Here is a 57,671-nt window from a genome sequence, read left to right as displayed (position 1 = left end):
TTTACCCCAAATAAGGTAACTGGCACTGGGGTCTATATTGATGCTGGCACCGATACCTCTATTGACGGTATTACCTCTAACTATGCCACCATTGGGGTATTGCAGGTAGTGCCTCTGACTAAAAATCTCAGATTATATGCTGGCCTAACCTATGGGGAATCATGGGAAGCCAATGATAAATTTGAAGAAACAAAAATTGTTATTGCCCAAAGCTATTTTAAATATGACATCAATGAGCAATTTTATTTGATGTTAAACCCACAATATACCTATGGTTTTAATGGTGAAGAAACCCGCCAATTTTATATGGAGTTTGATTTTGGTTATCACCTCGATGAAACTAAATTGGTTTACCTACAGACATCAACGGAAAATACTATTATTTTAAATTTTAAATTCAAAATATAAAATAATAGAGGGGTAAATAGTTATATGAATCGCCTTGGTATCCTTGTACCAGCACACTTGAAGTGAAACGGGTATAAATGTTATGTTTGTGATTCTTATGGTGACTTTACCGCCCTTAAGCTTTAATAACAATGGATTAAGATATGAAAAGTTTTTTGACTAAATTTTGGCTAAGCATACTTTTGCTTGGCGCAATTGTTGGTAATGCCAATGCCAATGCCAGTTCTTGGCCACAAGAGTTAACGGGTGATAAAGCCACCATAATTATTTATCAGCCGCAACCGGAAAAACTTGTTGGTAATATTCTAACCGGTCGAGCAGCGATGCAATTGGAGCTGAAGAATAAAAAAGAGCCTGTTTTTGGGGTGTTTTGGTTTTCATCCACTATAGAAACCGACCGTGATACCAACTCCGTTATAATTAGTAACATTGAAGTGATTAAGGTCGGTTGGCCTGATTCAAAAGACTCTGACGAAGCTGAATTTACTGAGTTTGTCGAACAAGAGTTACAAAATTCGAGTTTTACCGGCTCTTTATCTAAGCTTACTGCCACTCTTGCTAGTTCAAAGGAAGTGCAAAAGAGTTTAGATAATATTAAAAATGATCCGCCGGTAATTATCTTTAAAGATCAATTAGCAGTATTGCTCAGTTATGACGGTAAACCCATTTTTAAAGATATTGAGAATAGTCCCTATCAACGCGCCTTAAATACTCAGTTTGCCGTTATTAAAGTGAACAATAAATCTCAATACTATTTAACCAGTGGCAGTATTTGGTATCAAGCTAGTAATGAACTGGGTCCTTGGCAGGTCACTAATAATCCGCCCGCGGATTTAGTGAAAATGATCGCGAAAGATGCCCCCGATGCTCATAAACAAAAACCGAAGAAAATACCGCAAGTAGTGACTGCCACTAAAGCGACCGAATTGGTGGTCTCTGATGGTTCAGCCGCATGGACCAGCTTAACCGGCGGTAAATTACTTTATGTGAAAAATACCGAAACACCTTGGCTTAGAGAAATAGCCAGTGGCGAGATGTACTTATTGCTGTCGGGACGTTGGTTTAAAAGTAAAAATGAACAAGGCCCTTGGGTTTTTGTCCGCGGGGATAAATTACCGAAGAGTTTTAAAGATATTCCGCCAGATTCTGCTATCGGTGGTTTACGAGTCTCTGTTGCCGGTACCGATGAAGCTAATCAAGCGGTATTAAATGCCCAAATACCACAAACTGCCGCCATTAAGCGTAGTGAAGCCAAATTGACGGTACAATATGATGGTGAGCCTAAATTTGTTCATATCAAAGATACTAAAGTAGATTATGCGGTTAATACTAGCGCACAAGTATTAAAAGTTGCGGGTAAATTCTTTGCGGTAGATAATGGTGTTTGGTTTGTTGCCAATAACGCCAAAGGCCCTTGGTTAGTGGCGGATACTATTCCAGCAGCCGCCATTGCTCAAATTCCGCCGAGCTCACCAGTCTATAATACCACTTACGTTAAAATATATGACTCAACCCCAGAAGTGGTTTATGTCGGTTATACCCCAGGTTATATGTGGTCATATCCTTATTATGGCGTGCCTATTTATGGTACTGGTTGGTACTACCCACCTTATTATGGTCGCTGGTATTACCCGCGTCCGCCAACCTGGGGGTTACATGTTGGTTATAACCCTTGGACTGGCTGGAATGTTGGCGTAAGTTGGGGTGGGCCTTTCTTTAGTGTCGGCATTGTTTGGGGTGGTGGTTATCATAATCATTATCGTGGTGGTTGTTGTTACGGCGGCGGTTATCATGGCGGTTATCGCGGTGGTCACAATACCATTAACATCAACGGTGACATCAATATAGGTAACTCAACCAGTATTGGTAATCGACATACCGTGAATAACAATATTGGCAATCGCTCTGGTGGTAATAAGCTTGGTAATAATAATTCGCATCGTAATAATTTATACAATAATACGAGCAATAAACATCGTAATGCAAAAAAAGCACTGTCTAGTAGCTCGCGATCGAATAAAACTATCCAAAAAGCCCGTAGTTCGTCAAAGAGAGCCAATAATGTTTTTGCCGATAGCAAAGGTAGCGTGGTGCGCCATGAAAATGGCCAGTGGCAAAAGCGCAGTAATAAAAATTGGCAGACGATTCCTAAACAAGGCACGTTTAATTCATCTACTCGCCCTATTCAGCAGCTAAACAGGCAAGGAGTTAATAAAGGCTCATTTGATCACCAAAGAATGAACCGTGAATTACATGGCAGACAAATGGGTAATATGTCACGAGGCGGACACCAGCCGCGGGCTAATGTTCACAGAGGTAGATAGTATGCTTTATTGAGGGCGCTAAAGTGCCCTCAAAACGAGTAATTAATTTTAACTTAGCCATGATAATCAAAAGGAATGAATATGAAAAAACAACAGGGTCTTAAACTAAGTATTATCGCTTTAGCGACATCACTGGTTATGGCTTGTACTACAACTAATCTAGCCAATGCACCACAGTTATCACCAGAGGGCATGGAGTTAAAAAAATCGACTCGTTCAACGATTGCTTATAAAAAAGCAGGCGTAGATTTCTCAGAGTACGACAAAGTACAAATATTGCCTAGTGTCGTTGCTTTTAAGAAAAATTGGCAGCGTGATTTTAACCGATCAAGTAGTTCATTATCGACGCGGGTACGTGATAAAGATGTCATGCGTATTAAAGCCGATGTCGCTAAATTGTTTGATGAAGTCTTTAAAGAAGAGTTTAGTAAAGATGCTAAGTTTCCAATTGTTGATAAAGTAAGCTCAAATACCTTAGTTATTAGACCCGCCATTGTTAATTTAGATGTTGCTGCGCCGGATCTTAGCTCATCGGCCAATGTTAAATCTTATGCCAGTGAGGCAGGGCAAGCTACCTTGTTTTTAGAGCTGTATGATGGTGTAAGCGGTGAGATACTAGCGCGTATCGTTAATGTTTCTGTTGCGGGCGATAACGGTTATTATCAATGGGCTACTCGCGTATCTAACCGTGCCGACGCCAAGCGTATGATCAGAAAATGGGCTAAAGCATTACGCACTAAGTATGATGAAGCTCATCTGCCAAAAAATAACTAGGTTAATTGGATAGCCATATTTTATGAGTTTCAAAGTTCCTCGATATTTTGCCAATATCGCTACAGTATCGTTAGTTAGTGCATTGCAGATTACGGCTATCGCTAATGTGCAAGCTAAGCCGCCCAGTCAGGTCAAGTATTCGGTAGCAAGGCAAGAAAACACTAAACCACGGGAAAGTTTAGTGCTGCCCTATGCTTTTAGTACCGATGATTTGGGCACAGTTATCGGTGTTGGCGCAATGGCAACCGGCTTGTATCAAAAACAAATGACGATAGGAGGCACAGTTTATGGTGGCGGGGATACTAAAGGTTTTGGATTAAGCTTGTGGAACTATCGTATTTTAGATAGTGAGCGCTTTTTTTTTAGTGCGATTGCTATGATGGGCGAGTTTCCATTATTACGTGCCTATTCCCCCTTGCCGGGAGACGTTAGCGCAACGCCTCGAGCAGGGTCTAATGATTCAAGCTTTGATGATTTTATCCAAGCAAGCGGTTCGAGTAATTGGTGGGAGGTGAAATTAGAGTATGTTTTGCCCTGGGGCAGTGCACAAAAGCAAAGTATGGCCAGCTACCAGCTACAGGGCGGGTTATTAATTGATGATGTGCAACAAGCTGACTGGAACCCGTTTAAGACAGGTACCAGTATTTTAATTGCTCGGCAGTTCAATCGTTACCAGCAATATAGAAGTGAAGAAGGTGAACTTGCTGGTGCTGTTCATGGGCTCGAGTTAGGCCTGCTTTATGATAATACCGACTTTCCGGTTAACCCAAGCCAAGGTAGTTCACAATATATCGCCTTTAGTTATAACCCTCAGTGGTTAGAGTCGAAAGAGCGGTGGAGCTTTATTGAAATAGAAGCCAGTAAGTATTTTTCTTTAGGGGCTACTTCATTTGCGAAACAAAATATTATTGCTGTTAATGCTTGGCTTGGTTACTCGCCAAGCTGGCAAGATACCCTAGATGATGCAGGAAATAGCCTAGTCAGCAATAATGCACCTTTTCTTGAAGGGGCAACATTAGGTGGCATGTATCGGCTACGCGGTTATAGGCAAAATCGCTTTCATGATAAAGCGGTTATTTATGCAACGGCGGAATACAGAATGACCTTAGATTATAACCCTATTGCCGATGTCCGCTGGTTAAAGTTTCTAAACCTTGATTGGTTGCAAGCCGTATTATATGTCGAAGGGGGCAGGGTATCACCAACCTTTCATCGCGATACTTTATTTTCTGATTGGAAAGCTGATGTCGGTGTTTCATTGCGGGCGCTTACCGCTGGTATTGTCGTGCGACTAGACTTTACCCGTTCAAATGAAGGCACAAGTACTTGGCTGATGGTCGGTCAGCCATTTTAGACTTTCAAATTAAAGCGACTAAAATTAATGTTTTATGCATACTAAAGCAGCGTTATGGCTGAAAAAAAATCAAAACTATGATTTTTTGAAATAAATCAATAAATTTACCGCTTTTGTGTTGACAGCTTTTTCTATCTCCCTATAATACGCCCACTGAAACGCAGACGGTCTAACCTAAAACGTTGCAGTGTTAAAAGTAAAATGGACGATTAGCTCAGTTGGGAGAGCACCGCCCTTACAAGGCGGGGGTCACTGGTTCAAGCCCAGTATCGTCCACCATTTTATTTTTAAGTATACTTTTATTCTTTCCATTAAAGAATTAAAACTCAAAATGGACGATTAGCTCAGTTGGGAGAGCACCGCCCTTACAAGGCGGGGGTCACTGGTTCAAGCCCAGTATCGTCCACCAATTTTCTTGCTAAGAAAATTACCATAGAAAAAGATATACATTCTTTTCCATAAAGAATTAAAACTCAAAATGGACGATTAGCTCAGTTGGGAGAGCACCGCCCTTACAAGGCGGGGGTCACTGGTTCAAGCCCAGTATCGTCCACCAATTTTCTTACTAAGAAAATTACCATAGTAAAGATACATTCTTTTTCCATAAAGAATTAAAACTCAAAATGGACGATTAGCTCAGTTGGGAGAGCACCGCCCTTACAAGGCGGGGGTCACTGGTTCAAGCCCAGTATCGTCCACCAATTTTCTTGCCAAGAAAATTACCCTAGTAAAGATAGACATTCTTTTTCCATAAAGAATTAAAACTCAAAATGGACGATTAGCTCAGTTGGGAGAGCACCGCCCTTACAAGGCGGGGGTCACTGGTTCAAGCCCAGTATCGTCCACCACTTTATTGTTATTTAATTATGAAAGTAAATAACAATAGCAATGTTTATGATTCGAAAAGCTTCAAGCCTGCTCTTATCAAGAAACATCCAGCACTCTTAATACCTTTCTTTATATTATCTATTTTTACAAGCTGTGCAGATTCACTGCTTCAAGTCCACTATTTTATTAAATACTCTCTATCTGCTAATTTTTATCAGCCGCAGATATCGGCTAATAAATAGAAATTTACCAGTGTATTTTAAGTACTGTCATTGTTTTCAAAGATAAGCTATTTAATTACATCAAAGTGATGAATTAACTTACCCTCAGTGGTAAAATGCCGTCAATTTTTTAGACTTACTTTACTGATGCCGTGTTCTTTCGACAATCAAAGTACGGCTTTAGTTACTTTATATTGAGACTTTTATGACTTTAACAACACGTTTTGCCCCAAGCCCAACAGGTTATTTACATGTTGGTGGTGCTCGTACTGCCTTATATAGCTGGTTATATGCCAAAAAAAATGGTGGTGATTTTATACTTCGTATCGAAGATACCGATTTAGAGCGTTCAAGCCAAGCTTCTGTTGATGCCATTATGGATGGTATGAACTGGTTAAATCTTAAGTGGACTCATGGTCCCTATTTTCAAACAGAACGTTTTGATCGTTATAAAGAAGTCATCGAACAACTACTTGCCTCGGGTAATGCGTATCGCTGTTACAGCACAGCGGAAGAAGTTGATGTGATGCGTGAGGAAGCTAAAGCGAAAGGCGGTATTGAAAAATATAATGGCTTATGGCGTGACCGTACTGACCACCCAACAGATAAACCTTTTGTTATTCGTTTTAAAAATCCGCTTGAAGGCGTCGTGGTAATTAAAGACATAGTTAAGGGTGACATTACCATTAGTAATGAGCAGTTAGATGATTTAATCATTGCGCGCTCTGATGGTACACCAACATACAACTTAACTGTGGTTGTTGATGACTGGGATATGAAGGTTTCTCATGTTGTCCGTGGTGATGATCATATTAGTAATACCCCGAGACAAATTAATATTTTTCGTGCTTTAGGTGCCACTGTACCTGAATATGCCCACCTGCCAATGATTTTAGGTGAAGATGGTAAGCGCTTATCTAAACGCCATGGCGCTGTTAGTGTGATGCAATATCGCGATGATGGTTACTTACCTGAAGCGCTGCTAAACTATTTAGTGCGTTTAGGTTGGTCACACGGCGATAAAGAAATATTCTCTCGTGAAGAGATGATTGAGTTATTTGATTTAAAAGATTGTAATCGTGCACCGTCTGGTTTTAATACCGATAAACTTATCTGGGTAAACCAGCACTACATGAAAACCTTAGACCCTGCTTATGTTGCTGAGCACTTAGCGTGGCACATGAAAGAGCAAGGCATTGACACCACTAAGGGGCCAGCTTTAGCTGATATTGTTAAAATTCAAGCAGACAGAGTGAAAACTCTGAAAGAAATGGCTGAAATTTCACGTTATTTCTATGAAGACTTTACCGAGCTTGATGCAAAAGCGGTTAAAAAACATTTACGTCCAGTAGTTAAAGAGCCAATGTTATTAGTAAAAGAAAAACTAGCGGCATTAACTGATTGGTCACCAGAGCCTATTCACGCCGCAATTAACGATACTGCGGTTGAATTAGAACTTGGTATGGGTAAAGTCGGTATGCCACTTCGTGTTGCGGCCACAGGCGGCGGTAACTCACCATCACTTGATATTACTTTAGCCTTGTTAGAGCAAAGTAAAGTGTTAGAAAGAATTGACCAAGCCTTAGTGTTAGTTGAAGCAAGAATTGCTGCGAGTTAATGACAATTTTAATCACGTTAAATAAACGTAGGAGAGTGCCTAGTGCAATTTAGTGATTTTGGTTTAGACAGATGTTTGATAGATACCGTTAATCATCTTGGTTTTAGCGAGCCAACACAAATTCAGCAACAGGCTATTCCTGCGGCGATGGCGGGGCATGATTTAATTGCTTCATCGAAAACCGGCTCGGGTAAAACCTTAGCTTTTATCCTGCCAGCGATACAAAGGTTAACTAAAAACCGTGCTTTATCTAAGCGTGATCCACGGGTAGTTATTTTAACGCCAACACGTGAATTAGCTAAGCAGGTCTTTAGTCAATTACGTTTGTTTACTGCCAATACCCAATTTAAGGCAGTGCTGATTTTAGGCGGTGAAAACTTTAACGACCAAGTGAAAGTGTTAGAGAAAGACCCGCATTTTATTGTCGCAACACCGGGTCGTTTAGCGGATCATTTAAAGCAAGGTCATTTCTATTTAAATGGCTTAGAGCTGCTTATTTTAGATGAAGCCGATCGCATGTTGGATTTAGGTTTTAGTAAACAGCTCACGCAAATAAATAATGCTGCCGATCACCGTAAACGCCAAACCTTATTGTTTTCAGCAACTTTAGACCATGCGCAAGTGAATGACTTTGCCAAAGAGTTATTAAAAAAACCGAAACGTATTGCCATAGCATCAGCTCATACCGAACATGAAGATATTACCAAACGTTTCTTTTTAGCAGATAATCTCAGTCAAAAAGAAGTACTTTTGCAGCATTTCTTAACGACAGAAATTTCGCAGCAAATCATTATCTTCACGGCAACACGAAGTGATACTGAACGTTTAGCTACCATGTTAACCAAGCAAGATCTTAATGCGGTCGCATTAAGTGGTGACTTAAACCAAGGCCAACGTAATCAAATTATGGACAGTTTTGCTAAAGGTAAACACAAGATATTGGTTACCACAGATTTAGCTTCACGTGGCCTTGATTTAATCAATGTTTCGCATGTGATTAACTTTGATATGCCAAAACATGCGGAGGAATTTGTCCATCGTATTGGTCGGACGGGTCGTGCCGGAAGCAAAGGGGATGCGATTTCATTAGTCGGGCCAAATGATTGGTTAAGCTTTAAAAACGTTGAAGCTTTCTTGCAGAAAAAAATAAGCTTTACTAAAGTTGCTGGTATTAAAGTCAAATTTAAAGGCTTAAAACCGAGAAAAGAAAAAGTGGTTAAAGCTAAAGTGACTAGCACGATAGAGCAAAAACCGCTTGCTAAGAAACCGAGAAAAGTCATTAAGAAAACTTTCCTTGATATAGAAGATGCCGGCGCCATGAAAATTATTAAGCGTAAGAAGGCGTTAACACCTGAGCAAATTGAAAATTCGTCCAAAAAAGAACAGGATTAGCATTTTTCGCTAATAAAGAGCTAAAAGGCAACTTCGGTTGCCTTTTTTATGCCAAAAGTAACTGTATAATGTGATACCAATCAGACTTTACCATCAAAGCTATGTTTAATGCCAACCACTAAGCAAACCAGTTTAACAGAGCTCGCTGAGCCAAGCCACGATCAGCAGCACCAGCACCAGCACTTCAAAATATTTAAGCCATATGGTTTTTTAAGTCAGTTTTTACCCGAATCACGAAAGAAGAAACATCTCCTCGGTGAGCTATTTAACTTTCCCGAGAAAACGATGGCGATTGGCCGATTAGATCACGACTCCGAAGGTTTATTGTTACTGACAACTGACGGTATGATGAGCTACAAAGTCAGAGACAAAGCTATAGAAAAAGAGTACTACGTGCAAGTTGATGGCGTGATCACGGTAGCCGTAATATCACAGCTGCAAAAGGGTGTTGATATTGCTATCAATGGCACTAAATATCTAACCTTACCTTGTAAAGCGTTCAAATTAGACGGTGAGCCTCAACTGCCCAGTCGTGGTCGTAAAATTCGCGATTCGCGACATGGCCCTACTAGCTGGATCTCTATCACTCTTTGTGAAGGGAAAAATCGCCAGATAAGAAAAATGACGGCGGCTGTGGGCTTTGCCACATTAAGACTGGTAAGAGTCCGAATTGGCGACATCCATATAGATAGCTTGATTGCCGGTGACGTTGTTACGCTAGCTAATTTTGACGCCGCACTTAATCGCTAATGCCAAGCACAGCGGCAGACATAAGGCTGACTGAGGTGTCTTGTTAACTGTATCTCTCTAATCGTTTTGAGGCTTTTTGTGCTATTTCGAAACTTGATCCTATTTTTCTGTATAATTCATTAGGGTGGAAGCCTTGAGGATATTCTTCTCCATTACTGTGATGATAGCTCTCAGCCATCTTGTGATGATCAGGACAGAGAGAAATACCATTTTCCTTAATATAGCCACCAAATGGCATTAGATTTCTTTCCGTAATGTGATGGACGATTAAATTGTCAGTCTGTCCACAGAACACGCATTTATTTCTATCCCGCTTAAAGACAGAGTCTCTGAAGTTTTGACGTACCAGTTTTTTGTTGCCACTCATAGAACCTCCCCAATTTGTAACCTTCAATATTCAGTTAACGCCCAAATAACGGGCTAAGTAATGCTTGCTAAAATATTATGCTGCTGAGCGTTTTGCACACTTTTACGCTCAGCAGTGTAAGCCCACCAAGGCTTTGGCTCGTCACCATTGATAAAGCATGTAACTGAAATAAACACATCAATGACACAGGGGTCGTGCCTGTTGCCAGTTATAATGCAGAGTCTCTCATACATTTCATACGGATTCTGCCCCATGAGATCGTCAGGTTTCTCTATACCAAGTAACTCAAGGTCAGCGGCACCTGCCTTACCTATATTTGGAAGATCTGTAAGTTTCCTAATTTTGTCACGGAAAACTTTACTTGGATTCATGATTCGCCTAACACCCTAATAATGACTTTAAGAAAAGTAACTAGTTTATTTTTAGCACATGTATAGCGTTTTGATTTGAAGATTTATTGTTTAAGAATAACACCAAAATGTTTATTAATAGCACTTAGAAGACATTAGGGGTTAGGTGGTGAAGCTAATTTGGATTGGTTTTTCTATCGATAACAATTAAGTAAGTGAGTGCGTGTAACGCATCCGCTTACTTAATTGTTCTGTGCTACGGTTTAAACAGCAACAACTTTATTTGCACATGGACCTTTCTGTCCTTGACCTACTTCGTACTCAACGGCTTGACCATCAGCCAATGTTGCATATTCACCGCCTGATTGAATTTCTGAATGATGAACAAACAAATCTTTACTTCCGTCTTCTGGAGTAATGAAGCCGAAACCTTTATCTGAATTAAACCACTTAACTATACCTTTACTCATAACGTTCTCTTTATTTTTGGTGAAAAATATAATTCTGATTTGCTATCACCATTACAAAATCAGATTTTGAATTTAATTAAGTCACCTTAAGCTGCAAATTGTATTGCTGATTAACGATGCTTACCTTTTTTATTTTCATACTAGCCACATTTCGCGCAATAACAAGTCACTCAGGTGAAATATCATCGGCTCCATCTTTTATTCATTTACTCACCTCAGCCGATGAAAATAGTGAACCTCGCTCAGGTTTTATGCCTAACGATGGAATAAAATTTTTGTTTTACCCGTACTACCACTATCAATATAGTTAAAAAAAATTTCTTCATTAAAGCTCTGAAGCACTTTTTTGAAGATAATAACTTGTTCGGTAATTGATTTTATTTGAGACTATAACGTTTCAACTAATTCCGGCAATATTTGAAGATGGTTTAATTACGTAATTTAGCTCTTATAGGCTTATCGTGACAATGTCGAAAGGCACTCACTTTACCGTAGCAGCAAATCAGTATTAACCATCAGGTTAAACATCATTGTACAGTGAAAAGAAGCGAGTAAATAGCTTTAGGCTTCCGATACTTTGTTAAATATTCAATATGTAAGGAAGGGGAGCTTGAATCTCGGCATTAGTTAGGATCTGAACTGAGATGAATCAACAATTTCATGCACACTGCCTGACGAGGTAAGTGATTCGTCCAGTGCTCGCCTCTGCGGTAAATGAATATTAAATTTATCTCTCAATATATTGATAACCTGTTATGCAGCATTAGGCTCTATTTCTTTCCCTGAAAATACATATCCGTTGAAGAATAAAATCTTTATTCATAAGCCATTATTTTTAGATGATTTTTATTGATTAATATCCCTTAGATAGAACAGTGTTACTTTGAGTGATATTAATCAAATAAATCTTAACGTCCGTGGTGCGTACCTTTCTGACCTTATTTGGTGGATGACGACACAGGCAATGGAATTGACTTTACCAATCCAGCAAGGAGCCGTTTATTAATGCGCTAAGTGTTCGAGTAAATCAGTAAGTGGCGAATACCATTTATAAGGGATAAGTTCTTCGTGCGAGGCAACATCAGAAGGCTCCAAGTTTTCAAGCTTTACATGGCCATTGCTGATTTTCGGTGCTGAAATACTTGTATCGTCACAGATAACAATGGATTGATTTTTTTCACTTCCTTGAATTAACATAATTAGTCCTTATTTTGATTACGTCATCTAAAGATAGTACAAAAAACTTTATAGGGGTAATTACTCAAGGTGTTGTGTCCAACTATCTTGAAAAACACCGTAATATTGACCACAGTTTTGTATTTTTTAATTGATAATGTCTTTAGCTAAAAGGTCCAATTAACCAAGCCACTACATTGGACCTTAATATTTTTGATAATCTAAAGGATAAACAGTATTAAGATTTAAGTGATTTGGGGATCGGGCAATGTCAGCTATTAAATCAACTACGGATGTTTGACTCTAATTTTACCATTTAGCATAGCGCACCAAGTTGCCATAAAACCTATGGCGCTTTGTACCCAAAAGCGTGATAGACCAAAGAGATGCTTTAATGACTTTGTTAGCTTCCCAGCTGTCTTTTGCATGACCGCACTAGTTTAATAGATATAAAAGTAGTGATGTTTAGCTTACTTATTTACCCTAAAACTCACCTTTTAGTCCGCTGCCCTTTCTTTATCAAACCAATAGTAACAAGAGATTTTTTAAGTATATATCCATGTATTCGATAGCTTGCAATAGCGCTAAGTTATTAATGATATATGGCGTATTTTAAATACCAACACAGATGTTAAATAAGGACGTTTTATGACCATAATGCAAAAAACTCTCTGGTTAATTGCCAGCCTAGGTAACTTTTCCGCCGGGTACTGCTTTATGCACAGCCAAAGTGTTTGTAGTATTGTTTGTTAGTGTCAACATTACTCTATAGCATTATTGGCATATACGATGTTTTTTATAGTCGCCATAGTTTGAATCGTATTTACCCGGTAGTGGCATATTTACGCTATTTTCTTGAATCTTACCGTGTAGAAATACAGCAATACTTTATTGCTAATGACACGGAATAGCGGCCTTTTAACCGAGAGCAACGTGCCTTGGTCTATCAACGCGCTAAAAATATCCGTGATACCATTGCCTTTGGTACCCAGCGTGATCTGGTCGAAGATAATTACTTAAGTTTATGGCATTCATTATCACCTGCTCATATAAAAGAGAGTGCTAAACGTATACTCATAGGTGGTGATAGTTGCAAGCAACCTTATTCGGCATCTTATTTGAATATTTCAGCTATGAGCTTTGGCTCGTTAAGTGCCAATGCTATTGAAGCACTTAATTTAGGCGCAAAAAAAGCCGGTTGTTACCATAATACCGGAGAGGCGCCGCGAGTCCTTATCACTTAAAACATGGCGGTGATATTGTTTGGCAGCTGGGCACTGGGCTGTTTGGTTGCCGTGATGAGCAGGGGCGCTTTAATCCTGCTAGCTTTGAGAAAACGGCTAAACTACCGCAAGTTAAAATGATCGAAATAAAGTTAAGCCAGGGGGCAAAACCTGGTCATGGTGGTGTGCTGCCTAAAGCCAAAATAACCGATGAAATAGCACGTATTAGACATATTTCAAAAGATCATGATTGTGTCTCGCCAGCAGTAAACCCCGAATGTACCTCGCCAAAAGACCTGTTAGCTTTCATAGAAAGATTACGCAGCTTAAGTGGTGGTAAGCCTGTTGGTTTTAAATTATGTATGGGTAATCCGGCCGAGTTTTTAAGTATTTGTAAGGCTAATTAAAAATAAAATAACCAATAAATAACTAAGACGCCCACTCTAAAAACATTATTAGTACTTAATTCTACTCTTCGCTACCACGGCACATTTTAATTTACCGTAAGTATCAATATTCAATATAAATAATACTGCTTTTATATTTATTATCAATAAGTTAGTGCTATGTTATTTTTCTATCACGAAGAAAAAAGAATTGCAAAGTTCCCGTGTAATAGGATGTAATATTATTTTAAATAACTATTTGATATATTCAGTTTGCAAGGAGCCTACGATCACCCAAAGGACGGGAACAGCCTTTTAAGTGATTTACCTCTCTTGCGAATTGTTACACCCTCCGAGTAGTCGCGCTCGTTGGTGAGTGCGTAGAGGCATTATTATTGATGATGAGGATTTATTTTTCTGTCGCGAAGCAACCTCGTCAACAAGCGCAGTTAAAGTCATTAATTAGGTTAAATCTAAAAATAAATCAAGTAGCAAAAAAACAATATGAATGGAGCACAATATGTCTAATAATCAAAGTAGAGCTGATTTTTTTAAGAAGAATCCATCAGCTAAAGCATGGTCAGAACTGAATTACGCCGTTAACCAGCAGAAAAAAGTGACACCTGGGACTCTTAAGCTTCAGAAAGATTGTTTCAAAAATAAAACCGCCATTATTATCGGTTCGGGTGTGGGTGGACTCACGACGGCCTACGAGTTACTTGCCAACGAAACTGGCATGGAAGTGACGATACTCGAAGCACAAAATCGAACAGGCGGTCGCTGTTTGACATTGCGTACGGGAGATACTCTAGTTCAGGATAAAGATCGTGAACTAATTAATTCCACACCGGGTAGTACCCAAGTTGTACGTTTTGAACGCCCACTTGGCGATAACGAACCTTATCTCAATGCTGGCCCAGGCCGCATTCCCTCCAGCCATAAAAGGCTATTACAATACTTGAAAACGTTTGGTGTAGACGTAGAAGTCTATGTGATGGATAGTGGATCAAATTTAATTCAAACAAGTCAGGGATTTAGTGGGCAAGCTGTTGTTGGTCGCCGACTCGATCATAATACCCGCGGTCATATTGCAGAAATGGTGTATAAAAATGCAAATGATTTAATTAGTGGCCTAAATCCAGGATCTACGGCAGATGACATTTCTTCACTTGCGGATAAGTTAAAAGATCTTATGGTCAGTTTTGGTGATCTTAGTCCATACGGTAACTATAATGTGGGGGTATCTCCTGTCGGCAGCGATTCGAATCCTTTTACATCTGATCGAGCGGGTTTTTCAGTACTACCAGGGGTGGCTAGTGGCATTACCGCAGAGCAACTAGATCTTAATAGCTTGTTAGATTCGGAATTTTGGAAAACGAACTTTTATCAATCTCAAGATTTCTTATGGCAGCCAACATTGTTTCAGCCCGTCGGTGGAATGGACCAAGTTCAGCATGCTTTTGCGCAACAAGTTGCCGCACTCGGTGGGACTGTGCATTTAAATAGTCCGGTACAGAAAATTGACTGGAATGAACAGGATCAACAATTTGAAATTCATGTTTCAATACTGGGCACGGACAAATGTAAAGTGTATAAGGCTGATTATTGTTTTAGTAATGTCGCTATGCCCTTTTTGGAAAATATATTGTCTGATCGGCTGCAAGATACAGATAGTGAAAAAGGTTTTAGTAAAAGCTTTAAAGAAGGTTTAGCCGCCGTATACCATGCTCAAAACAACCCTAATGACGAAGACGGTTTTCCCAATCGTTTTTTATCGTGCACAACCAAAGTAGGTTGGCAGGCCGAGCGATCGTTATGGCAAGGTAGTGCAATAACGCCTTCTCGTGATGAAAATTCGGGTGAAGAGTGTAATGATGTCAAAAGCTCTGAAATAGGTGTTGTCCCAATTTTTGGCGGCATTTCGAGAACTGACAATCAGATTGTTCAAATATGGTATCCCTCGAACGATTATCATGATCAAAAGGGAATTTTGACCGGCTGTTATAACTATTCCAAAAATGCTTATAATATGGGTGAATTACCTATCGATGAGCGTCTTGTTACCGCCCGTGATGGGGCGAAATTATTTAACAATGAATTTGGTCAAGGGCTGGAAAACGGTGTTGCGATCGCTTGGCAGCATATGCCCTATATTAAAGGCGGCTGGGCACAATGGCATCTAGTGGGTGATGGTGTCAAAGATAATGTTAAACACTTTAACCAGTTGATGCAGGGTACAGGAATTGACGGTAGTGAGCCAAACTTTTTTGTTGTAGGTGACCAGCTGTCATCCTTAACTGGGTGGCAGGAAGGTGCTATTGCCGCTGCATTAAATGCATTGTCGCGAGCCGCTTATCCTGATTTAGAAATACCTCATCTTGCAAGCTTACCTGATACACGTATTATGGTTGAAGGCGTTTAATTAACCATTTTATGATTGGGGTGCTAGCACTTTTACCCTTGTTAGCACCTCAATTATTTAGCTTAATTGTATTTGATTTTTATTTCGATTCTTCGTTTTTGCTTAAGCGTTTTTAAATGGCGAAATATAACGATTATTGTTGATATTTTATAGGACGACTCATTATGATAAGAAAAATATTCTTGATACCCGTGTTGGCTATGTTTTTGTTTGGCTGTGAAACGCTGCATGTTTCCGACCGAACTTTGCCACCTGATGGGCTACTTGTTGCTACCTATTTTACCGCTACTGAGATTGATGAATTTATAGAGGCTTTACCACAGGATACTGTTTCGGATAGAAAAATCCGTGTGGTAGAAGTCGTCGACGAGAATGGCGTAGGTCTTTATGGGGTTTACCGTCCTAAAGACGTACTAGGTAAAGCTAATTTACATCATATTTCCACCACCGAAACTTATTATATATTAAAGGGACATGGCACCTTGGTAACGGGTGGTACTATACCTGATGGCGTACTTGCCTCGCCAAACTATATAACGATTAAGGGAACATATATAGAGGGAGGAGTAAGTCGTAAGATTGGACCGGGTGATGTTATTATTATTCCAGGTTACACAGCTCATTGGTGGAGCGAAGTGGACGAAAACCTGTCCTACATTAGTTTTCGAACAGGTCCTTATAACGAGATAGAGATCCATTAAATGGGCAGGCCTCCCATTTATCTAAGGTGCCCACCTTGTCAATAATACACCCTCAGCCGCGGCCAGAACTATGATGATGGCCATTGGCTGTATTCAATCAAGGCATTGCAATACCAACCTCTAACGACTGGGTGGCAACTCAAGACCCTGCTCGCGCAAAAGCCGTTGATGTTGAGTCGAAAAGTGAGCGAGTGAAAAAATTTCACTGCAATACCTTGGCAAGTATTTATGAATTAGTCGGTAGTATGGGGCTTGATGATCCTGCCAAATTAGTGCCGAAAATGGTCAAAAGGCGCTCGCCTTATGGAGCACAAATGTCGATAATTTTTTTATACTGAAAGCACCTGAGTTTCATCAGACCAAAACTCATCAAGTAAACGCTCAGCGAGCTTAATGATAGTCTTTGATTTTTAAAGGTATTATTAGATTTGTTAATGAAGGCATTTTGCAAGGTTACACTTAATTTCCGGTTTGAATTCAGGCATTTTTAAAGCTGAACTCAAACCGAGTAAACACTCGTGCTGGCAGTATGGTTTACGGATGTAGCACCTATTCAGATATTAACTGACTGAGGGTATAGCTAGTCTCTTTACTACCTAATTTAGTTTTCATATAGGGTAATATTTCTTCAAGTTGGGTCGTTAATTGCCATGGTGGGTTAACAATAAACAAACCAGTGCCGGTCATGCCATATTCGTCAGTATCCGCTGTCATGCAAAATTCAACTTGCAGCACATTGTTAACCGCACTTGCTGTGAATGCTTGCTGCATTTCTTCAACTAGCTCACGCTTAACCACCGGATACCAAAGAATGTAAGTACCGGTTGAAAACTTAGCATAGGCTTTGATGATGGTCTTGACCGCTTTTTGATAATCTTCTTTAAGCTCATAAGGCGGATCAATTAACACTACACCACGGCGACTAGGTGGTGGTAATAAGCCGAGTACACCTTTATAACCATCAGACTGCTTAACAAATACTTTACGCCAGCGCTGACAAAAATCTTCTAAGTGTTTAATATCCGTTGGGTGTAATTCAAATAAATGACTGCTGTCTTGGCGACGAACAAAGGCTTTAGCTATGCCAGGAGAGCCAGGATAAACCTTAAGTTCACTACTTGGTTCACTACCTGCATCAGGGCTGAGGTTAAGGCTGTTGATTAGCGATAAATAAGGTGCAAGTGCTTCAGGTGCATGGTCATCGTTAATTATCTTGGCAATACCGTCTTTATACTCCCCCGTTTTTTGCGCATACTCTTCGGCCAATTGATACATGCCCGCGCCAGAGTGACTATCTATATAACAAAAGCCTTTTTCTTTACGAGTCATGTACTCAAGTACCAGCGATAAAACACTGTGTTTGAGTACATCGGCAAAATTGCCAGCATGAAAAGCGTGACGATAACTAAGCATAAAAAATATCTTCTTCGGTAGGCGCGGTTTTAACCGCGCAAATAAGGGGGTAGCAATATTTAGCGCGACTGCAGTCACGCCTACGTTATGCTTGGCTAGCTAAGTACTCATCATAAGTACCGGCAAAGTCGATATAACCGTCTTTGGTTAATTCAATAATACGAGTGGCGATAGTTGAAACAAACTCTCGGTCATGGCTAACGAATAAAAGCGTACCCTCATATTGCTCTAACGCCATATTTAATGATTCTATGGATTCCATGTCCATGTGGTTGGTTGGTTCATCAAGCAGTAAAATATTAGGCTGTTGCATCATTAACTTACCAAATAACATCCGACCTTTTTCACCACCGGATAACACTTTAATTGATTTTTTAATATCATCAGCAGAGAACAGTAAACGCCCTAAATAACCACGAATCGCTTGCTCGTCATCGGTCGGTTGGCGCCACTGGCTCATCCAGTCAAATAAGGTCATGTCATTTTCAAACTCAAATTCATGATCTTGCGCGTAATAACCAATATTGACATTTTCAGACCAAGTAAACTCACCTGAATCTTGCTCATAAGCGACTTCGTTCATTAAGGTGCGTAAAAAGGTAGTTTTACCAATACCATTTTCACCAATAATGGCGATGCGTTCACCTACTTCAATTAATACTGAAAGATCTTTAAGGATATGATTACCATCAAAGCTCTTATTTAGTTTCTCAACCACTAGCGCATTGCGGAATAATTTCTTTTCTTGCTCAAAGCGAATAAACGGATTGCTTCGACTTGATGCTTTTACTTCTTCTAACTGAATTTTATCAATGCGCTTAGCACGAGACGTGGCTTGTTTCGCTTTTGAAGCGTTAGCAGAAAAACGCGCCACGAAGGCTTGCAGCTCACCAATTTGTGCTTTTTTCTTAGCGTTATCTGATAATAAACGTGCTCTTGCTTGTGTTGCTGCCAACATGTATTCGTCATAGTTACCCGGGAAAACACGTAGCTCACCGTAATCTAAATCGGCCATATGGGTACAAACACTGTTCAAAAAATGTCTATCATGAGAAATGATGATCATGGTTGAATTACGTTCATTTAACGTTTCTTCTAACCATTGGATAGTGTGAATATCCAAGTTGTTGGTTGGCTCATCTAATAATAAAATATCAGGATCTGAAAACAGTGCTTGCGCTAGTAATATACGTAACTTAAAACCAGGCGCTATTTCACTCATTAAACCGTAATGTTGCTCTACTGGGATACCCACACCAATTAACAACTCACCAGCACGAGCTTCTGCGCTGTAACCATCCATTTCGGCATATTCAGACTCTAAATCGCCAACTTTCATACCATCTGCTTCGCTCATTTCAGGTAAAGCATAGATGCGGTCACGTTCTTCTTTAACGGCCCAAAGTTCGGTATGACCCATAATAACAGTGTCAATCACGCTGTAGTTTTCAAAGGCGAATTGGTCTTGACGTAATTTACCTAAGCGCTCACCCGTATCAAGGGTAACATTGCCACCGGTTTGCTCTAAATCACCCCCTAAAATTTTCATAAAGGTAGATTTACCACAACCATTGGCGCCAATTAAGCCGTAACGATTACCGTCACCAAATTTTTGTGAGATATTTTCAAATAATGGCTTAGCGCCAAATTGTTGGGTAATGTTATTTGCTGATAGCATATGTGTTCCGTCGAATGTTGAGGTTTACTGAATCAAATATGTCAGTAAATTTACCGATAGTTACCTAAAATAGGTAGTTAGCGGACAAGTTATGCGCGCGATTATACACTAGTGTTGAAAAGTCGCATACGATAATTTATAGATTAGCTATGTTCAAATAAACCAGTTTAGGGAATATGCAACCCTTAGAGCTATCTCAGCAAAGCTAAAATATTGACATATACTAAAGAGGTAGATAAAAATACTTTCAGGGAAGATGTTTGCTATTTGCTATTATATAAGAGGTAGTATTATGAAAATACTGATAAAGTTTCTATATTTAAGCATCTTTGTGTTTTTTGCTATTAGCTCAAAGCCGTTCAGGCTAGCTGGAATATATGGTCAAGTACGTTTTATCAAGGTAGCTAAAGAGGTCGGGCGAAAGTTATCTTCAGATAAAGCTACATGGCTAACCGCTAAAATAGCCCTCAAAATAAACGCGTTAAAAACCTGTATTAAAACCTGTATTAAAACCTGTATTAAAAGCCAAGACAAGGCTGATCCTAGCGACGAAAAAGCGTTGTCATTAACGGATGAAGTTAATGAGCTTGTTGATGCTTTAGTTGCAGAAAACACCAAGAGTTATCTCTGTCGGTTTTTTGTCTGGTTTACCTAGTAGCAAGCAGTATAAGAAAGTGCTCACTTCTTTATGCGCCATGACGATTATCAATCGACGCAAACATTCGCTCTGACGATACCTATCAGCATGTTAATCAGGTGAGTATCTGAGCGGCGATCAGAAAAAATCATGACGCATTTTTCGCTTAGAGGTATATCGGTTAAACATGGAGTCCCTATTATCGGAGGTGACACCAAAAAATAAATTAGGCTTGCCTAGTCCCATAAAGGCATCTTTTGAATGCCAGTCCGGCTGGGCAATTAGATCAACTCTAAAACCTTGCGCTTCAAGCATACGACCGATAATAGCCATACCAAAACTTGGGTGATCAACATAAGCGTCACCGGTGACGATAATAATATCGCAGCTATCCCAGCCGAGTATGTCCATTTCTTGTCGAGACATAGGTAAAAAAGGCGCTGTGCCGTAGCACTCAGCCTAGTATTTTGGATAATCAAGTAAGGTTGCTTTTTATACAAAATTAAAAATAAACTCGGGAAAAATAAAGATTGTATAATGTTTACAATCTTAGGCACATTTGCTCTAATCTGAGTTACTCATATTCAGTCAAAATGATTACAACCAAGTAATTAGAATAAAAACAACAAAAATGAGAAAAATAATAAATGGTATTAATTATCCTTAGAGGAAGCTATGAATAAGAACCTAAAAAACAGCTTATTAGCAAGCGCTATTATAGCCACACTTGGCTTGAGTGGCTGTGATAAACCAAGCGATACTGTAGCAGTAAATCAATCAACGCCAGCGACAACTCCGGCAGAAAAAAGCACCCTTAATAGCGCAGAACAAACCTTAACGGCGCTTTATCAGCAAGCTAAACAAAGCCTTTTTAAACAGCGTGCTTTATCAGCGACCATGTATGGTTTGTCTGCACAGGATGTTGGTCAAGCTATTAGTGATAAGATGGAGCTTTATGGTGTTGAAAATGAAGCTAAACTGCGAGCTGAGTTATTATCGATATCGAATAAAATTGCCAGCGTTAAGCTTGATGGGGCTGATATCACGGCGAAAAATAATCAACAAGTGATGGCGGGGCTAACGCGATACTTTGCCGGGGAGCCAAACTTTAGCGTTGGCTTTATTGACACTTGGATGGGGCTTTCACCCTTTATTGTCAATCAAATTAATGGCCCTTTGATTGATATCCCACGAATTATGCAAAACGATCAGCCCATTACCACAGAGCAAGAAGCATTAGACTACATCACGCGTTTAGGGGCATTTGACCGTCTTGCCAGTAGCATTATTGAAAAACAAGCCTTTGATGCTGCACAGAACTGGTTACCGCCGAAAGTCACTTTACAAGGTGCAATTAAGTACCTTAAAGGCTTTACCCGTGTTGCCGCCGAACAGCATACTTTTGTTAGTGTCTTTACCGATAAAATTGAAAAAATTGATGCCCTTACCGACGAGCAAAAGCAAGGGTTAATAAAGCAAGTTATTGTGCAAGTTAGCCAGGTGGTTTATCCCGCCTACCAATCGGTAGCAAAAGCCAGCGAAAAATTATTAGCTAAATCTCGTGATGAGTCGGGTATATGGGCACAGCCTAAAGGCAGTGAGTATTACCAAGATGCGATAAAACAATTAGGTGATAGTGAATTAACGCCAAGTGAAATACATCAAGTTGGCCTAGATGAAGTCGCTCGTATTAGTGTTGCTATGGATAAAATATTACAAGAGCAAGGTTATAAACAAGGCTCTGTTGGCGAGCGCATGGTAGCGTTAAATGAAGAGCCACGCTTTTTATATGAAGATTCAAAAGCAGGACGTGAAGAGCTATTAAGTGATATTAATGGTTATATCACTGAAATGACCGAAAAAATGGCCCCGGTATTTAAAACCACCCCTAGTTACCAAGTAGAAGTCAAAGCCTTTCCTGTTGAGGTACAAGATGGTGCGCCAGGTGGTCAATATACTTCACCTGCTGTTGATGGTAGTAAACCAGGTATTTATTGGATTAATTTGCGTGATATGAAAGCGAATCCTAAATTTGGTTTGAAAACCTTAACTTATCATGAAGCAAATCCTGGCCATCATTGGCAAATATCCTTGAATTTAGATCAAACAGAATTACCTTTTTTACGTAGAATTGCCCCTTACAATGCTTATGCGGAGGGCTGGGCTTTATACAGTGAGCAAGTTGCTTTTGAATTAGGCATGTATGAAAACGATCCCTTTGGTAATTTAGGTCGCTTACAAGCGGAATTATTTAGAGCAGTACGTTTGGTGGTTGATACCGGCTTACATGATAAACGCTGGACTCGAGAGCAAGCCATTAGCTATATGTCAAAGAAAACAGGTACCGCTGAGTCTGATGTTATTGCAGAAATTGAACGCTATATGGCTTGGCCTGGGCAAGCACTTGGCTATAAACTAGGGATGTTAAAAATATTAAGTTTAAGAGAGCAAGCACAAAAACGTTTAGGTGATGCTTTTGATTTAGCCGAATTTCATGATGTTGTGCTGTTAAATGGCGCCGTGCCTATGACAGTGTTATCACGAAATATAAATCATTGGTTAGACAGTAAGTCATAAGTTAACGTATCTAGTAGATAAAAAGCCGTATTGTTGTTAACAATACGGCTTTTCTCTTTAGCTAAGCTAAATAAAGGCTATTCGTTATCACTCAAGAATGATTTTGCTTCGTTTGAGCTTAGTGGCTGTGCCTATGATGTATCGTCAGCTCATTTTTACGCAAGTTTTTAAGTAGCACACACTGAGTTTTCCCTAAACGCGCACAGCTATCGAGCGCGGCAATTTCATCGTCTCTAAAAGAGGCATTAGACAGGATAACTGCTGAGCAGTTACCTCGGCATAAAACACGCTTTATTTGCTCAATATCTAAGTGAGCAGAATGCTTATCAAGCAAGTTATTTACTTTGTTTTTCCCCTTGAAACTGACACAAAGCACCTTGGAAATATCAACGCCGTGGGTGTGCGCTAATTGCTCTAAGGATGCTTCTTCAGGGTTAATAAACAACACCCACTTTTTCTCTTGAGTATATTGCTGACAAATATCTGCATAGTGAGACGATAATTCTTGATGATTGGCAACATTGGCTAGTTTTAACCAAGTCTGCTGTGCAAGGGGAGAACTGATGGTTTTGTTTATGATATTGCTATTAAGTGTCTCGGTGGTGTACATAGTTCTGCCTCGTGCTAAATAGTGATAGGTATGATTACTGTATGCATGTACAGTATATTGCTTTTGCTGGTTATTCAAGCATTATTTGTTAGTTTTTATACATTATTGAAATATTTATCTTGAAATATAGCCATTGAAATATGTGTATCTGCTGAAAAAAAGCTAAGCAAAACAAAGCAAAGAAGAATAAAACGCTGGACGTTGTCTTTGGCAGTGGTGATGGTATATTTTAGCTGGGCAGCTAGTAGCAAGGTGTTAGATGAAATGTATTGTAAGCTATTAATTAAGGTGAATAGCTAAGTTAAATGAGCATAGCTATGCTCATTTAGTGGAGAGTAACAGTCTAAAGGAGAGTTATTAAATACTTGCTTTTGTTTATTACTCTAATGCTGATAATTGCGCTTCAAATTGTTCCGCGCCGTCTTTCACTTGATAGAGTTTAACCATTAAAAAGTTTAACTCTGGGGCAAACCAAACGTAGGTGATACGTTTTTTTTCAACAATTTCACGCTTCAAACGGATAGTTTTGACTAAGCCAAAGGGAAGTATTAGTTCCTCATCACCATCATAGATATATTGATAATCTTTGACCGAGCCGCGAGTACTGATCACTGGGTAAACAAACTTTTTTTGTGCTGGGTTGTTAATTAAGTCGAGGCGATTTTGCAGATGGTAGCTAAGTTTATCTAACAGACCCTCGGTGAACTCTAAAGTGATCACTTTATTATTTTTAATATCGGTTGCCGTTTTTTGTGCTAGATCATACTGCCATTGGTAGTGTTTATCGCGACCTGTGCCTTCGCGTTTATAATCATAACTTAACGGTATCACTTGATTGTTTTCTATCTTAACTATGGCGGTTTCACTGCGTTTATCAGAAAAGATTAACCAACTTATATCCGTTTCATAATGGTATTTAATTTTATTATCCGCAAGGTAACTCAGCTGTCTGACTGCGGTACCTATGGGATCTGATTTATGTAATAAGGTATAAGTTGCTCGGTAAGCGGGGATGACTGCTGCGAAAGACTCTTTTTGTGGTTGAGCGCTTGCTTGCTTTTGCGTATCAATATTAGTACCAGCCGTATTGGCTGAAACCAGGAAAGGTAATATGAATAACAGTAAGGAAAAGCGTTTTCGCATAATAAGCAAAGAGTCCAGCAGCAATAGTATAATTAAGGATACTAACAGTTTCTGTAGCGTGTTTATAAAAAAACACTAACTATTTTTTGTGCTATTTAACCCCAGTTAAGCGAGTTAGCTATCAATATTAGTCGTTAGCATAACCTGAGGCTGGCAGTATATTACCATCGAGTATTGCATGGTCACCCTGCATGTTAAGTCTATGTTCAGCAAACCATTTTACTACTAAGGGGTAGATACGGTGTTCTTGCTGATGAACACGAGCCGCAAGATCTTCACTGCTATCACCTTGAAAAACGGGTACTTTCGCCTGAAGAATGACTGGGCCACCATCGAGTTCTTCAGTAACAAAGTGCACACTAACACCGTGTACATCATCACCGGCATCAATAGCACGTTGATGCGTATTTAATCCCTGGTATTTGGGTAATAGCGATGGGTGTATGTTGAGCAGTTTGCCTTGAAAATGTTGCACAAAGCTGGGCGTAAGAATTCTCATAAAACCTGCTAATACGATTAAATCAGCATCAAAGCCAGTAATTATTTTGATCAGTGCTTGATCGTAATCTTCACGGCTAGCAAATTCTTTATGTGAAAGAGCTACGTTGGCAATGTCAGCATTTTGAGCACGAGTTAGGCCATAAGCATCGGCTTTATTTGATACTACCGCAACAACCTCTCCAGGAAAATTGTCATCGGTACAAGCATCAATAATGGCTTGTAAGTTTGTGCCACCACCAGAGATCAATACAACGATACGACTCGACATGTTTTTTCCTCAATTTTTAGATAAATTAAAGGGGCTAATAAATAGCCCCTTTATAATATATTTTGTTAGCTTAGAAACGTGGTTATTTAGTTAAAAATAACTTGCTCTTCACCGTCAGCTTTATCGGCTATTTCGCCAATATGCCAAGCATTTTCGCCATGCGCGGTTAGCACTTCGATGCTTTGTGCTACTTTATCAGCAGGTACAACGATAATCATACCAACACCACAGTTGAACGTGCGGTACATTTCATGTTCTGTAATGTTACCATTCTCTTGTAACCAACTAAAGATACTCGGCCATTGCCAGCTGTCACCTTTAATAACGGCTTGTGCTGTTGCAGGTAATACCCGTGGGATATTTTCCCAGAAACCACCACCAGTGATATGAGAAAGTGCGTGTACTTCGACATTTTTAATTAACTCAAGCACAGATTTTACGTATATCTTAGTTGGCTCAAGTAAATGGTCAGCGATTTTTTTACCGTCAAGTAATTCATCGGTATCCGTGTTGTTTACTTCTAATACTTTACGAATTAATGAGAAACCATTTGAGTGCGGTCCTGAAGCACCAAGCGCTATCAATTGATCGCCAGCGGCTACACGAGTTCCGTCAATTAAGCGAGATTTTTCAGCAATACCTACACAAAACCCAGCGATATCGTAATCGCCTTTATGGTACATACTTGGCATTTCAGCGGTTTCGCCACCAACAAGAGAACAGCCAGCCTGTATACAGCCTTCAGCAATACCTTCTATAACTGAGGCGGCAACATCAATATCAAGTTTGGCGGTGGCGTAATAGTCAAGGAAAAATAAGGGTTCAGCACCTTGGACGATAAGATCATTAACACACATAGCCACTAAATCGATACCAACCGTATCGTGTCTACCTAAATCGATAGCTAAACGTAATTTAGTGCCGACACCGTCGGTACCAGCAACCAATACAGGTTCTTTATAACCTGTAGGTAGTTGGAATACCGAACCAAAACCACCTAGGCCACCCATAACTTCAGGGCGTTTTGTGCGTTTTACCGCACCTTTGATTTTTTCGACTAGGGCATTACCAGCATCAATATCAACACCAGCATCTTTATAGCTTAACGACTGTTTTTGTTCGCTCACGGGAGACCTCAGAAATTACTGACAGTATTTAAAGGGGCGTATTCTACCAGTGCTAAGGCTCATACTCAAGTTGATAACCGTATCTTAGCTTGTTTTATTTTTTGAGGGTATTTATCAATATTTGCAGATATTAATTACTGTCATTGTGATAAGATAATAGTTATGAAGTCATGGAGTTTATAAAATTTTTAGTTGATATGTTTAGATTTCCTTTTGTTATAATTTTCCTTATATTTACGCTTTTTAGCACTAATCTACTGGCCCTGGAAGTCGATGATTTATACCAAGCTAATGTTGTTGTTGATTCACAAGCGAAAGAACAGCGTGAGCAGGCAATAAAACAAGCTCTGCAAGGGGTGTTTTTAAAAGTTGGTGGTAAAAAGAGTGTCTTAACACATCAGGTGTTACAACAAGCACAAAAAAGAGCCAGTCGCTATGTTAGCCAGTATCGTTATCAACGAAAAGGCGCTGAGCTAAGCTTAGTTGTCAGTTTTAATGAAGATAAAGTTAATCAGTTGTTTAAAGACGCCAAGTTAGCGCGCTGGGGCAGCTTACGCCCACAAGTGCTTTTATGGTTAATCGATGAGCAAGGTGCAAGCCGTACTATGGTTGCCTCCGATGCTGATAGTATTATTCCTGCAAGTGTTCATGATTTTTCGATACAACGTGGTTTGCCTATTATCATGCCGTTAATGGACCTAACCGATAGTGAACACGTGGTGGTAAGTGACTTTTGGGGCTATTTTCCTGAACAAATTCAACAAGCCTCGCTGCGTTATTTTGCGGATACAATTGTTGTGATGAGAGTGTCTGATTCAAGTTTAGTGAATAAAGAAGATATAGCTAAAGCAGCAAGTGCGGTAGATAATATTGCTTGTGGTTTATTGTGCCAACCCGCAGAAGTTGACCGTCCTAAAGTGCTAGATTGGCGTGTTTATACTCAAGGTACACTGTATACGCAAACATACCAAGGTGTTAATAAAGTCAGTTTGATTAATCAGGGTTTATCCGATATCACCGAGTTGATTTATCAGTCTTATGCGTTATTAACTTCAGCAGAAAATAATTTTGTTATTGAAGTGAATAATGTCACGTCATTAAAACATGATACCCAATTATTTACATTTTTAGCAGATTTATCAGCGGTTAAGAATGTTACTTTAATCAGAGCCCAAGGTAATGTTCGTCGTTTTAAATTAGACTTGCTGGGTTCAAAGGCTTCATTTCTTGCATCCTTAAAATTAAACAATAAGTTAACGCAACAAATTGATACTCAGCTCGATAGTTTTTCTCAGCGTCAGCCCTTTAATCCTCAAAAAACTGCTCAAGCTGAACTAAACGAAACCAATAACCCCGTAAGGTTTACTGTCCTCGGCGAAATAGAAGTCGCTGGTCTTACACCTTATCAGGGGAATTTAAAGGCTAATAAAATAGTGCTTATTGATGAAAATTTAGCGGTTACCAACTCAGCTCAAGATAAAGGCAACAATTTAGCCGTTAAATCTGCCATTGAACGGGCAACAAATACGTCATTGACGACAGTATTTGTGGCCAAACCACAGTTAACGCGGGTGCCATCTATCCCTGTTTTTTATTGGGAGCAAGGATGAAGCAAGTAGCTCAACTCACTTTGAAGGTGCAATTACCTGATGATGAAACTTTCGATAGCTATAAAAGTGATGATAATCTAGCGATTGTCAGCCAATTAAAATCCTATATTGATCAGCAACAGGATAGCCCACATAGTTTTTATTTGTTTGGCTCATCTAGTGTTGGTAAGTCACATCTACTTCATGCTAGCAGTAGTTATGCTGCACACGTTGGCAAATCTTCAGTGTGTTTATCTTGTGCCGAGTTAAAACTATTACCCGTGGAAGTCTTAGATGGCTTAGAGCAAATGGATTTAATTTGCCTAGACGATATTCACTTAATTGCCGGTGATGAGCGTTGGCAACAAGCTATTTTTGATTTGTATAACCGGGTGTTTGAACAAAATAATTATTTATTAATCACTGGGGATGAAAGTGTCCAACAACTAGGCATTAGTTTACCTGATCTTGTCTCCAGACTTTCTTGGGGTTTAACGGAGCAAGTTAAACCACTTGATGATGAAGAGAAAATCATTGCTATCCAACACCGTGCCACGCAACGTGGTTTGTTTTTGTCAGACGATGTGGTTAAATTTTTACTTAATCGTTTGAGTCGAGATATGGGCAGCTTAATTAGCTCACTGGATGTCTTAGATAAAGCCTCTATTCAAGAGCAAAGAAAAATTACCATTCCCTTTATTAAGCAAGTGCTTAGCCTGAAATAGTTAGTCGATGGCGTTAGTAACGTCATCACCAAGAAAAAATATCTTCAATAAAAACAAAAAATACGATTAAATCAAGGGTGCTTTTTGGGGGGTAGGCATGACTAAAACTATTAGCTATGCCTATTGCATTAGACCTATTAAATTATGCGTTTACTATTAATGATTAGGTAAAGGTTTTTGGTAATAACGATTAAAGTTTTCTAACGCTTCAGCTGCGGGCGCAATGATGGGCTTATCTGCTGCTGGGTGAGGGATAGCATAGCCATTTAGTTGTTTCATCAAATTATCCATATTAGCCTCGCTTGGGCTGATGGTTAAATTATCCAACCAACTATCGCCCACAACCATGGAAATGGGGGCCGGTACTAAGTTTATGGCTGCTTGACTGTCAAATTTAGCTAATACCCTACTGGCACTAAAAAGTACTCGCTCTGTTAATTTATCGTCGCCAATACGGCCACGTTGTCCCCAAGTGACGATATAATCAGCAGCGGAAATGTTATTGCCAGAAGGTTGGTTGGTGATGGCAACATCGCGAATAACGTTAAAGCGGTTTTGCATCATTAACTCTTCAAATAACATGGCGTAATCTTCACGTTCACTTGAATAAGCATAATAATCTGTCGCTCTGTCTGGGCTAAAGAAGCTTTCAATGTCAGTAGGTAAGTAATTTTTTTGTGTTAAGTTGGCGGTTTCACCGGCAAAGCTAACTTGTGCTAAATTACGCATTTCTTGGCTGGCTAATGGTAGAGCAATTGCCAGTTCATCTGATTCAAAATTAGTACTAAGGGCCGCATCAAGAACACGTTGCTCACTATGATGAATATACCATTCATTACTGGGGAAAAAGTCATTAGCATGGGCAAGTTCATGATACATTAATGATGTTAAACGATATAAAGCCGCTGTAGCTGTGCGCGTTACTCGTGCCGACTTACTAAAGCTTTGGCTCGCATCGGCATTATCTTTGATATAACGCCAAGGCATAACAAATTGTAAATCATTTCCAAAGTCGGCTCTAAAATCGGCTGCCTCATTTATGGTATCTCGCTCTTGGGGGCTTAACCATAAATTTTCTGCATCTAAATAAATAGCGCCCGTGGCAGCCCAATAAAAAGAAGGGCGAATATCATAAGCGATAACAATCGCCGTGGTCGCTCTTAATAAGTTTTTTATATCGTCATTGTCATCATTATTTGTTAAAAAATCTTTAAACCTATCACCCATCCACTGATGAGATACCACCACTCTGTCCATAATGCTGGCCACGGAAGGTGTCGCCGACGAACCATTGACTTCCTCAGCAAGTAACGGTGTTTGAGCTAGGGTACAAGAGCTGCTTAAGCTATTTTCATACACGCAATGAACTAAATTGTCTGCGTAAGGGCTATTGGTGTTATAGGCAAAAACATTGGCTTTACGATCGGAAAAATAAGCATTACTCGTAATCGCGTCAGCGGGCTCGACTAATACCGCCACTTGGTCGTGATAGGTTATATTATTGTTAGCGTCAGTTGCTGAGACATTAAAAGCAATAATGGTATCAAAACTAACCATAGGTGCATCAAAGAATATTGCTAATGCACCCTTACTATTGTCTGTTGTTAACGTGACACTAGGTCCCTCTATTTGCTGCCATATCAGAGTGCTGGCGTCTATTGATGTTTGTATTTCACTGCGAAATGAAACTTTATTCCCTGTTAAAGCGGTATGAGATAAGCGGGCAGTGATTTCATGGTAATCATCACTGACAGTAATATGCTTTTCTAAGGTTTGTGTCAGGTTGTCGTTTAGGGTAAAAAAGACGCTAAAGCTATAACTGCCAGCGCTTGTCGGAGTAAAAGAGATAACTTTACTTGTCTTTGCTAACAGGGTTAAAGGCTCACCAGTTAATTGCTGCCAGCGAATGTTACTGACAGTGTCATAGGGGAAATAAAGAAGAAGATCAATGCTTTGATTGATATTTTGTCTTTTATCAAGCTGTACTATGCTATTGAGTGAGTAATTCGTTTGGAACCGATTGGAGTTACCATCACAAGCCGTTAATAAAGTGACTAGTGACAGTGATAGCAGTAAATACAATTTTACAAAATTTAATCGCATTGACTTCTTCCTTGTTATTTCAGCGTGAAGAAGCTTTGAACTATTTGTCTTCTTTCTTTTTTCGTATACTCAGCCCAAGCTCTTGACCACGGAATTTAGCGTAATAACTAGCACCAAAAAACATTGCACTAGCAAAAATTAACTCTAATATTGCCCATATTCTGTCTGCTGGCAATACCCAAAGTGTGGTTAAACTATGTAAAAAGTAGATTAAGACAATAAAATTAGACCAAGCATAGGTGAACGGGTTGCCTTGTAACATACCTTTTAATGGAAATAATAACGGTAGAGTAAACATCACTAAAGACGTTGGAATATTCAAGCTTTCACTTGGGCTTAGTACTATTAGCCATAACGGCATAAAGAGAAGTAATGAAAAATAACCCGCCAAGGCTATTTTTTTGTAAGTGTCGGTTGAAAATAGTTGTTTATTCATTGGGATGCTTATTGGTAATGGTGGATTAAATTGACGTTTAGCTTTTAAAAAAGCTTAATACATTTTCAGGAGGGCGACCAATAATGGCTTTGCTACCGTCGGTTACAATAGGGCGCTCAACTAGCTTTGCCGTATTTGCCATGGCGTTAATTAGCTCGTCTTCACTAGCACCTTTTAGGTTTTGTTCAGTAAACTCAGTTTCTTTGGTACGCATCATCTCAATAGCAGAGCAATTAAGTTGCGCGAGTAGTTGTTTAATATTCTCATGATCAAGTGGTGATTTTAAGTACTCAATGATGGTGATTTCTTGTTTTGTCTGTTGCACCTGCTCTTCAAGTAAAGCCAGTGTTTGACGGCTTTTTGAGCATCTTGGGTTGTGATAAATAGTATACATAGGGTTACCTTTAAAATAGCCTGCTATAAAATGCTAACAGGCAGAAATGTTGACATGATAAATGGCTTATAAGCGTTTTAAACGATTCTCTTGTTCTTGAAATTGTAAAATACGGGCCTTGATCCTTTTTCGTATTAAAGGCTGATCTTCAAGAAAGGTATAACCGGTTTGTAACTCATCTACAGCCTTAGAGTATGCACCTAGCAAGGCATAGACCTCTGCTTTATTCATATGCATTAATCCCTCTTTTCCTTGTGAACGATATAAGGTGGTTAATATATCATAAGCGATAAAGTTACCTGGGTTTACCAATAAAAAGTCCTGTAGTATCTCCGCAGCGAGATCATAATTTTTTACCGAAAGTAGTGCATTGGCGTAGTTTAAACTCACCACTTGGTTATTGGGCATAAATAAATTTAATTGCTCAAGCATCTTAATGGCTGTCGGTGCTTGGTCATTTGCTAAATACACATCCGTTAAGGCATCAATATAAAATAAATTATTATTGTCCTGTTGTTTTAATGTTTCCAAAAGTTGCAATGCTTGTTTCGTTTGTTTATTTTCAAAATACGATAAGGCTAAACCGTACTGTGCTGCTGCTTTTATCGCATAGCGATTTTTCGACAATTGATGTTGATAATAAATAATATTAGACTTGGCATCGCCCTGGTATCTTGCTTTCAATCTCGCCTTAGTGAGCTCAAAGTCTAAACTGGGTGGTAAAGGCCTTGCTGGATAATTTAATGCCCGTTGCCTAGCCTCAGCGATGCGCGACTCGGGTAGAGGATGGGTTAGCAGCATGGCTGGCGGCTTACTGGCATAGCGGTATTTTTCTGACATCTTGCTAAAGAAACTGGATGCGCCTTGAGGATTAAAACCACTATTGGCTAACAAAGTGATACCGACTCTATCGGCTTCTTTTTCATTACCTCGGGTGTAATTTATACTTGCCTGTTGTGTTACGGCCATACTAGCGGTAAGCGCGGCCATACCAACGGTGGGGTTGACTAAGGTGAGCAATACACTGGATAACATAGCAGCCATAGTTAAACTTTGAGTTTTGCTTTGTGACTCAAGTCGGCGGGCTAGATGGCGTTGGGTGACGTGAGATATTTCATGGGCAATAACAGACGCTAGCTCACTCTCTGTATCCGCGGTGGTAATTAAACCACTATGAATACCTACATGGCCGCCAAAAAAGGCAAAAGCGTTTAATTCTTTATTATTGATGAGAAAAAACTCAAAGGCATAATTAACCCCTTGGGCATTTTTCACTAAGGTATTACCTAAGTGATTAATGTATTCAATAAGAACTGGGTCTTGAATTAATGGCTGTGAAGCACGTAATTGGCGCATCATTGCCTGGCCAATTTGTAGCTCTTTATCTATCGATAAAACGCTGTAGGCTGAAATGCCAATATCGGGTAATTTATTTTTATTGTTATTATTATTAATGGCACTGGCATTAAAACTTGTCGTCGCAGCAATGCCTAATGTCAGCAATAATGCGATAAGCATGGGTTTTAGGTTAAACAATATAACATCCTACATTTATGATCGAAATATTCATGGTTATTAAAAGGTGATTTTAAATACTTAGCTCTATGGGCTAAGGATATTACCATTTTTATTGGCAATTTCTTGATAAAACTCAGCAATATTATAACCTTTGACCGCAACAATTTGAAAAGATTCGCTTAATGTTGTAATTAACGTTTCGACTTTGTCATGGGCAAACTTTAATAACGCTTTATCGGCTTCGTCAGCGCTTTGAAGTCGTATATACCCGTTACCATTCAAAGTACAGGATTTCAGTGGGAATTAAAATGGCTTTAGGCAAGGGAAATAATTGAAGCATAGTCACTCGCGGTATAAAGTCATTATAAACCCATCAAAGAAGCGTTTGAGTATGTTTTCGCCATCAACAACCGGGTAACAATGTAACTCATAACCCCTATCATTAAATTCATGCCCTAAGCTGATTTGTGCTTTGTTTTTTACTTGGATAGCACCATCAATACTTTTACTTGCACCTAATCGGGCTAAATTCCATGTGGTTGGCTTTAATATTTCTTTGTAGGCACTATCAAAACCATGGGTAAGTACGCCATCTAAATCCCCTAAAGAAGAAGGAAATATATGGTAAATCGCAGAGACGTGCCCCCAATTGATTTATTTTTTATAAGCATTAATTTCTTTTAAGCTAGCTTCTGGGTCTAATGAACTCATTTAGTTAATATTCCTAGTATTTAAGTTGTTTTTACATAAGACATACCTATAGAGGTACGCTATGATAACTTTAATTAGTACCATGGATTAATTGTCGCAAATTAGTGAATTAAACTAAAGCGCTGTTTTTTAATTAGATGATTTATAAATATGATGGTATAGGCGAAAAGTGTCCGCTACCTTTAATTAACATGCGTTTATTGTTAAAAAAAATGCATGTGGGTGATGAATGTATCATTAGCATAAATGATGTCGGCTCATTAAATGATATCCCTAAGCTGTTAGATAAACAGGGCTATCAACACAGTAAAAAAAATCTTGGTAATGGTACGGTAGAGATTCGTATTAGCATATAAAATTAAGTAAGAGCAATAGCCCCTTGGCTAAAAAAAATATAAAATAGGACGTTATGTTTAAGTTATTCAGTGATTGGTATACCCGTAAATTTTCAGACCCCCATGCCGTAACCCTCGTTGTCATTTTAATATGTATTGCCTTGTTTATTGCTTTATTTAGTAGTTTATTAATGCCGGTCTTTGTTGCTATCGCCTTAGCCTTTTTATTAGATCTTCCGGTTAATAAACTGATGCAAAGCTCCATGTCACGTTTGAGTGCCACGATAATAGTGGTAGTGGCTTTTATTGGCTTTGCCTTATTGGCTGTTTTGGGACTTATGCCCATTATTTGGACGCAAAGCAGCAATTTATTGCAAGAAGTCCCTAATATGATAACTCAAGGACAAGAGTATTTATTGACCCTACCAGAAAAGTACCCCGAACTAGTACATGAGTCTCAAATTGAAAGCTTTATTGTTATGGTCAATGATAATTTACTTGAATGGGGTCAGGTAGCGCTGAAAGCATCATTAAACTCTATTTCTGACATTGTCGCTTTAATGGTTTATTTAATTCTTGTGCCCTTAATGATGTTTTTCTTCTTAAAAGATAAAATTGAATTACTGAACAGCGTCGCGTATTTTTTACCTAAAGAACGCCGCATGGCAAAGAAAGTAAGTAAAGAAATGAACCAACAAATTTTAAATTATATCCGCGGTAAAGTGATTGAAATTCTTATTGTTGGCACAGCAACGACCATAGCTTTTATGTTTCTTGATTTGCAATATGCATTATTATTAGGTGTTTTGGTTGGTTTGTCGGTACTGGTCCCTTATGTGGGGGCAACTGTTGTTACTTTTCCGGTCATGTTAGTCGCGCTTTTCCAATTTGGCTTTGGCAGTGAATTTGGCTACGTTATGCTTGCCTATGGCATAATTCAAGCAATCGATGGTAATGTTATTGTGCCTTTACTTTTCTCTGAAGCGGTTAACCTTCATCCAGTTGTTATTATTATCGCGGTGATATTTTTTGGTGGTTTATGGGGCTTCTGGGGGGTGTTTTTTGCCATCCCTTTAGCAACGCTGGTAAAAGCTGTCATTAATGCTTGGCCTTCAGTGCCCGAAACAGACGAGAAAAATGAAGCCCCTGAACTGTAAAAACAATGGAAATAATTGCAAAAAATCCTCGCTAGTTAAAGGAACTAAAATGGAATTATCGTACACCCAACGAATGATGCCAGCGAATAAACGCATGGCGCTAGTGGCTCATGATAATAAAAAAGCCGATTTAATTGCTTGGGCGAAAAATCGTAGTGAGGATTTGAAATTCCACCATTTATTTGCTACTGGCACTACGGGTTATTTATTGAGCAGAGCCATTGCTTTACCGATAAAATGTCTGTTGTCAGGGCCCATGGGTGGCGATCAACAACTTGGTGCATTAATCGCAGAAGGGGAGATTGATGTGCTAATATTTTTCTGGGATCCGCTTGATGCGGTACCACATGATCCTGATGTTAAAGCTCTGTTAAGATTAGCCGCGGTATGGAATATACCGGTAGCGACTAATAAATCTACCGCTAATTTTTTGATGGACTCGGAGCTGATGACCCAAGAGAGTGCTATTGAAATTCCAGACTATGCGGGTTACTTAGCGGCACGTACCAAGTCAATGGACTAAATACCTTAGTAAGGTATTTTATTCATTGCTAGCTAAATCAATACTACTTAACTCTATGCTGTTAATTCAATAATCATAACTAAAAAGCCCTAAGCTAATATTATTTAGCTTAGGGCTTTTCTTTTTTACTTTAAGGGTAAGCACCTTTAAAGCTTACGGTAACTAGCTATTAAGTTACTGACTTAACTCGTTTAATACAGCTAAAACCACATCGTGATGCTCTTTAGTTTTGAATTTATTAAAAACGTGGCTGATCTTGCCATCAAGGCCAATTAAAAAGCTTAAACGATGAATGCCGTCGTACTCTCTGCCCATAAACTTCTTTAAACCCCAAACACCAAATTGCTCGGCTACTTGGTGATCAACATCAGCTAACAAGGAGAAGTTTAGTTCATCCCGTTGGCAGAATTTAGTTAAGCGCTTTACTTCGTCAGGGCTGATACCAAAAACAACGGTGTTTAATTCATTCAGCTCAGCTTTAATATCACGTAGACCTTGTGCTTGCACGGTACAACCCGGAGTCATTGCTTTTGGGTAGAAATATACTAGCACCTGTTTTTTGCCGATATAATCAGCTAATGATACTGACTCATCATTTTCATTGGCTAGGGTAAATAGTGGCGCGGTATCACCAACGTTTAGAGTATTCATTATAAACTCACTGTTAAAAAGGGATGAAAGTCATTTACTTTATTTTAAGGGTAACTATGTCTTACTCATTGATCGCGGTACTTATCACTCTAATAAGTTAGTATTGGCTTTTTTAATACAGCCTTGGACGTCAGTTTGCTGACAAAGCTCTAAGAAGTCCCGCTCAATTTCATCAATACTAATTTTCTCCGTTAAAGCAAACAATATCTTGGCACTCATATGGTTAGTTTTGGGATCTATAGCTGATTTCAACGAAGAAATGTCTATTTTTCGTGTGGCAAAAAAGGCGGTCATTGCTTTTAAAATACCCGGTTGGTCAATACCACAATATTCAGCTTGGTAGTGTTGTACCAAGTTAAAGGTTCGGTGACCAGAAGTTCGCTTCATCATAGTAATTAAATCTAAACTATGAGCAAGTTTAGGGATCCTCGCTTCAATCTTATTAATTGCTCTGCTTTCACCATTAAGTAACATAATGAAAGTAAATTCAGAGCCAAAAAGGGCCATTCGGCTGTCTAAGATATTACATTCGCATTCACTTGCTAATTTAGTTAACTCACTAACACAACCTGTTCGGTCCGATCCCATCGCAGTTAGTACTAAATATTGTGACATTCATTACGCCTAAGTTGTCAATAAAGGTACATTGTAACTGATCATGATTAAAGTTGGAATCATCTTACATTTTTGTGGTCATATAACTTGTGTTTGTAAAATCAGCCAAGTACCATGGGGCGCAATGTTTAGCCCTATTTTAATTTTAATGCGTTGCGTTTTTTGTTAAACAGCGGGCATCGCTTGAGGTAAAAATAAATTTAGTTACCTTGGTATTAAATCGAATTGTTTTTAGTTTTTTAGTTTTTTAGTTTTTAGTGAGCTTAGTTGGGTTTTGAATATCAATAACCTAAGCCACAGGAGTTTTAATGAGTTGTCGAGTATTTTATTTATCACTGTTAGCCTTGTCACTAACAGCTTGTGGTTCTGTTAATAATAAACAAGCGCAGGGGAGCTTTGCTTATCAGTATAAACCTGAAGCTAACGCTCTCGTCATTCCTGCCAATTTGAATAAACCCAAACAAGCGCAGGACTTCTTTGTCTCCGATAAAATAAACCATCAAGGCCCTATCGGTGAAGATATGGATATTCGAGCACCTTCACTGGTTCTGCCTGTGGCCGCCTCTTCAAGAGTTGTTGATGAGTCTACTATCGCGATTATTTGGTTTGATAAGGTTTTAGAAGATAAAGATTTATTGGAATTTATTGAAAAAGTTGTCATAGAAAAGTTAGCTGAAGATAAAATAACATATAACTATATTGAAGAAGATATTGAGGTTACCTTAAGTAAAGTCATTGAGGGGGCGACCAGCTTAAAAGAAACCAGTATTAAGCGTGAAGGCATTAAGACGGCCATCATAGAATCGGATTGGTATCATAATGAAGTTGATGTTGGTTGGATTGATACCGACATACAATTTTCCAAGAGTTTACGTTTCCGCTATCAATTATTAGCTAAACCTCATGGCCGCAGTGTTTCATTACGTGTTTCATTAGTTGATTTTTTACAAACGGATGAAACCGGTGGTAGAAAAATCATGGATCCCATTGATAAGCAACGTGCTGAAAAAGCCATACTTAATGAGCTAATTGCTGCTGTTGATTATAATTACCGTCTTCAACAGCGCGCAGATCGCTTAACTCGTGCCAATCAAAAGCTAGTAACAATAGGAAAAAATATTGAAGAAGAAGCTGGCTATGTCGTTGAGATGGGCTTAGACGACTTATGGGACAATATGCCTTTATTCTTCGAAAAACATGGTTTTATCATTAGCGATTTAAACGAAGATAAGAAAATTTACTATGTCGACTTTGTTAAACCTGATAGTAGTGTTTGGGATAGTATTTGGGGTCAAGATGTACCGGTTATCGATGTTAATGATGCCAACTACCAATTTGTTCTAGCACCTCTGGATGAACTTAATCACAAGACCGCAGTAACCATATATAATTCTGCCGGAGAGCCGTTGTCGTTAGAAACGCTAGAGAGGATTTTCCCGGTCTTCGAGCAGGGCTTATCGTTTAGAAATGTTTTTTAAGAGAGTTACTACTTAAAGCGTTTACCCGATTTTTGTCGAAATAAGACGCAGATAAAGTTGGCATAAAAAAACTCCACACTTTTTATATCTAGTGTTGGAGTTTTTTTATGTCTTGAATTCGTCAGCTCTTTAGGGGGTGTTTTTTTCAAATGTTGCCAATTTATGAGCACTTTTGTTACTTCTTGGCAGGGTTTCTTTTAAGTCATTTAAATTGTGTTTGCGCATTTTTTGTTTAGAATTTTTTTGAAAGGTACTCAAGTTACCTATGATGATAGCTAGCGCTATTACTATCATGAAAATAGCTACGCCATTGTCCATTGGAATGCCTCTTAATAAATTTGTTAAGTTAGTTAAGGCTAAGTAATTACTCTCAGCTTACGGTTTAGCGAGTATAACATTTGTCGGCACAGCACAGACATTATTAATATAACGCTTTGCTATGTCATCTAAATTTTTAATAATGACGTCCTTGCCCAATATAGCGCTGTTATTTAATGCCTTGGCTAACCGTTCAATATCAAAAGCTTGCTGATATTGTTGCGCTAATGGCGCATAAGATAAATGCCAAGGCTCACTGGCAACACCGCCTTGGAAGCTAGCATAAGGTAGGAAAAAACCAAATTGATGGGCGTATTTAACCAACCAAGTAGATAATTTTGCTAAAGGCCCTTGGGCACTATATTCCCATGGATCAAGCTGGAGTTGATAGTCATCAGCTAGCAAGTTAGGCGCGTAAACATCAATATCACAGCCCCAATGGTGCCGACTAGCGCCGGGTAAGGCTGAATAAAGTAAAATACTGTGAACTAACTCAAGTGGAGATAAACTCGCGGGTAAAACATGTTCTCCGGCAATATTCTTAATCGGTGTTTTTCCAGAAAATTTATTGTTCCATAACATAAGTTGTCGGTCAAAAGATCGAAAGCCACTGGCAATGCTCAACTCAATATTAGCGGTGTTAGCCGCAGTAACTAAAGCATTAAAGGCACTCTTCATTTCTTGGTGAATTGCCACTCGCTCATTGAGATAATACAGATGTTGCTCGTTTTGACCGAGCACTTGAGTAGAGTGGCTTTCATTGCTAGTCTGCATGGACAAATGACACCTTGTACCGAAAGAAGTTAACCACTAATGTTTTTGTGTGTACATAAAACATTAACCAAGCAGTGGTAATAAATATCAACGAGTTGTTCTAAATCGTTACAACAAACAGATTCATTGACTTGATGAATCGTAGCATTACATGGTCCTAGTTCAATCACTTGTGCACCCGTTGGCGCGATAAAACGTCCATCTGAAGTGCCACCTGCGGTAGAAAGCTGGGTTTGCTGACCGGTAACAGAGAGTATGGCTTGGCTAACGGCATTGAGAAAGCTGTGCTCAGAATCAACATGTTTGGTAATAAATGGCTTACCATTGAAAGTCCACTTTATCTCATAATCCAGTTGATGTTTGTTAAGGATTGACTCAACTTGCTCAACAATCATTTGATCGGTTAATTCTGTGCTATAGCGTAAATTAAATAATGCCGTTAAATGGCCAGGGACAACATTGCTGGCACCTGTGCCGGCATTAATATTTGATAATTGAAAGCTAGTCGCCGGGAAATATTCATTGCCCTGATCCCACTCTATTTGGCTGAGCTCTGTTAATGCGGGCATAGCTAAATGAATCGGGTTTCTGACATGCTCAGGATAGGCAACGTGACCTTGTTTACCCTTAATGACTACTTCAGCAGTAATTGAACCACGGCGACCATTTTTTACGACATCGCCAACAGCATGAGTACTTGAAGGCTCACCGACAATACAATAAGTGATTTTTTCATTGCGTGCTTCTAGGGTATCAATAACTCTAGTGGTGCCATTAATAAAGGGACCTTCTTCATCACTGGTAATCAAATAAGTGATAGCACCTTGATGATCTGGGTGGTCGTGCACAAAACGCTCTGTCGCCACTATCATTGCCGCTAGGCTACCTTTCATATCTGCTGCACCACGGCCATATAACATGCCATCAATTATTGTTGGCTCAAAGGGCGGCGTATGCCATAGTTCAAGGTTACCAGCCGGCACCACATCGGTGTGGCCAGCAAAACAAAAAACTAAATCATTGTTTATTTTACCCGTGTTTTTCTTATTGTCTGGGCCCAGGCTACCGTCTCGACGAGACCAAAGATTAGTGGTATCAGCAAAGATCATACTTTCATTATTAAAGCCAAGCTTGGCAAGGCGCTCTGCTATAAGTTTTTGACAACCTGCATCTTCGGGGGTGACGGATGCTCTAGCGATGAGTTCTTTTGCTAACGCAATAACGGCGCTTTCATATTTTTGTTCAGTTTGACTCACAACGATTACCCTAAGTTTATTTTAATACTTACTTTTAAATGAACTGTTTTTATTTGTTTTTATCGAAAAGGCTTTGATACTGGTCAATTTTAAAACCAAGATTGAGTTCACCATTTAATGGTAATAGCGGTCTCTTCAGTAATGTTGGTTGCGCAAGTACCGCGGTAAACATTACTTCATCGGTGAGGTTGTTTTTTATCTCATCAGGCAGATTACGAAAGGTGGTGCTGCGTTTGTTTAATAATAGTGACCAATTACTTTGACTAACAAATTGGCTTAATAACTCTGCGGTTAACGGTTGTTTTTTAAAGTCATAAAGTTGATGTGCTATGTCATTTTCAGCCAACCACTTGGTCGCTTTTTTCACTGTGTCGCAATTCTTGATGCCATAAAGGGTGATCATATCTAGGAGTAATCCACATATCCAATAATTAAGGCTTAAGATGATATCAGAAACGATATCCTATATCCGCTTTTCTTCGGACCGAGAATAGCGGTGCAGCTTATCAATAAAAGAGTACTAATCTTGATAGCATGGCGGGTTTAGTTAGGTAAGTGGACTATGGGGTAGTGGCTTATTTCTATTGCTACCGCGCCTGATTTCTTTGTAGACCATCGATAGTAATATTTGAAAATGGAAAGCTCTCACTGAAAGTTATTTACAGTGGCTATTTACGACGCTCTTACTAGGTTGTTTTAGGGTTTTATGAATAGTTATCTTTAAATTTTATATCCACAAAAACTGTGGATATAATTGTGGGTAATCTTGTGGTAACTCTGTTACCCATTGAAATATATAAAGAAAACCAATAGCTCATTTTTTGTCTAGCTAGGTGTTAAATACTGAAAAACAGGATAAGTGATAAAAATAACCAATTGGATCATTTTATCGGTTAAATTAACGTTTTATTGCAGTTAAATGGCTTAAAAGTCACTTTGACCGCCGGTTGAACCTTGCTAATGGGTACTTATTAACAAAATTCATCAAGCGGGCTAAGTTATTGTGTCGCCTGTATTGCCGTTAAGGCAATGGTATAAACAATATCATCCACTAATGCTCCGCGTGATAGATCATTAACGGGTTTATTCATACCTTGTAGCATAGGGCCTATGCTTAATAGACCCGCTGAGCGCTGTACCGCCTTATAGGTGGTATTGCCAGTATTTAAATCTGGGAATATAAATACAGTCGCTTTACCGGCTACTGGACTGTTCGGCGCTTTTTTCCGAGCGACATTCTCCATAATGGCGGCATCATATTGTAGTGGTCCATCAATAATAAGATCAGGGCGCTTAGCCTTGGCTATTTCAGTTGCCTTAGCGACTTTCTCTACATCAGCACCATGACCTGAACGCCCAGTGCTGTAACTGATCATGGCAACTATGGGTTCAATACCAAACGCTTTGGCCGAGTCCGCAGATTGAATCGCAATATCGGCTAACTGTTTGGCATTAGGCTCTGGGTTAATGGCGCAGTCACCATAAACAAGCACTTGCTCAGGAAGTAACATGAAAAATATCGATGAAACTAAAGCGCTATTGGGAGCGGTTTTAATTAATTGTAATGCGGGTCTTATGGTATTTGCTGTGGTATTAACCGCTCCGGAAACTAGGCCATCAACTTGACCAAGTTGTAACATCATAGTGGCTAAAACAACATTATCTTTGAGGTTTTCCAGTGCAATAACATCCGTTAAACCTTTATGTTTACGCAACTCGACCAAAGGGCCAACATAATTTTCTCTAATGGTATCGGGATCCGTTATTAATAAGTTATCGGGAAGGGTAATACCTTGATGCTCGGCTATTTGCAGTATTTCTTCTTTATTACCCATAAGTTGACAGCGAGCAATATTACGTTCACAGCAAATTGCTGCCGCCTTGATTGTGCGTATATCGTTTCCTTCTGGTAGGACTATGAGTTTGTTGGCCTTGCGAGCCAGTTCGGTTAATTTATGCCGAAAGGCTGGGGGTGATAATAAATTATAACTATTGTTTTTAGAGGTAAGGCTTTCGAGCCAATGACTACTTAAATTATCGGCAACATGCTGCTTTACTTTATCTTGACGTTGGATGTCATCTTGCGGTATTTCTGGGTTAAAGCTCATGATGTGACGTGATGTTTGCCAAGTGTCCCAGGGTACTGATAATACGGGTAAACCTGCTTCAAGCGCTTGTTTGCATAACTCCCAAACTTGCTTTGATGGTTCAAAGCCATTCGTTAATATCATGCCGCCTAATTTAGTACCATTTAACGCCGATAAACAGGTGGCAATAATAATGTCGGTGCGGTCGCCAGGGGTAACAATAAGACGACCGGGGACTAGGTAGCTGACTAAATTTGATACGGTACGAGCACAAAAGGCAACGCTGCGGAATCGGCGATGCGCCATATCCCCGTGATTAAGGACTTTGGCATCGAGGTAGTTACTTATGTCACAGATGCGCGGAGCAATGAGGTCTATGTCCCACATTATAGTGCCGAGTAAATCAAAGTTCCGGTCTTTAAAAATGGCTAAATCTAACCAGTCTGTTAGTTTAAAGTCACTTTCTATCTCTTCTTCTTTTGGCAAGATGCCGTATTCGTCTTGATCTGGGCAATTGAGTTTATTGATAACACAGCCAATGAGCTGCTTGTTTTTGATACCGCCATAGGTTTGAGCTGTGACTTGAAGTCGGTCTTCAAACTCTTCGGCACTATCATTGCCTGGGCTAGCAACCAATACTATGTTGGCACCAAGCGCTTGGGCGACATCACGGTTAATACGCCCAGCATAGGGTTGTCTTGGTGTGGGTACTAAGCCTTCAATAATGACTACGTCGTGATCTTTTTTAAAGGCATCAAAATTGGCAACAATTTCTTCTAACACGGCATCGAGCAGGCCATCGCCCATTTTTTCTTCGACATAACTAAGTGATATGCTAGTACTATTTTGCGATAAGCTAATGGCATCAATGGTTTTATTCTTTTTAGCTAAGCTATTACGCGAAGGTTGGCTAATGGGTTTGAAGTGTCCAACTTTAATACCTTTTTGTTGACAAGCATGTAATAAGCCTAATGATACACTGGTTAAACCGACACCTGAGCCAACAGGGATTAACATAATTCTATGGGGCATAAATTAAATCCTACTTAACGTGATATGGAGCATTTACTTGGCTAAATTTTTTAATAATAGCGCTGATTGCTCTGCTATTACCCATTCTTCATTGGTGGCAATAACCCAAATAGCTCTTGAGTTTTTATCTGCAATATTACCTGATACACCAAAGCGCGTTCTTTGGTTTTCGTCTTCGTCTAAAGAAAAGTTTAATAAGCTGAGTTGTTTCACTATTTCAGTACGCACCCAACTTGAGTTTTCTCCTATACCACCGGTAAAAATAAGGCCGTCTAGTTGAGTTAAGCTGGCGCTATAGGAGGCGATGCTTTTAGCAATACGGTAACAAAATACTGTCAGTGCTAAAGTGGCTTGCACATGATTATCTTCTAACATGACCTTTTCTAAGGTACGACAATCATTACTTAAACCGGAAACACCCAATAAACCACTTTCTTTATTAACTAATTTATCTACATCATTAATGGCGTAACCTAAATTATCTACTAGATGAAAGAGAATGCCGGCATCGATATCACCACAGCGAGTGCCCATCATTACGCCTTCACCAGGTGTCATGCCCATACTCGTATCGACACTCTTACCCTTTTTAATCACGGTAACACTACAACCATTGCCTAAATGGGCACTGATCAAGTTACATTGCTCTAGCGGCTTATTTAAGTATTTTGCTGCTTGTTTTGCGACAAAATAATGGCTGGTACCGTGAAAACCATATCGTCTTATGCCATGTTCCTTGTACAGTGTATAGGGTAGGCCATAGAGGTAGGCTTTTTCTGGCATACTTTGATGAAACGCCGTATCAAATACAGCTACTTGCGGTAAGTTGGCAAAAGCTTGCTGGCATGATTTAATACCAATAAGGTTTGCCGGATTATGTAAGGGTGCTAGTGTTGCCAATTGAGCAATCGCTTGCTCTACCTCCTCAGTAATTAACCTTGGCTCTGAATAATGTTCGCCACCATGGACAACCCTATGACCAATGGCACTGATATATTGAACCAAATTAAGCTGTTGTAATTGCTCTACTAAGACCGTCAGTGCTGCTTGGTGATTAAAGGGTTCGGTTAGCTTATAAGACTGTTTTTTCCCACCCTGCTTGATGGTGATGCTAGCCGTTGAACTGAGTAGACATTCAGCTAAGCCGGATAATAGCGTTTCGCCAGTCAATGGCATGATTAAGGAAAACTTAACGGAAGAGCTGCCACAATTAATCACTAAAATGGCAGTTGTATTAACTGATACTTGGCTGGGCGATTTTTGTTGGGTCATGTATGTTGTCTTTTAAAAAAGTGAAAAGGTGTAGAGATAATATATGCAATAAGACGAGTGTCTTCATTATAGCGCTGGACTTGCTTAAAAATCTTGATGCAAAGTAATAAAAGGCTGTTTTATTGGCATTTTAATGATTACTATTCGTACTAATTAGTTAGTTACATTTCTGACTGTTGCTTATAAGCTCTAACTGCTATAGTAGTGATATGAATATCTCCGTTGTAGAACTCATTAAATTGGGGCAAAAATATTTAGCGCTTTGGCCTGACAAGCCAGAATTAACGCAGTATTTTGAAGATTATCGAGCAGTACAAAGCGCCCGCTTTGTTTGTCGATATTTCCCTGCCTTAGCCATGTTTACTGTCATTATGCAGCTTTATTTAGCCTCAGGGTATCCATTGGGCCAAGGCTCGATAAATAATGCCATAAATGCACTACCGCAAGCGCTGGTATATGGTTTGTTTTTAATCAGTATGCCCGTACAGGCCTTAGTTTTATCTGGGGTAAAAGCCGATAAGTTGTTACCGCCATCACTGGCTTCTTGGTATCACAGTGGTTTAGAAAAGGTAAAGCAGCAGGGTAAAGAGAAAACTGCGGAGCAAGTCGGTTATAACAATGATCGTAACAATGAGCAAAGTAATGGTCATCGCTATAGTCACAGTAATAAGAATGCGATTGCTAGCTTAGCAACGTATAAACCACGCTATATCGATCTTGCGCAACTTTTACAATTAACGTTTGCGACGACAAAGTAACTCTCGTTACTTTGTCTATTGTTAACGTAAAAGTTTGTTGTGATAAAAGTGACTTCCCCGATTATCCATGCTTTTGATTATTATTATTTTTGATATAAGCGCAGGACAAAATCAGCTTGGCAACTGAATTCTTTTTGTTGCTTTAATTCGTTAATTAACTCTTCACTGGCTTTAAAGGCAAAGGGTGTCATTGCTAATAAATTCAACACATCGTCACTATTAGAGAAGTTCATTGGGTAGTTTAAACGTTGCTCTTCAACCAAGGTTAATTGCTTAATGACTTGTTTTGCAGTGTCATGTTTGGTTGCCTGGCGATATATCAGTGCTTTAAGTTCAAATAAATGGTTATCGGCCGGTGTAACCGTCAACAAATAACCCTTATCTTGCAAAACACGGGTAAACTCACTTTCTAAAATAGGCGCATAAACGCTATATAGCCAGCCAAAATGACCATCATTAAAGGGCAGGTCAGACAGCGTTGCTACGCTATAAAAACAATCTTGATAGCGTTTTGCGGCAATTTTTATCGTCTCTTTGGCAATATCGACGCCGTAGACACTATTCTGCTCAGTTTTATGCTGATGGGTATAAAATCCTTCACCACAGCCAGCATCAAAAACGGCGGCGTTTTTATCACCATACTTTTGATAGAGCGCTAGCATACTGTCAAGCAAGGGTTGGTAATAGCCTTTATCTAAAAATGCCCGTCTAGCTTGTACCATTGCTTTGTTATCGCCAGGTTCTTTTGAATGTTTAAATTGAACCGGCAATAAATTTACATAGCCTTGTTTAGCTTGATCAAAACTATGCTTATTTATACAACGGTAGCTCTTTTCAGTAAGCAACAAGGCTTGTTGGCAAAGCGGGCACCGGTACTGGGCAAATTTTTCAGTATGCATGTATAGTGAACCTTAAGAAAATGTTGACCAAATAGGTGCATGATCTGAAGGTTTCTCAATGCCGCGTAATTCATAATCAATATCAGCTTCAATACATTGCGCTGCCAGGTTTTGTGTTGCTAGAACAACATCAATACGAAGACCGCGATTATCATCAAAGCCACGTGAGCGATAATCAAACCACGAATATCGTGCTGTTGTTTCTGGGTGCAATTTTCTAAAAGTATCAATAAAGCCCCAATCCATTAAGGTTTTTAACCATTGACGTTCTTCATCTTGGAAAGAACATTTACCACTTTTTAACCAACGTTTACGGTTTACTTCGCCAATACCTATATCAAGGTCAAGTGGTGAAATATTGATATCGCCCATGACAATGACATTTTCATCATTAGTGTGATTGTCATTAAGGTAGTTCATTAAGTCTTGGTAGAACTTACGCTTGTAGGGATATTTAGTTTCGTGGCTAATATTTTCGCCTTGTGGAAAGTAGCCATTTAATACTGTTATTTTCTCACCTTTATCGTTGGTAGTTGTTACCATAATCATTCTGCGTTGTGCTTCATCGTCATCGCTAGGGAAGCCACGCTGCACGGTATCTGCTGCTTTTTTACATAACATAGCGACACCATAATGTGCTTTTTGACCATGGAAGTAGACATGGTAACCCATGGCTTCAACCGCTGCTAAAGGGAAAACTTCATCATGTACCTTTATTTCTTGTAAGCCAATAATATCGGGTTGATGTTTATCGATAATCGCTTGCAATTGGTGAAGACGGGCACGAAGGCCATTAATATTAAAAGAGATGATTTTCATAGGATTCCTAATGACTTTTAGCGAACAATATCGATATGTATTGCTGGGTAAATTAAGCGGTTGATCTTGCGTGTTTATCTATCGTCTCGCAAGGTTTATTTTACCGAGGTGCGGTTGAATTTTCATTTTAGTCTCTGCTATTGACTAATTTTTGAGATAATAAGTCGCAAAGAGTACTCTGTGCTCCTGAACAACCATTATTTCATCACAGCGCCTTGAATTGACATTGCTCAAGGACTCTGAAACATGCATCTTGAATGGTAACGGGTCTATCTGCTTAGGCATTGGCTGACAGTCCACCTTGATGTAGCGCGACTTTGACGATTTTCAATACCGTTAGTTTGAACGTTAGCCACAGCCCTTAATGTTATAAAGTGTAATTTAAACGTAACAACTGGTAGAGCCTATTGTTTAACCGTAATAACTTGTTTAAGCTAAGCCTAAATGAGCAACACAACAAAAAACTGTTAATACAGTTATCAGTATCGTTATTCGTACCGTTATTTATCAATAGCATAAATAACACGTAATAAATAAGGAAATGTATATGCCAGATAGTAACTCAAACGTAAAAAAAATATTATTGGTTGAAGATGATCGTCAATTATCCGATTTAGTCACCGACTTTTTAACCAATGAAGGCTTTCATGTTAAGCAAGAATATCGTGGTGACACCGTTGCTAAACGGGTAAAACTTTTCTCGCCAGATATCATTATTTTAGATGTAATGTTACCAGGTAAAGATGGCTTTGGTGTTTGTCGTGATTTACGCCCAGAATTTACCGGCCCGATATTAATGTTAACAGCAAAAAGTACTGATTTTGACCAAGTGTTAGGCTTAGAAATTGGCGCTGATGATTATGTTATCAAGCCAGTTGAACCGCGAGTATTATTAGCGCGAGTTAACGCCTTATTACGTCGCGGCGATTTACCTAACCAAAATGAAGATAAAGGTGAAATTAACTGTGGTGGTTTATTTATCAGTAAAGCCTCACGTAAAGTGACTTTGCAAGGTGAAAATATTGACCTAACCAGCCAAGAATTTGATTTGTTATGGTTACTGGCCAGTAAATCCGGTGAAGTACAAAATCGAGATTATATCTATAAAGCGGTAATTGGCCGTGAATATGATGGCTTAGACAGAAGTGTTGATGTGCGAATTTCTCGCTTACGTAAAAAATTACATGACAGCACTGAAACGCCATTTAGGATCAAGACTATTTGGGGCCAGGGTTACTTATTTGTGCCAGACGCATGGAGCTAGCTCACTGTAGCGTTTAGCCATTAGCCATTAGCACTCAAAGTGCAGGTTTTACTGGTAATTGCTAAATAGCGACTAAAATATCAAGGCTTTGTTTACTTCTTGCCAGTGACAAAGCCTTTTTCTTAAGCTTACTTTTACTTCATTCTGTTAATTAAGGCACATTAATGAAATTAGGTCGTTCGTTTTTTAATCTCTATTTCTTTATCATATCCACTTTTATCATTTTTTCTTGGGCACTCGATGAAGTGTGGACATCTTATCTAGAGCAAGATATTGAATCCTATACCGGTTATAAAACCCTGATGATGGCTACTGGGGATTATGTGCAAAAGCATCCTGAAGACGAGTGGGAAGCGATAATAGCTGGGGCAGCAAAACGCTGGGACTTACCTTTGAAACTCATGTCTTTAGCGGAAGTTGAAGGAATTGATCACACCAAACATAATGCTTTAATGCACTCAAATACTCATATTTATTATTTCGATGATCAGGTGGTCATTCATTATTTACTAAAAGATTCCAACTCTGTTATTACTTTAGATCGGGTAAAAATGCCAACTAGGCCCAGATTAAAGGCCATTTACCGAGTGTTAATGTTAGCCTGTTTTGGCGTTATCATTTTTATTTGGTTATGGCCGATGTCACGGGATTTAGAATTATTAAAAAAAGCGACCAAGGAGTTTGGTCAAGGTAATTTTGATAGTAAGGCCCCCGCGGCAAAATCAACCATGATAGCACCGATGATTTCCTCCTTTAATATGATGGCAGCGCGTATTCGGCGTTTAATTGAAGCCCATAAAGAGTTAACCAATGCCGTGTCCCATGAGTTACGAACGCCTTTAGCGCGAACCAAATTTGCTTTACAGATGCTTGACACAATTAAAGATGATGAAAAAAGAATAAAGTACCAGCAACAAATTAGCAATGATGTGCGTGAATTAGAAGAGCTGATCAATGAAATGCTTATATATGCTGCTTTTGATAATGACAAACCTGAACTGAACTTTAGCCGTACTGACTTGAGCGAGTTAGTGAGCTTACAAATAGCCAGTCATGATCAGTTTGTCAGCTCGATAGAGTTTATTAATAAACTGCCGAATAACCTTGTTTGCTGTGATGGCCACTTTATCGATAGGGCGGTTAATAACTTTATTAGCAACGCCATTAAGTATGGTAATGGCCAAGTGAGAGTGACGCTGTCATTAGAAAAAGAACAATGCCAAATTTGTGTTGAAGATAACGGTGATGGTGTTTCTGATGAATTTAAGCAAGTTATTTTTGATGCGTTTTCACGTGGCGATCAATCAAGAAACCGTGAAACCGGTGGTTTTGGTTTAGGTTTAGCTATTGTTGCTCGCATTATGGAGTGGCATCAAGGGCATGCAGTTATCGGTGATAGTGAGCTTGGCGGTGCGTCCTTCACACTTACGTGGCCAATAAAGCAAGTGACTTAACTTAATTATCATCAGCTGTAAGTAAAAATAGTACTTAAACGCAGTGCTCAAAGGCAATAATTATTGGCAATAAAATCGCTTAATAAAGCAGTGTAATAATTAATTGTAAATTTATGCTCTTATCGGCTAAATGTTTTTTACTTTTAGCCGATAACTTATTTATCAAGGCATAAATAAGAGCATAGCGCAGTGGCCGTAGAGCTATTACCACAGTTTTCAAGCAATAATTTCGCACCAGATAATGAAGTGAGCAAGAGCAGTGCTGAGCATTTGGTCACTGATTTTTCAGTCACTAATGTATTGCTACATGAGTTGCAACTTGGTGAGCAGTTGAATGAAAGTGTTGGACAAACTCGTCGTGCAGACTTTACCTTGATGCTGGCAATGTTAACGGATGATGTCCGTGAACAAAGCCAATTTTTATTACCTCAAGCAGCCGAGCCTATAACGGCAGACTTAAGTAATATTGCCTTGAGAAAACAATTCAACCTAGCTGCACCAGCACCTTTAGCACTGTCTGCACCAGAGGATGTTAAGCAATTCAACCAAGTACAAACGATTGTTGATAACGATTTAGCCAATATACATTTAACTAACGCGATGAAAGCTAAACCGTTAGCTTTTCGTGATGATAAAAGCCATATCGACACGCAAGTGCTGCAAAACACCAGTTTATTTACTCAGCTTAAGCACAGGCAAATCACAGCAGCGGCAACACCAGCTAAGCCTGGAACGAATAACGAGGCGGATAAACCGCTTAGTCAGCCACTGAACTTCAATGCTCAGGCCTGGTTAGAGGGCATTCAACAAGCACTCATTAAAGCACCACTACTTAACTAAGCCTAGTTAGAATGATCGAACCTGCGATTTAGCACAGCACTGTTTAAACTTCTTGCCTTTTTTAGCGGACCAAGCTGTTGCATATTGGTTACATGGGCATATTTCATTGCGTTTAATTTTCTTTATCTGGTTATGCTCGGTAATGTCACCATCAAGGTAGCGCCACTGTTTTTTTTCAACGGTAAAATTAGACTTTTCTCGTAATTCCCATAAGGTATTATCGACGACATAATAGGCTGAAAATTCTACGGTATTTTTACTACTAGCATGTATTTTTAACGCCAACCACAAACATTCATCCGCCCACCCTTGAATCTCACGCACTGACTGCTTTAATTGCTGAGCGGCGCTATAGGTAGCAAAAATGTATTGGCCATTTTTTGTTGCGTAGGCACTAAAGCGTGAGCGCATCAATTGCTCAGCCGTGCTGGGTTGCTGCTGTTGTGTAATATAAAGTTGGCAACAAGCATTAAATAATAAGGTTGAACCGCACGGGCAAAGCATAACAAAGTGTCCAATGATGGTAGTATCAGTAAAGCCTGTTATTTTAGCGTTTTTTTAACGCATATAAAACGGTATTGGTCGTTTTATCTTACCCTTTATTTTCTTTTCGATTAGGATAACGTCTCATAGTAAAGCTAACTTAATTAAACTTAATTTAATATAAGAGCAGTCAGTGTGCGCGTTAACTTGGCACTCTGCATTCATTCTTTAACAAAAGCACTCAACAAAAGAATTTATTTTATGAAAATACCACTCATTGCCGTAGCATTTAGCTTTTCATTAGCCGCTTGTAGTAATACTCAGCTTAGTGAACAGCTTAATACCTCTGCGCCAGACAAAGTGCCCAGTACTGTGGCAGTTAACGCACAAGCAAACACTATTATTACCTTAGAGCAAGTGATGGCAGACCCTGATTGGTTTGGTCGTGCACCAGAGTCATGGTATTGGGGCGATGATAGTAACACTGTCTATTATCAGCAAAAACAATTAGGCAACCCTTTACGTGATTTGTATGCCCTGGATCTGGCTAATAGTAGTAAGACCTCGCCAGTAGATTTATCGATTAAGCATAAAGTTGCCGATAAAAATGCGCAGTTCAATCAAGCGCGTACCCATAAAGTTTATACTTTTAATGGTGATGTTTTTGTTAAAATCTTAGCGAGTAATACAGTAAAACAGCTAACATTCACCTCAAACACTGAGCGTAAGGCATTCTTTTTGACCAATGGCGATATTGCCTATCAAGTGGCTAATGTTTTTTATCGCCACAATAGGCAAACAGGTCAAATTAAAGAATTGGCAAGTTTGCACATGTCAGACAAACCCGCGGGCGTCACCGAGCCGAAAAGCTATCTAGCTAAAGAGCAGCATAAGCTCATTGCATATATTGCCTTACAGCAGAGAAATGCGCAGTTAAAACACGCGCAAAAACAGCGTTTAGCCGCTGAAAACTCTGCGGTAACCGATAGTAAATTTTATTTTGGTAAAGATAATAAAGTAGCCTATGCTAGCCTGTCACCAGCAGGTGATAAATTATTGGTCAGCATAGCCTTGGCAAAATCTAGCCGTGATAAAAGCGATATTATGCCTAATTACATTACTAAAGAGGGTGTTATTGTCGCTAAAAAAGTACGTGCTCGTGTAGCCAACAACCGACAGTATAAAGAACAACTCTTTATACTTGATTTAGTAACAGGTACACAACAAGCTTTAAGTTATGACAGCCTACCGGGTTTTGATGAAGATGTTTTAGCGAGTGTTAAAGCGGAAAACTATGCTCGTGCTGGCAAGAAATATAAGTCGGAGAAAAAAGCGCGTAACATTCATGTGCTTGGTATGTATAACCCCATTAAGTGGAGCGAAGATGGTCAACATCTGGCGATAATGTTAGAGGCTTGGGACAACAAAACACGTTGGTTAACCACGGTTAATTTCTCTGATAATACTTTAGTTAGCCAACATAAACTCCATGATGATGCGTGGATTAACTGGAACTTTAATGAATTTGGTTGGTTAAATGCTGATAATAACGCCAGCCTTTATTACTTATCGGAAGAGTCTGGCTATTCTCATTTATATCACAAAAATTTAAACGCTAAGGCGGTTAAGCTAACGTCTGGTGCCTTTGAAGTGAGCAGTGTTACGCTAACGCAAGATAATCAGCACTTTATTTTTAAAGCCAATAAAAAACACCCAGGTATTTATGAAATATACCAAGTGGATATGGCTAAGAATCTAATTGCATTAACTGACTTAGGGGGTAAAAACGATTATGTGCTTAGCCCAGATGAATCAAAACTGTTAATTGAGCATTCTAGCGTTACTATGCCGCCGGAGCTATATGTGCAAAATATAAATGCGCATGGCAAGGCTAAGCGCATTACTTATACAGTATCTAAGCAATTTTTGGCTATGCCTTGGGCGGCACCAACGGTTGTTGCTATTCCTTCAAGCAAACAAAAACAGCCCATTTATTCAAAAGTATATTTACCTAAAAACTTTGATAAAACTGCCGATAAAAATCGTGCTGTTATGTTTACTCATGGTGCCGGCTACCTACAAAACTCCCACTTGGGTTGGTCAGGTTATTTCCGTGAATATATGTTCCATTCCATGTTAGTGCAACAAGGTTATGTGGTTATTGACATGGATTACCGCGCCTCAGCCGGTTATGGACGAGATTGGCGTACCGCGATATACCGTCATATGGGCAAAGTGGAAGTAGAAGATATGCGTGATGGTGTTAATTGGCTCATTGACAATGCTAATGTTGATGCCAAGCGTGTTGGTACTTATGGTGGCTCTTATGGTGGTTTCTTAACGCTGATGTCTCTATTTACCGACCCTGACTTATTTGCTTCAGGGGCGGCAATTCGCTTAGTGTCTGACTGGGCTTATTATAACCATGGTTATACTGCCAATATTTTAAATACTCCTGAAGATGATGCCATAGCCTATGAACGCAGTTCACCGATTTATTTTGCTGAAGGACTTAAAAAACCCTTACTCATCAATGCGCCTATGGTTGATGACAATGTCTTTTTTGAAGATACCGTACGTTTAGTACAACGCTTGATTGAACTTGAGAAAGAAGATTTTGAAACAGCTATTTATCCGGTAGAGCCACATGGTTTTGTGCAACCAAGCTCGTGGTTAGATGAATACCGTCGTATCTATAAGTTATTTGAAAACACTTTATAGACAGTCTTTGTGCGGTACATAAGTCATATGTTCGACTTTTATACCGCGCTTATAAACAAGAGCATTCTAATCATCGTATGATGAAGACAAAAAAGCCCTGCTATCACTGTTAATAAGACAGCGACAGCAGGGCTTTTTTATTACTAGCTATTAAAAGGGCTATTGGGATTGAGAGCAACGCCTTGGAGTATTTTAACCAGCACAAGTGGGCAATAATTTAATGAAATGGGTATTAAATAAGCCAAGACACAGTTTCACTAATTTTTTGTTGCCATAGTTCTAAAGACTCATTTTTATCAGCAACGACAATAATATTACTGTGAGTAAACTCAAGCGAGCTGCCAAACAATTTTTTGTCATTAAAATCAGGGCTAAAGCTTAATTGCTCATTTTTAGGGACAATAAAGACAGTAACAGGGCTGGTTTTACCTTGATAAACTAAGTGCAAACTTTTCATACCATCAAAGCGGCAATAATCGGCAAATAACAACTTGCCTAGGGCTTGACTGAAGTTGCCATCAAACGTCGCCATCTTCTGGTTTAATGACGCTAAGGTCACTAGGCTAGTAGCATTGTTAGCAAAACTGCCTTGCTCATGATAAACATGGGCTAGGGCATAATCCCCTAAATTATTATAAGCACTGGAAAATTGCATAAAGTTAAGCATTAAGCCACCAACAATGGCGACAGAGGCCGCTAACGCTAAGTGCACACGCGTTTTACGCTTTTGTACTTGGTGACTTGCTAACGTTTGGCGTAAGATCAGTTTTTCGGCTAACCCCTCAGGCACGGGCACCTGTAATGCGCGCATTATTTTTTCATCTAATTGACAAATTTCTTGGGCAAATTGTTTTTTGCTTGGATCTTGTTGCTGTGCCGCGATAGTGTCAGCATCGGGGTTATTGGGATCGGCATATATAGCACGTCGAAATTGCAAATCATCCATTGTACATACCTCGCTTTTCCGGTTGTGCTGCTAACGCTTCTTTTAATTGGTTTCGGGCTCTAAATAAACGTGTCATCACAGTGTTTTTATTTAGATCTAACATGGTGGCAATATCTGCACCACTAAAACCACCTAATACTTGTAAAACTAACGGCTCTGAATATTCTGGCGGCAGTTGCGCTATTTTTTCTCTTAACCAGTGGTTTTCAAGCTCCTGCTCTGTGGTTATTGATTGAGTATCTGTTATGTTTGCCTCTTCATACTCACTCATCTCAAAACGCTTTCTTTCGAAGCGTCGGGCATTCTCTCGTCGTAATATAGTGATTAACCATGACTTGGCGGCTTTTTCATCTTTTAACGAATCAAGGGCACGCCAAGCACGTAAAAAGGTTTCTTGCACTAAGTCTTCTGCCACTTGTTTTTCGTGGCAGAGCCAATAGGCATAACGGTATAAATCACCGTGTAGCGCCTTTACTAGCGCCTCATATCTAACTTGTTTTGTCATCATATGGTTATAGACCCTAGCATAGGCAAGTTTATTTCAAGCGCCCGTAAATTTTTTAATTTATGCCATTTATTATAGCTAATGCTTAACGTTTAAAGCTAGCTTACAAAGGTTCGCTTTTAAGGGTTAAGTGCTAATAATTGCTTGGTATTATTTTTTTTATCTTGTTGCTTCTGCACAGTTTGAATGGCGGTGAGTAAAGTCAAACCTTGCCAAGACGGTGCGCCATCAATAGCACTCTTGCCATAAAGGTGTTGCTGTAAATCATTCAGTGCGGTGGCAAAACTTTGCTCTTGAATACATTCTTGAGCCTGGGCAATATTATTGATTTTTAGTCCCGGTCTATCACTGGTGAGTAATTGTCTTAGCCAAGGCAAGATCAAAGGTAGCGCTTGTTCGGCATTATTTTTTTTACAGGCGGCTAACAGAGCCAGATAGTGACTACCCGAAGTAAATATTTTTGTTACCTTATTAAATTGAGCAGGCTTATTTTTATGACTGCTTTGACGTAAATAAATACTTTGAATAAGCCATGCTAAGCTCGTTAATAGCCATAAGCTAAGAAAGAGCCATTGCCAGCGCTTATCTTGCACAGCTGCTACCGAGGCGGCGAGGGCCGTCTGCTCAGAAAAATTTTCAGCGATCTTAGCCGCGTTATTGGCAGTGTAGTCGGCCATGTTAGCAGTGTTGTGGCTTGTGCCACTTCGCTCATTGGAATAATTAGTCGCCATAGTACCTTCTGCTGCTTGTACCGAGATAGTTTGTGTTGGCAGGGTGGCATGTTCAATTTTATTGGTGATAGTATTGAACCAAGTAATACTCATCGCGGGTAAGACAAAGTCCCCCACCATACTGGGTACTAGGGCAAAATTTTGTACCTTTTGGCTGACCAAGCGATTGTTGCTTAGGTTGGCATGTAACTCAGCTTGATCTGGGTATATTTTCAAACCAGGGCTACTTTGCATTTCAAGCTTGGGCAGTTGTGCTTTTGAAAGTCCCGCTGCAGTTAAAGTGATAGTACGAGTAATAGGCTCGCCGACGGTAAATTGTGCATTACTTGCTTGCCATTCTTGATGCAAGGTTAATATATCAGTCGGTAACCATGGGGTGTCGCTTGGGTAGTTGGCCGGTATGGGTAAGACAGTTAAGTGAAGCTCATCGCCTATAATTCTCACTGGTTTCGTTTGCGCAAAGCTTAAGAAACTTGAACGCCGGGTCGAAGCTTGCAATATCTCACCGGAAAATAGCGGTGCTTTTATAGTCAGCTCACCACTTTGTTCCGGGGTAATA

At 39.4% G+C, this 57,671-nt stretch carries 52 protein-coding genes, 5 tRNA genes and 3 pseudogenes (2 of these 60 only partly in view); 30 read left to right on the top strand and 30 right to left on the bottom strand.

What is annotated here, in order from left to right; translation table 11 throughout:
* The 12 genes from ASU03_RS10700 to ASU03_RS10645 form a co-directional block, all read left to right on the top strand.
* Nucleotides 1-408, top strand: partial view of a hypothetical protein gene (locus tag ASU03_RS10700; protein ID WP_057831810.1) — the 3' portion only. It extends 255 nt beyond the left edge of the window; 408 of the gene's 663 nt are visible here — the last part of the coding sequence; its start codon lies off the left edge, out of view; it ends in the stop codon at nt 406-408.
* Nucleotides 409-551: 143 nt separating this feature from the next.
* A complete protein-coding gene (locus ASU03_RS10695) occupies nt 552-2,732 on the top strand; it encodes a hypothetical protein (RefSeq protein WP_057831809.1) in 2,181 nt (726 codons plus the stop codon).
* Nucleotides 2,733-2,813: 81 nt separating this feature from the next.
* Nucleotides 2,814-3,506 carry a DUF3313 family protein gene (locus tag ASU03_RS10690; RefSeq protein WP_057831808.1) on the top strand — a complete coding sequence of 231 codons (693 nt, stop codon included), beginning with the start codon at nt 2,814-2,816 and terminating at the stop codon, nt 3,504-3,506.
* Nucleotides 3,507-3,528: 22 nt separating this feature from the next.
* Nucleotides 3,529-4,860, top strand: a complete 1,332-nt coding sequence (locus tag ASU03_RS10685; RefSeq protein WP_082627247.1) for a BamA/TamA family outer membrane protein — start codon at nt 3,529-3,531, stop codon at nt 4,858-4,860.
* Between the two features lie 203 nt (nt 4,861-5,063).
* Nucleotides 5,064-5,139: transfer RNA gene (locus ASU03_RS10680), tRNA-Val, on the top strand.
* Nucleotides 5,140-5,193: 54 nt separating this feature from the next.
* Nucleotides 5,194-5,269 (top strand) — tRNA-Val (locus tag ASU03_RS10675).
* Between the two features lie 71 nt (nt 5,270-5,340).
* Nucleotides 5,341-5,416, top strand: a tRNA-Val gene (locus ASU03_RS10670).
* A gap of 69 nt (nt 5,417-5,485) precedes the next feature.
* Nucleotides 5,486-5,561, top strand: a tRNA-Val gene (locus ASU03_RS10665).
* Nucleotides 5,562-5,632: 71 nt separating this feature from the next.
* A tRNA-Val gene (locus ASU03_RS10660) sits at nt 5,633-5,708 on the top strand.
* A gap of 406 nt (nt 5,709-6,114) precedes the next feature.
* Nucleotides 6,115-7,527: a glutamate--tRNA ligase gene (gene gltX / locus ASU03_RS10655; RefSeq protein ID WP_057831807.1), complete on the top strand. Its 1,413-nt coding sequence runs from the start codon at nt 6,115-6,117 to the stop codon at nt 7,525-7,527.
* A 42-nt stretch (nt 7,528-7,569) separates the two neighbouring features.
* A complete protein-coding gene (locus tag ASU03_RS10650) occupies nt 7,570-8,919 on the top strand; it encodes a DEAD/DEAH box helicase (RefSeq protein WP_057831806.1) in 1,350 nt (449 codons plus the stop codon).
* Between the two features lie 108 nt (nt 8,920-9,027).
* Entirely contained in the window at nt 9,028-9,669 is a 642-nt protein-coding gene (locus tag ASU03_RS10645; protein ID WP_057831805.1) for a pseudouridine synthase, read from the top strand.
* A gap of 43 nt (nt 9,670-9,712) precedes the next feature.
* Here the strand turns inward: ASU03_RS10645 and ASU03_RS10640 are convergent, their stop codons facing one another.
* The 4 genes from ASU03_RS10640 to ASU03_RS10625 all read right to left on the bottom strand — a co-directional run bounded on the left by ASU03_RS10640 (nt 9,713) and on the right by ASU03_RS10625 (nt 12,053).
* Nucleotides 9,713-10,036, bottom strand: coding sequence for an HNH endonuclease (locus tag ASU03_RS10640; protein WP_057831804.1), 324 nt, complete (start codon nt 10,034-10,036; stop codon nt 9,713-9,715).
* Nucleotides 10,037-10,089: 53 nt separating this feature from the next.
* Nucleotides 10,090-10,407, bottom strand: a complete 318-nt coding sequence (locus ASU03_RS10635) for a helix-hairpin-helix domain-containing protein (protein WP_057831803.1) — start codon at nt 10,405-10,407, stop codon at nt 10,090-10,092.
* Nucleotides 10,408-10,649: 242 nt separating this feature from the next.
* On the bottom strand, nt 10,650-10,856 hold the full coding sequence (locus ASU03_RS10630) for a cold-shock protein (protein ID WP_057180547.1): 207 nt from the start codon (nt 10,854-10,856) through the stop codon (nt 10,650-10,652).
* A 1,002-nt stretch (nt 10,857-11,858) separates the two neighbouring features.
* Nucleotides 11,859-12,053 carry a hypothetical protein gene (locus ASU03_RS10625; protein WP_057831802.1) on the bottom strand — a complete coding sequence of 65 codons (195 nt, stop codon included), beginning with the start codon at nt 12,051-12,053 and terminating at the stop codon, nt 11,859-11,861.
* Nucleotides 12,054-12,680: 627 nt separating this feature from the next.
* On the opposite strand from ASU03_RS10625, the pseudogene ASU03_RS10620 reads away from it, so the two are divergent.
* The 4 genes and pseudogenes from ASU03_RS10620 to ASU03_RS10605 all read left to right on the top strand — a co-directional run.
* A pseudogene (locus ASU03_RS10620) lies at nt 12,681-13,656 on the top strand (glutamate synthase-related protein); the annotation flags it as partial.
* 505 nt (nt 13,657-14,161) lie between these two features.
* Complete coding sequence (locus tag ASU03_RS10615; protein ID WP_057831801.1) at nt 14,162-16,063, top strand: flavin monoamine oxidase family protein; 1,902 nt, start codon at nt 14,162-14,164, stop codon at nt 16,061-16,063.
* A gap of 164 nt (nt 16,064-16,227) precedes the next feature.
* A complete protein-coding gene (locus ASU03_RS10610) occupies nt 16,228-16,764 on the top strand; it encodes a cupin domain-containing protein (protein WP_057831800.1) in 537 nt (178 codons plus the stop codon).
* 25 nt (nt 16,765-16,789) lie between these two features.
* Nucleotides 16,790-17,087: pseudogene (locus ASU03_RS10605) on the top strand (glutamate synthase-related protein); the annotation flags it as partial.
* A 226-nt stretch (nt 17,088-17,313) separates the two neighbouring features.
* Here ASU03_RS10605 and ASU03_RS10600 read toward each other — a convergent pair.
* Complete coding sequence (locus ASU03_RS10600) at nt 17,314-18,177, bottom strand: 23S rRNA (adenine(2030)-N(6))-methyltransferase RlmJ (RefSeq protein ID WP_057832243.1); 864 nt, start codon at nt 18,175-18,177, stop codon at nt 17,314-17,316.
* A gap of 85 nt (nt 18,178-18,262) precedes the next feature.
* Nucleotides 18,263-19,855 (bottom strand): ABC-F family ATPase, encoded by a 1,593-nt coding sequence (locus ASU03_RS10595; RefSeq protein ID WP_057831798.1) that lies wholly within the window; start codon nt 19,853-19,855, stop codon nt 18,263-18,265.
* Between the two features lie 292 nt (nt 19,856-20,147).
* On the opposite strand from ASU03_RS10595, the gene ASU03_RS10590 reads away from it, so the two are divergent.
* Nucleotides 20,148-20,510, top strand: a complete 363-nt coding sequence (locus tag ASU03_RS10590; protein ID WP_057831797.1) for a hypothetical protein — start codon at nt 20,148-20,150, stop codon at nt 20,508-20,510.
* Nucleotides 20,511-20,639: 129 nt separating this feature from the next.
* Here ASU03_RS10590 and ASU03_RS10585 read toward each other — a convergent pair.
* Nucleotides 20,640-20,918: pseudogene (locus ASU03_RS10585) on the bottom strand (YgiQ family radical SAM protein); the annotation flags it as partial.
* Nucleotides 20,919-21,167: 249 nt separating this feature from the next.
* On the opposite strand from ASU03_RS10585, the gene ASU03_RS10580 reads away from it, so the two are divergent.
* Nucleotides 21,168-23,069, top strand: coding sequence for a DUF885 domain-containing protein (locus ASU03_RS10580; protein ID WP_057831796.1), 1,902 nt, complete (start codon nt 21,168-21,170; stop codon nt 23,067-23,069).
* A 118-nt stretch (nt 23,070-23,187) separates the two neighbouring features.
* Here ASU03_RS10580 and ASU03_RS10575 read toward each other — a convergent pair whose 3' ends face one another.
* From ASU03_RS10575 to purM, 4 genes are all read right to left on the bottom strand, one after another.
* Nucleotides 23,188-23,679, bottom strand: coding sequence for a hypothetical protein (locus ASU03_RS10575; protein WP_057831795.1), 492 nt, complete (start codon nt 23,677-23,679; stop codon nt 23,188-23,190).
* Nucleotides 23,680-24,057: 378 nt separating this feature from the next.
* A complete protein-coding gene (locus ASU03_RS10570) occupies nt 24,058-24,822 on the bottom strand; it encodes a DUF3108 domain-containing protein (protein ID WP_057831794.1) in 765 nt (254 codons plus the stop codon).
* A 127-nt stretch (nt 24,823-24,949) separates the two neighbouring features.
* Entirely contained in the window at nt 24,950-25,591 is a 642-nt protein-coding gene (purN, locus tag ASU03_RS10565; RefSeq protein ID WP_057831793.1) for a phosphoribosylglycinamide formyltransferase, read from the bottom strand.
* Between the two features lie 86 nt (nt 25,592-25,677).
* Entirely contained in the window at nt 25,678-26,718 is a 1,041-nt protein-coding gene (purM, locus tag ASU03_RS10560; protein WP_057831792.1) for a phosphoribosylformylglycinamidine cyclo-ligase, read from the bottom strand.
* Between the two features lie 170 nt (nt 26,719-26,888).
* Between purM and ASU03_RS10555 the strand changes: the two genes are divergently transcribed.
* Together ASU03_RS10555 and hda are read left to right on the top strand one after the other, a co-directional pair.
* The gene (locus tag ASU03_RS10555) at nt 26,889-28,328 is read left to right on the top strand and encodes a DUF2066 domain-containing protein (protein WP_231731555.1); all 1,440 of its coding nucleotides are present in this window, start codon (nt 26,889-26,891) and stop codon (nt 28,326-28,328) included.
* A complete protein-coding gene (gene hda, locus ASU03_RS10550; protein ID WP_057831791.1) occupies nt 28,325-29,032 on the top strand; it encodes a DnaA regulatory inactivator Hda in 708 nt (235 codons plus the stop codon). The genes ASU03_RS10555 and hda overlap by 4 nt, the downstream gene beginning before the upstream one ends.
* Before the next feature lie 156 nt (nt 29,033-29,188).
* On the opposite strand, the gene ASU03_RS10545 is transcribed toward hda, so the two are convergent.
* The 5 genes from ASU03_RS10545 to ASU03_RS20735 form a co-directional block, all read right to left on the bottom strand.
* Entirely contained in the window at nt 29,189-31,135 is a 1,947-nt protein-coding gene (locus tag ASU03_RS10545; RefSeq protein WP_057831790.1) for a hypothetical protein, read from the bottom strand.
* Between the two features lie 40 nt (nt 31,136-31,175).
* Nucleotides 31,176-31,571 carry a DUF2069 domain-containing protein gene (locus ASU03_RS10540; protein WP_057831789.1) on the bottom strand — a complete coding sequence of 132 codons (396 nt, stop codon included), beginning with the start codon at nt 31,569-31,571 and terminating at the stop codon, nt 31,176-31,178.
* Between the two features lie 37 nt (nt 31,572-31,608).
* The gene (arsC, locus tag ASU03_RS10535) at nt 31,609-31,965 is read right to left on the bottom strand and encodes an arsenate reductase (glutaredoxin) (protein WP_057831788.1); all 357 of its coding nucleotides are present in this window, start codon (nt 31,963-31,965) and stop codon (nt 31,609-31,611) included.
* Nucleotides 31,966-32,031: 66 nt separating this feature from the next.
* Nucleotides 32,032-33,501, bottom strand: coding sequence for a beta-barrel assembly-enhancing protease (locus tag ASU03_RS10530; RefSeq protein ID WP_231731554.1), 1,470 nt, complete (start codon nt 33,499-33,501; stop codon nt 32,032-32,034).
* Nucleotides 33,502-33,567: 66 nt separating this feature from the next.
* A complete protein-coding gene (locus ASU03_RS20735) occupies nt 33,568-33,765 on the bottom strand; it encodes a hypothetical protein (protein ID WP_157465883.1) in 198 nt (65 codons plus the stop codon).
* Between the two features lie 566 nt (nt 33,766-34,331).
* On the opposite strand from ASU03_RS20735, the gene ASU03_RS10520 reads away from it, so the two are divergent.
* From ASU03_RS10520 to ASU03_RS10510, 3 genes are read left to right on the top strand one after another with little or no spacing between them, the layout of a single operon-like run.
* Nucleotides 34,332-34,550: a sulfurtransferase TusA family protein gene (locus ASU03_RS10520; RefSeq protein ID WP_057831787.1), complete on the top strand. Its 219-nt coding sequence runs from the start codon at nt 34,332-34,334 to the stop codon at nt 34,548-34,550.
* Nucleotides 34,551-34,603: 53 nt separating this feature from the next.
* Nucleotides 34,604-35,686, top strand: a complete 1,083-nt coding sequence (locus ASU03_RS10515; RefSeq protein WP_057831786.1) for an AI-2E family transporter — start codon at nt 34,604-34,606, stop codon at nt 35,684-35,686.
* A gap of 49 nt (nt 35,687-35,735) precedes the next feature.
* The gene (locus ASU03_RS10510) at nt 35,736-36,209 is read left to right on the top strand and encodes a methylglyoxal synthase (RefSeq protein ID WP_057831785.1); all 474 of its coding nucleotides are present in this window, start codon (nt 35,736-35,738) and stop codon (nt 36,207-36,209) included.
* A 174-nt stretch (nt 36,210-36,383) separates the two neighbouring features.
* On the opposite strand, the gene bcp is transcribed toward ASU03_RS10510, so the two are convergent.
* Both bcp and ASU03_RS10500 read right to left on the bottom strand, forming a co-directional pair.
* Nucleotides 36,384-36,860 (bottom strand): thioredoxin-dependent thiol peroxidase, encoded by a 477-nt coding sequence (gene bcp / locus ASU03_RS10505; protein WP_057180584.1) that lies wholly within the window; start codon nt 36,858-36,860, stop codon nt 36,384-36,386.
* Nucleotides 36,861-36,944: 84 nt separating this feature from the next.
* Nucleotides 36,945-37,475, bottom strand: coding sequence for a glycine cleavage system protein R (locus ASU03_RS10500; RefSeq protein WP_057831784.1), 531 nt, complete (start codon nt 37,473-37,475; stop codon nt 36,945-36,947).
* Between the two features lie 308 nt (nt 37,476-37,783).
* Here ASU03_RS10500 and bamC point away from each other — a divergent pair, with 308 nt between their 5' ends.
* Nucleotides 37,784-38,953, top strand: coding sequence for an outer membrane protein assembly factor BamC (gene bamC, locus ASU03_RS10495; RefSeq protein ID WP_057831783.1), 1,170 nt, complete (start codon nt 37,784-37,786; stop codon nt 38,951-38,953).
* 129 nt (nt 38,954-39,082) lie between these two features.
* On the opposite strand, the gene ASU03_RS10490 is transcribed toward bamC, so the two are convergent.
* The 6 genes from ASU03_RS10490 to ASU03_RS10465 all read right to left on the bottom strand — a co-directional run bounded on the left by ASU03_RS10490 (nt 39,083) and on the right by ASU03_RS10465 (nt 45,692).
* Complete coding sequence (locus ASU03_RS10490) at nt 39,083-39,271, bottom strand: hypothetical protein (protein ID WP_057831782.1); 189 nt, start codon at nt 39,269-39,271, stop codon at nt 39,083-39,085.
* A 57-nt stretch (nt 39,272-39,328) separates the two neighbouring features.
* Nucleotides 39,329-40,045, bottom strand: a complete 717-nt coding sequence (locus ASU03_RS10485) for a M15 family metallopeptidase (RefSeq protein WP_057831781.1) — start codon at nt 40,043-40,045, stop codon at nt 39,329-39,331.
* 29 nt (nt 40,046-40,074) lie between these two features.
* Nucleotides 40,075-41,301: a succinyl-diaminopimelate desuccinylase gene (gene dapE, locus ASU03_RS10480; RefSeq protein WP_057831780.1), complete on the bottom strand. Its 1,227-nt coding sequence runs from the start codon at nt 41,299-41,301 to the stop codon at nt 40,075-40,077.
* Between the two features lie 49 nt (nt 41,302-41,350).
* Entirely contained in the window at nt 41,351-41,704 is a 354-nt protein-coding gene (locus ASU03_RS10475) for a Spx/MgsR family RNA polymerase-binding regulatory protein (RefSeq protein WP_057831779.1), read from the bottom strand.
* Nucleotides 41,705-42,299: 595 nt separating this feature from the next.
* A complete protein-coding gene (pta, locus tag ASU03_RS10470; protein WP_057831778.1) occupies nt 42,300-44,420 on the bottom strand; it encodes a phosphate acetyltransferase in 2,121 nt (706 codons plus the stop codon).
* Between the two features lie 33 nt (nt 44,421-44,453).
* A complete protein-coding gene (locus ASU03_RS10465; protein ID WP_057831777.1) occupies nt 44,454-45,692 on the bottom strand; it encodes an acetate/propionate family kinase in 1,239 nt (412 codons plus the stop codon).
* A 209-nt stretch (nt 45,693-45,901) separates the two neighbouring features.
* On the opposite strand from ASU03_RS10465, the gene ASU03_RS10460 reads away from it, so the two are divergent.
* Nucleotides 45,902-46,450 carry a DUF412 family protein gene (locus ASU03_RS10460; RefSeq protein WP_057831776.1) on the top strand — a complete coding sequence of 183 codons (549 nt, stop codon included), beginning with the start codon at nt 45,902-45,904 and terminating at the stop codon, nt 46,448-46,450.
* Nucleotides 46,451-46,533: 83 nt separating this feature from the next.
* Here ASU03_RS10460 and rlmA read toward each other — a convergent pair whose 3' ends face one another.
* Together rlmA and xthA are read right to left on the bottom strand one after the other, a co-directional pair.
* Complete coding sequence (rlmA, locus tag ASU03_RS10455) at nt 46,534-47,349, bottom strand: 23S rRNA (guanine(745)-N(1))-methyltransferase (RefSeq protein WP_057831775.1); 816 nt, start codon at nt 47,347-47,349, stop codon at nt 46,534-46,536.
* A 12-nt stretch (nt 47,350-47,361) separates the two neighbouring features.
* Nucleotides 47,362-48,168, bottom strand: a complete 807-nt coding sequence (xthA, locus tag ASU03_RS10450) for an exodeoxyribonuclease III (RefSeq protein WP_057831774.1) — start codon at nt 48,166-48,168, stop codon at nt 47,362-47,364.
* Nucleotides 48,169-48,715: 547 nt separating this feature from the next.
* Between xthA and ASU03_RS10445 the strand changes: the two genes are divergently transcribed.
* From ASU03_RS10445 to ASU03_RS10435, 3 genes are all read left to right on the top strand, one after another.
* On the top strand, nt 48,716-49,432 hold the full coding sequence (locus ASU03_RS10445) for a winged helix-turn-helix domain-containing protein (protein WP_057831773.1): 717 nt from the start codon (nt 48,716-48,718) through the stop codon (nt 49,430-49,432).
* A gap of 164 nt (nt 49,433-49,596) precedes the next feature.
* The gene (locus ASU03_RS10440; protein WP_057831772.1) at nt 49,597-50,886 is read left to right on the top strand and encodes an ATP-binding protein; all 1,290 of its coding nucleotides are present in this window, start codon (nt 49,597-49,599) and stop codon (nt 50,884-50,886) included.
* 189 nt (nt 50,887-51,075) lie between these two features.
* On the top strand, nt 51,076-51,726 hold the full coding sequence (locus tag ASU03_RS10435) for a VC2046/SO_2500 family protein (protein WP_231731553.1): 651 nt from the start codon (nt 51,076-51,078) through the stop codon (nt 51,724-51,726).
* Between the two features lie 6 nt (nt 51,727-51,732).
* Here ASU03_RS10435 and ASU03_RS10430 read toward each other — a convergent pair whose 3' ends face one another.
* Complete coding sequence (locus ASU03_RS10430; protein WP_057831771.1) at nt 51,733-52,230, bottom strand: YchJ family protein; 498 nt, start codon at nt 52,228-52,230, stop codon at nt 51,733-51,735.
* A 240-nt stretch (nt 52,231-52,470) separates the two neighbouring features.
* On the opposite strand from ASU03_RS10430, the gene ASU03_RS10425 reads away from it, so the two are divergent.
* Nucleotides 52,471-54,930 carry a S9 family peptidase gene (locus tag ASU03_RS10425; protein WP_057831770.1) on the top strand — a complete coding sequence of 820 codons (2,460 nt, stop codon included), beginning with the start codon at nt 52,471-52,473 and terminating at the stop codon, nt 54,928-54,930.
* A 232-nt stretch (nt 54,931-55,162) separates the two neighbouring features.
* On the opposite strand, the gene ASU03_RS10420 is transcribed toward ASU03_RS10425, so the two are convergent.
* On the bottom strand, nt 55,163-55,849 hold the full coding sequence (locus ASU03_RS10420; RefSeq protein ID WP_442855141.1) for a DUF3379 family protein: 687 nt from the start codon (nt 55,847-55,849) through the stop codon (nt 55,163-55,165).
* Here ASU03_RS10420 and ASU03_RS22095 point away from each other — a divergent pair.
* The gene (locus ASU03_RS22095; protein ID WP_442855138.1) at nt 55,815-55,910 is read left to right on the top strand and encodes a hypothetical protein; all 96 of its coding nucleotides are present in this window, start codon (nt 55,815-55,817) and stop codon (nt 55,908-55,910) included. The genes ASU03_RS10420 and ASU03_RS22095 overlap by 35 nt on opposite strands.
* Here the strand turns inward: ASU03_RS22095 and ASU03_RS10415 are convergent.
* A complete protein-coding gene (locus ASU03_RS10415; protein WP_057831768.1) occupies nt 55,869-56,384 on the bottom strand; it encodes a sigma-70 family RNA polymerase sigma factor in 516 nt (171 codons plus the stop codon). The two genes, ASU03_RS22095 and ASU03_RS10415, sit on opposite strands and share 42 nt — an antisense overlap.
* 116 nt (nt 56,385-56,500) lie before the next feature.
* A protein-coding gene (locus ASU03_RS10410; RefSeq protein ID WP_231731552.1) for a BatD family protein crosses the window boundary here: on the bottom strand, nt 56,501-57,671 show its 3' portion. 569 nt of this gene lie beyond the right edge of the window; the window shows 1,171 of its 1,740 coding nt (coding positions 570-1,740); its start codon lies beyond the right edge, outside the window; the stop codon is at nt 56,501-56,503.

Source organism: Colwellia sp. TT2012 (genome assembly GCF_001440345.1).
Classification (GTDB): domain Bacteria; phylum Pseudomonadota; class Gammaproteobacteria; order Enterobacterales; family Alteromonadaceae; genus Colwellia.
Note: the sequence above shows the minus strand (reverse complement) of the source record. Positions and strands in the feature narration are given on the sequence as shown.

Bases quoted from the DNA above. Each gene is read 5' to 3' on its own strand.
- ASU03_RS10695 (WP_057831809.1), top strand. From the start codon at position 552: ATGAAAAGTTTTTTGACTAAATTTTGGCTAAGCATACTTTTGCTTGGC.
- ASU03_RS10690 (WP_057831808.1), top strand. From the start codon at position 2,814: ATGAAAAAACAACAGGGTCTTAAACTAAGTATTATCGCTTTAGCGACA.
- ASU03_RS10685 (WP_082627247.1), top strand. From the start codon at position 3,529: ATGAGTTTCAAAGTTCCTCGATATTTTGCCAATATCGCTACAGTATCG.
- gltX (WP_057831807.1), top strand. From the start codon at position 6,115: ATGACTTTAACAACACGTTTTGCCCCAAGCCCAACAGGTTATTTACAT.
- ASU03_RS10645 (WP_057831805.1), top strand. From the start codon at position 9,028: ATGCCAACCACTAAGCAAACCAGTTTAACAGAGCTCGCTGAGCCAAGC.
- ASU03_RS10640 (WP_057831804.1), bottom strand. From the start codon at position 10,036: ATGAGTGGCAACAAAAAACTGGTACGTCAAAACTTCAGAGACTCTGTC.
- ASU03_RS10635 (WP_057831803.1), bottom strand. From the start codon at position 10,407: ATGAATCCAAGTAAAGTTTTCCGTGACAAAATTAGGAAACTTACAGAT.
- ASU03_RS10630 (WP_057180547.1), bottom strand. From the start codon at position 10,856: ATGAGTAAAGGTATAGTTAAGTGGTTTAATTCAGATAAAGGTTTCGGC.
- ASU03_RS10625 (WP_057831802.1), bottom strand. From the start codon at position 12,053: ATGTTAATTCAAGGAAGTGAAAAAAATCAATCCATTGTTATCTGTGAC.
- ASU03_RS10615 (WP_057831801.1), top strand. From the start codon at position 14,162: ATGTCTAATAATCAAAGTAGAGCTGATTTTTTTAAGAAGAATCCATCA.
- ASU03_RS10610 (WP_057831800.1), top strand. From the start codon at position 16,228: ATGATAAGAAAAATATTCTTGATACCCGTGTTGGCTATGTTTTTGTTT.
- ASU03_RS10600 (WP_057832243.1), bottom strand. From the start codon at position 18,177: ATGCTTAGTTATCGTCACGCTTTTCATGCTGGCAATTTTGCCGATGTA.
- ASU03_RS10595 (WP_057831798.1), bottom strand. From the start codon at position 19,855: ATGCTATCAGCAAATAACATTACCCAACAATTTGGCGCTAAGCCATTA.
- ASU03_RS10590 (WP_057831797.1), top strand. From the start codon at position 20,148: ATGAAAATACTGATAAAGTTTCTATATTTAAGCATCTTTGTGTTTTTT.
- ASU03_RS10580 (WP_057831796.1), top strand. From the start codon at position 21,168: ATGAATAAGAACCTAAAAAACAGCTTATTAGCAAGCGCTATTATAGCC.
- ASU03_RS10575 (WP_057831795.1), bottom strand. From the start codon at position 23,679: ATGTACACCACCGAGACACTTAATAGCAATATCATAAACAAAACCATC.
- ASU03_RS10570 (WP_057831794.1), bottom strand. From the start codon at position 24,822: ATGCGAAAACGCTTTTCCTTACTGTTATTCATATTACCTTTCCTGGTT.
- purN (WP_057831793.1), bottom strand. From the start codon at position 25,591: ATGTCGAGTCGTATCGTTGTATTGATCTCTGGTGGTGGCACAAACTTA.
- ASU03_RS10555 (WP_231731555.1), top strand. From the start codon at position 26,889: ATGGAGTTTATAAAATTTTTAGTTGATATGTTTAGATTTCCTTTTGTT.
- hda (WP_057831791.1), top strand. From the start codon at position 28,325: ATGAAGCAAGTAGCTCAACTCACTTTGAAGGTGCAATTACCTGATGAT.
- ASU03_RS10545 (WP_057831790.1), bottom strand. From the start codon at position 31,135: ATGCGATTAAATTTTGTAAAATTGTATTTACTGCTATCACTGTCACTA.
- ASU03_RS10540 (WP_057831789.1), bottom strand. From the start codon at position 31,571: ATGAATAAACAACTATTTTCAACCGACACTTACAAAAAAATAGCCTTG.
- arsC (WP_057831788.1), bottom strand. From the start codon at position 31,965: ATGTATACTATTTATCACAACCCAAGATGCTCAAAAAGCCGTCAAACA.
- ASU03_RS10520 (WP_057831787.1), top strand. From the start codon at position 34,332: ATGATTTATAAATATGATGGTATAGGCGAAAAGTGTCCGCTACCTTTA.
- ASU03_RS10515 (WP_057831786.1), top strand. From the start codon at position 34,604: ATGTTTAAGTTATTCAGTGATTGGTATACCCGTAAATTTTCAGACCCC.
- ASU03_RS10510 (WP_057831785.1), top strand. From the start codon at position 35,736: ATGGAATTATCGTACACCCAACGAATGATGCCAGCGAATAAACGCATG.
- bcp (WP_057180584.1), bottom strand. From the start codon at position 36,860: ATGAATACTCTAAACGTTGGTGATACCGCGCCACTATTTACCCTAGCC.
- ASU03_RS10500 (WP_057831784.1), bottom strand. From the start codon at position 37,475: ATGTCACAATATTTAGTACTAACTGCGATGGGATCGGACCGAACAGGT.
- bamC (WP_057831783.1), top strand. From the start codon at position 37,784: ATGAGTTGTCGAGTATTTTATTTATCACTGTTAGCCTTGTCACTAACA.
- ASU03_RS10490 (WP_057831782.1), bottom strand. From the start codon at position 39,271: ATGGACAATGGCGTAGCTATTTTCATGATAGTAATAGCGCTAGCTATC.
- ASU03_RS10485 (WP_057831781.1), bottom strand. From the start codon at position 40,045: ATGCAGACTAGCAATGAAAGCCACTCTACTCAAGTGCTCGGTCAAAAC.
- ASU03_RS10475 (WP_057831779.1), bottom strand. From the start codon at position 41,704: ATGATCACCCTTTATGGCATCAAGAATTGCGACACAGTGAAAAAAGCG.
- pta (WP_057831778.1), bottom strand. From the start codon at position 44,420: ATGCCCCATAGAATTATGTTAATCCCTGTTGGCTCAGGTGTCGGTTTA.
- ASU03_RS10465 (WP_057831777.1), bottom strand. From the start codon at position 45,692: ATGACCCAACAAAAATCGCCCAGCCAAGTATCAGTTAATACAACTGCC.
- ASU03_RS10460 (WP_057831776.1), top strand. From the start codon at position 45,902: ATGAATATCTCCGTTGTAGAACTCATTAAATTGGGGCAAAAATATTTA.
- rlmA (WP_057831775.1), bottom strand. From the start codon at position 47,349: ATGCATACTGAAAAATTTGCCCAGTACCGGTGCCCGCTTTGCCAACAA.
- xthA (WP_057831774.1), bottom strand. From the start codon at position 48,168: ATGAAAATCATCTCTTTTAATATTAATGGCCTTCGTGCCCGTCTTCAC.
- ASU03_RS10445 (WP_057831773.1), top strand. From the start codon at position 48,716: ATGCCAGATAGTAACTCAAACGTAAAAAAAATATTATTGGTTGAAGAT.
- ASU03_RS10440 (WP_057831772.1), top strand. From the start codon at position 49,597: ATGAAATTAGGTCGTTCGTTTTTTAATCTCTATTTCTTTATCATATCC.
- ASU03_RS10430 (WP_057831771.1), bottom strand. From the start codon at position 52,230: ATGCTTTGCCCGTGCGGTTCAACCTTATTATTTAATGCTTGTTGCCAA.
- ASU03_RS10425 (WP_057831770.1), top strand. From the start codon at position 52,471: ATGAAAATACCACTCATTGCCGTAGCATTTAGCTTTTCATTAGCCGCT.
- ASU03_RS10415 (WP_057831768.1), bottom strand. From the start codon at position 56,384: ATGATGACAAAACAAGTTAGATATGAGGCGCTAGTAAAGGCGCTACAC.